A 57,671-nucleotide genomic window follows, 5' to 3' on the forward strand; every position below is an offset into this window, starting at 1 on the left:
AGGTTTGCTGAATACTACATGTAAATTATACCGATTTATTCGTTCTTTTAGCTCCAGCCCATCCCACGTCTCGTTCATGATTTGAAGAATAAATCCCTGGGTATCAAACGAGCTATAAGCTATTTATACTTCTTTCACCGAAAGAGCGAAGAAAATTCGCTGTGTACATATTTTTTCAAAGGCTGAGCCATCTTGTATCTCCTTTGGAGTCCAAAAGTAACGATAGTTTTACCTTTGTCTATGATAAAGCCTTATCATGGCGAGGCCAGACATACTAAAAATGCCAGGTTCTATGATGAGAACCTGGCATTGGCATGGATGGCTTAGGAATTGTGGGAAGGGGCAACTCCTCCAATCTCTCCAGAAGGAATCTGATACTGGCGAATATCCTTAACCAGAAACATAATCAATCCGCATAGTACAGTAATCAGTCCACTGAAAAAAAGAACCTCACTCAGAGAAAACCGTAAAGCTAGCGCCCCTCCAATCACGGCCCCTAATGGCAGAGCCGCATTCGACAAGGTGTTTAAAAAGGCTGTAACACGTCCCAGTAACGGCAGCGGTGTAATAATTTGAATCAAAGACGTTTGCAGCACATTGATGATGCCAGTAAAAATGCCTAATAACAGAGCTGCCAGCAGCTTCATCCACATCTCGGGTACAAGGGAAAAAACATAGATTGCCAGTCCCATGGCTACCCAGGAAACCGCGATGGTAATGCCGTTCTTTTTCAATACACTGACCAGAAAGGAACCGATGAAAATACCGATAAAGTAGGCTACATACAGCAAGCTGTAATAGATTGGCGAGCCATAGGATACTGCGATAGAAGGCATGGCAATGACCAAGATCGCCATCGAAAAGTTTGTCAGCGCAAAGAACGGAAGCATAATTCTCAGGAAGGTGTGCCGTTTTACAAAAAGATACCCTTCTTTCAATTCGTTCAAATAGTACACGAGCTTTAGCGAACTCCTTCCGTTCGTGTCTTCCACCGGAGGAGCATCAATTTGCTTGTTGAGCCTGACATATACAAAGCCTGCCAGAAACAGCATCGCGCCGGCTAGAAAAAACGTGTTTTTCATCCCCATTGCGATGATGAGCGAGGCTCCAGCCAGATATCCGACAATATTAATAACCTGATCCGTCGACAAAATCATGGAATTCGCCCGGACAATCAAATCCGGCGAGCCTATCAATTGCGGCAGCATTTTACTATTGGCCGGATAAAACAGTGTGGAGAAGCAGGATGCAATGAAGACAATAACAAGGATAGCGACCAGATTGACCATCCCGTCCTGAATGAGAAATGGGACGACCAAAATTAGCACAGCCTGCGTAAACAAGGCGATACTGGCTAACAAAGGCGGTGAATAACGGTCCACCACAGGACCCACGAGAAAGCTGAAAATCGACGCCGCAGATACGGCCGTATACGTGAAGCTGGTCATCGCCACCGACTGTGTCGATTGCTGAACAAAATACAGCAGGACGATAGAATAAATGCTGTCTGCGATATTGGCAGAAGTACGAGATGCAAAAAATCGGATAAAACGGCTATCCTTAAACAATGGATTCACATCTTCATCTCCTTACTGCAAAATGGTCAAAGCATTCAAGAGCCTGTCACTAGCAGTCTGGAAGATTTGATGGATATACTGGTCGTTCTCATGATATGGAATGGTAAGTGAGATTTTCAGAATATCCCCCACATGCTCTGACTCAAAGAAAATAACCTTGTTGACATTGGCCTTTGTGCCTTCGGTATGCAGATTGTCGAGCAATTCTGCATCCTCTCGTCCCTCACCCAAATAGTTGAATACGATAGGCAGCTGTTCAAGTCCTTTTATCAAAATGCTGCTAGATATCGGGTAAGCTTTCTCCATTTCAGCATTGAAGATCAGATTGAAAAAGTTCAAATGATAGCGTGAAGCAAAGTCCAGGTGGGTATGGATACTCTTTTCATAGGATTCAGAGTCATCTTCCTGCAGCACAACGGGTATATGATCAATACACTCGCCTACGGTTCCAAAATAGTTTCGGTCGCCATATTGTCTTCCATAATTAGTAATCCAAAGCGGAACATCAGAGAGTTGGAAATAGCTGCTGAAAAAACTTACAGCCATTTGAAGCGAAATATCCCACATATTCGCAGCGCCGTGCTGCTCTGAAATGTCGCTTAAATTCAGCTCCCAACGATATCTGGTAGTGTCCGCATAGTTGCGTTCTTCGGTCAGCACATGGATACGATCATTATTCTCACCAAACGTTTGGAGTTTGAATTGCTCGCTGATTTCCTGATCCCCGATTCCTTGAGGGCCTTGGCGGATATGGTTTACATATTCCCGGTATTGCACCTCTTCTGTCGCATGTGCCGTCTGCTGCGGACGATGATATTCATCAAGGAGTTGTCTGCGCAGGATGTCGCTGCTCGTAGCATCAAAAATGATGTGCGAGCAAGGGAGCAATAGCAGATGTTCCCGCAAATTTAAGCGAATCAGGACGATCCGGTACTGCAGCGACTGTGTAAGTTTATAAGGTTCTAAAAATAACTTAGAAGCAATGGAAGAAAGAAGCCTGCGTTGTGCTTGTACCGGTTGACCGGAGAGATCAACAGTCGGTAAAGAAAAATGCTCTGGAACTGGACGCAACTCCCATTCCCATGCTCCGGATGATTGAACAAGTACGCTTCTTAGCAATTCATGGCGTTCAATAAGCCGCTGAATCGTTACGGTCAAACGCTCGGTGTTCAAGTAGCTATCTAACTGCACAGCCATACCCGAGCCTGTAAAATGTTGCAAATGGTAATGCTGAGCTGGTGCAAGCGGATAGCGCCCAATAGCATTCAGACTTAGTATATTGGTATTCCACTCAGTATTTAACTCAGCAATGCTGGCAAGCCATACATCGGCCTGTTGTTTAAGTAAGGTTTCTTGTTCTTCGTTTGTCGGTATAGCTCCGAGAATTCTATCTGGTTCGTCGGTTCCCCAGCGGACGATATAATGCGGGTGCAGGTCTGGATGGATATGAGATTGGATAAATTCTGAGATTGCCTGAACTTGTTCTACGTGAAAAGGCTCCACTTGCAGGAACAAATAGTTTTGATTATCGGTGGAAACAGTCTGAAGAAAGACCTGTACACCAAACGCTTCTGTAATAGCCCGCTCAACCTCCTGAGCTTTCGCAATGAGCGTATCCGCGTTCACTCCGCCCTCTTCAACACGTTGTAAAAGATCAGACAAACTTCTTATTGTCTGATATTGAAGCAATTGATGTATATCCAGCGGAATGTTCGATTCATGTACTTTCGATACCAGTTGAATGGCCTTCAATGAATGACCTCCAAGCTCGAAAAAGCCGTCGTCAATGCCGACCTTTTCAACGCCAAGCACCGCTTGCCACAGGTTCGCCAACTGTTGTTCCACTTCATTTCTTGGAGCAACGTATTCCATATCGGAACCGCTGGTCATTTCTGGCTCAGGCAATGCTTGGCGGTCGATTTTACCGTTCGTTGTCAGGGGAAACGCCGGCAGGAACACATACTGGGCAGGAATCATATAATCCGGCAACTGGCCAATCAAATGGGTCTTCATATCACTCTTGGATAGCGGTACGTCGGTTGAGATATAAGCACAGAGCGTTTTTTGACCATCCTTCGTGCTTTTTACCGCTACGTGCGCCTCCCGAACTGCATCATGTTTCATGAGCTGGGTTTCAATTTCGCCGGGTTCAATACGATATCCGCGGATTTTAACCTGCTGGTCTATCCGTCCGAGATACTCCAGATTGCCGTCCGGTAGCCATCTGCCCAAATCACCTGTCCGATATATTTTTTCGCCCAGAATGAATGGATTAGGGACAAAATTTAGCTGGGTCAGATCATCCCTGTTTAGATAGCCGCGCGCCAGACCATCCCCACCAACACAAATTTCCCCTTGAGCACCAATAGGCAGCAGCCTGCTTGAAGAGTCCAAAATATAAACAGTTGAATTGCCAATTGGGCGACCAATAGGAATGCGGTTATATTCCTTATCAATCGGGAAATAAGTAGAGAATGTTGTGTTTTCTGTGGGGCCATAGACGTTGATAACGTTCAGTCCCGGAGAATGTGCTCTAACCGTATTAATGATCCCAGGTAAAAGCACATCCCCGCCCACCAGCAAGTGCTTTAGAGAAGCAAAGAGATCTGGTTTATGCTGTGTGAGTTGGTTAAACAAGGGCGATGTCAGCCACATCGTTGTAATATGATATCGATCCAGCGCTTCACCAAGCTGAACAGCATCCAAGATTATGGATTCCGGTACAATGTACAAACGCAATCCGTTCAGCAATGCTCCCCAAATTTCAAAGGTACAGGCATCGAACACGAGCGCCCCGGTCAGCAAAATGCGTTCGTTCTCGGCAAATGGTACGTAATTGGTGTTCTTCACCAGCCGTATGACATTCCGATGTTCAATCATGACACCTTTGGGACGTCCAGTTGAGCCAGATGTATACATGACATAGGCCAGATCGTCTGCCGTTGTCGATTCGGAAAAAATGAAGTCGTCGGAGTCGTCGGAGCTGATGTCGGCCAGATCCAGAACTGTACCGGAAAAATCGAAAGTGTGCATCTGTTTTCCCTTGTCGGATAGGGTTAGCAGAATTTCGCTACCGCTATCCTGAAGCATAAACATAATCCGTTCCTGCGGATAAGAAGGCTCCAATGGCAAGTAGGCTCCACCCGCCTTCAAAATACCAAGAATACCGATAATCATTTCTGGTGAACGTTTAGTCAAAATGCCTACGATGGTATCCGGCGCAACACCCAGTTTCTGCAGCTTCGAGGCCAGCTGATTAGCTTTTTTATTTAATTCGCGGTAGGTTAGCTCACGATTTTCAAATACAATAGCTACTGCATCCGGTGTTTTCTCAGCCTGTTCTTCAAATACGTGATGTATGGTGTGGTCCGATGGATACGGTCTCCGTGTATCGTTAAAATCAAATAAGAGCTGCTGTTTTTCCTCCGCTGTCAATAGATCAATCTCCGAAACCCGGATATTTGGGTTTTGAATAACTTGCTCCATCATTTGGATGAGGTGAGCAGCCAATTGTTTGATCGCATTTTTGTTATACGTCAGCGCGTTATAGCTAAATTTGATTTCCAGCTCGCGCCCAGGCATGACGATTACATTCAAATCATAATTCGTCTGTTCAATATCCTCTACTTCACCAACACGGAGTGCTTTGGTTTTTTTTTCTAATCCAGTAAGTTCTTCCGAAACGGGAAAGTTTTCAAAGGCGACAATATGCTGGATCAGGTTTTGTTTTAGTACACTATGGGCTTGAATATCAGCCAAGGAAAAATAGGAATACCGATTGGACTCCATTAAGGAATCCTGTATAGACGTAAGCAAGTCGGAAAACCGCAGTTCAGCGGAGCTTTTAATACGTACGGGTATGGTATTAATGAATAATCCGACCATATTTTCAATACCGGGGATTTCATCAGGTCTGCCCGACACAACAGACCCGAAAATGACGTCCTTACTGTTGTTGTACGTTTGTAGTAATAAGCCCCAAACGGTTTGAAATAAGGTGCTGACGGTGACACGGTTTTGCTTGGCGATTTGTTCCATGCCTTGGGTCAGCTGCTCTCCCCATGTGCATATGAGTTGCTCTACCTGAAATGAAGGATCGACGGATTGAGTATAGCCGGGCACGACAGTTTCATTTTCAAAATCAGCCACATATTGTTTCCAGTATGCTGCTGCTTCCTCTTTATTTTGTCTTTCCAACCACTGAATAAAGCTGCTAAATGGCTGGACAGGCTCTAATTTTAAAGGAGTATCGTCCCGAAGCGATGTGTAAATATCAAAAAAATCTTTGGCTACCACCCTCAGACACCAGCCGTCCATAATAATATGATGAGAGATCCAGATGAGCTTTGAGGTGTCCTCATCCCACTGTACAAGCGCTAACCGGATGAGAACCTCCTTTTCCAGATCAAAACCTCTCTGCCGCTCTTCCTGTAAAATGGCTTGAAGTCGTCTGTGCTTTTCCGCATCCGGTAAACTACGCACATCTTGGGTATGGACAGGAGCAGCTAATCGTTCCCCCAGTACAACCTGAAGCGGACGATCCGCCTCCTTATACATGAATACCGTACGGAAAATATCATATCGGTCAATCAGCTTTTGTAAGCTTCGGCTGATTAGGTTGGTATCCATAGCTTCATGAATGGTAATGATCGTTTGTTCGAAATAAGCCTCTGACTCTTCATCAAGTATGGAATGAAATAGCATTCCCTCCTGCATCGGGGATAGCGGATAGAGATCTTTAATTTTCACTTGGTGGTTTAACAGCTTATTTGACAAGCGATTTGCAATATTTTCAAACTGGTCCAGAGACAATTGCCCATATGTAAAATCCGTCGGGCTTTGTTCTGCTGTATCCTTGGCACAGCAATGGCGAATAAGTTCGATCAGATGATTCTTAAAGCTGGCTGTAAGTCGCTCCACCGTCGATGCTTCATATTCACGTGCGTTGTATTCGAATACAATGCGGAGTCTTTCGTCAGCCACCGCACCATGAATATCAAAGCTGGGCGCTTTTTTAGTCAGAGGGTTGATTTCAGTACCGGCAAACGTGGATAGTGGCGAGGTACGCCATGTCGTACCTTCTCTGGCTTCTCCGTCAAAGCTAAAGTTTATCTCAGGTGGCTTGGCAGAAAAAAAGGTTACCCTATTCTGCTGCTCCCTGTCGGTCAAGTAGCGTAAAATGCCATAGCCGAAACCCTTGTTGGGTACGCGTCGCAAATTGTCCTTAACCAGCTTGATTTGATGGGCCAAATCTTCGGGTTTGCTCACATTTACCACCAACGGATACACGGACGTAAACCTGCCAACTGTACGTGATACGTCAATGTCTTTAATCAATTCCGTCCTGCTATGACTTTCCACCTGGACTGCAATTTCAGCATGTCCGCTCCATTCCCGGTAAGCCAGTCCTAGCGCCGTCATTAAAATATCATTTGTTTCTGTATTGTAAGCATGGTGCGCATGTTTTAGCAGGTTTTCGCTTTCTTCCCGGCTGAGTGTCACTTCGGATTTGCGCACGTCACGGATCAAGCTATCTGGAACCTCATGATCTTTTGGCAGCGGAAGTATTTCACGAGCTTCTACCGTATTCCAATAGCTGATTTCCTGACGCGCCAGCTCGCTTTGTGCATACTTGGACAAACGTGCTGCCCATTCTTTGTAGGAATCGGTCTTGGCGGGTAACTGTAGCTTTTCACCGTTAGCTAACTGTTGGTAGGTTGTTTCCAAGTCTTCCAGCAGGATTCTCCACGACACACTGTCTACGACAAGATGATGAATGACGATTAACAAATGATCGGATTCCTGCAGCCGAATTAAAGCCAAACGTACAAGCGGGCCGTTACGCAAATTAAAACTGCTTTGTAACGCGTCAGTGAGCTGCGCGATTTCTTCCTCAGGCTGGTCAGCATGTGAAAAATCGTAGCTTTCCAATGTAAAGTGTTCACCTTCGGCTGTGCCTCTGTTATAGGCGACAGGTTCTTTTTCACGTTCATCAAAGGTAATGCGCAAGGCATCATGGTGCATGGTCAGCTTGTCCACGGCGCTTCGCAGCCAGGTTTCGTTCCATCTTTCGGGGTTCTGGAGCATGACAGCCTGACTGTAATGATGACGTTCTATACGATGATGCTCAAAAAATTCCCATTGGATCGGTGTCAACTCCACTGTACCTTGTACCGCCCCCTGCGGGATGGTCCGAATTACTTTTTTTATATAAGGAGCAATCAAATCAATCTGCGGATGGCGGAACAAATCCTTCATGTCCATTTTGAGGCCCTTCGCGTTTAATCGGGCTGCGATTTGCAACGCTTTGATCGAATCGCCACCAAGCTCGAAAAAGTTGTTGCGCAGACCAATCGGCTTAACGCCAATGACTTCCTCCCAGATGGAAGCGAGTGTTTGCTCCAGTTCGCTCTGCGGCGCTTCATACTCGACGTCGGTCAACACAAAATCTTCGGGTTCTGGAAGCGCACGTCGATCAATTTTACCGTTATGGGTCAAAGGTAATTGATCCAGCACGATAATATGTGCGGGCACCATATAGCTTGGCAACTGCTTGGCAAGCTCTGTCCGCAAGAAGGATTTGTCGGTTGTACCTGCTACGTAGGCGCACAAATACTTTCGTCCGGTTTTATCCGTTCTATCCGTGACCACCGCTTGGCGTACCTCATCCAATTGGAGTAAGGCCGACTCAATTTCACCAGGTTCGATGCGGTAGCCACGAATTTTCACCTGAAAGTCAATCCGACCGATGAAATCAATGTTGCCATCCGGCAGCCAGCGTGCCAGATCTCCGGTGCGGTACAGACGCTCTCCCTTTACAAAAGGATTCGGTACAAATTTCTCCGCCGTCAGGTCAGGACGGTTCAAATAACCGCGGGCCACAGAAGCGCCGCCCAAACACAACTCTCCGGCTACGCCGACAGGGAGCGGACGAAAAGCCTCATCCACGATATATACTTTATGATTCGGCAGTGCCTTTCCAATCGGGACGATACCTGATGGAGGCAAACGTTCAGCTGTTTCTTCATAAAAGCTGGAATCAATAGCCGCTTCGGTTACACCGTAGGTATTCATGATGCGCATCGTATCGCCGAAGCGATTCAAAAGCGTCCGATAGTTTTCAACGCCAAAGCTGTCCGCGCCTGTAGTAAGCAGCTTCATGGCGCTGACATCTGTACCGTGTTCATATACATAGTCCATAAGCAGCGTCAACAAGGCTGGTGGAACTTCAAACGTCGTAATTTCGTGCTGTTCGAGAACCTGGGCCAAAGCTGGAGGATCGTTGCGCACATCCTGTGGGCAAATGACCATGGTGCCTCCGTTCACGAATGTCTTGGCCAGATCACCGGCAAAGACATCGAACGACATACTGGCAATCTGAAGGAGCTTGACGGGAAACTCTTTTAACTGGTGAGCTTCTCTATAGCCCCACGCCGTATTTACGTAATGGCGATGCTCGATCATCACGCCTTTGGCGTTGCCCGTCGTTCCCGATGTGTAAATGACGTAGGCCAAAGCCTCGGGATCATGAATAGGTGCGTAGATAGGCGCTTGTTGATGGGAATGCTCCGCTTGTGAAGCCTGTTGAAGTAACGCTGGCAAGTCCAGCACTTCCCCCGCAAAATCCACATCGGCTAATAGTTCAGTCAAGGAAGACTGCGTGAGCATAATCGTAGCTCCGCTGTCCTGAAGCATGTAAGCAATTCTTTCTTTCGGGTAGGTCGGATCGACAGGTACGTAGGCAGCTCCCGCCTTCATAATCCCTAACACAGCGATAATCATGTCTGCTGAACGCTCAAGCATCACGGCGACGAGATGCTCACGCTTGCCCCCACGGTTTTGCAGTGCTTGAGCAAGCAGATTAGCCTTCTCATTCAGCTCATGATAGGTAAGTGCGGTGTCTTCGTAGATGACGGCGGTCTGTTCCGGGATACGTTCTGCCTGCGCCTCAAATATTCCATGAAACGTTCCAGCAGGATAGTCGGTAATCGGCCCGCTCCATACATTGGTGAGTTCCATCTCTTCTGTAGCGGTCAGCAGACGAATGTTCCGCAGCAGGAGTTCTGGTGTACGTGCAATTTGGACGAGAACATGCTCCAAATGCCCAGCTAACCGTGTCATCGCTTCATCGCTGTAAACATAGTTGTTGTAGGACAGCATAAAGCTCAGCGCTTTTCCGTCTTCTACTTCGATGTTGAAGTGGTAAGGTGTTTCTTCGGACAGCTGAGCGTCCTCCACGACGAATCCAAGTCGTTCCTTTAGATCAGGCCGGCCAACCATATCCTGCAGCGGATAGTTTTCAAATACAACAAAATGGTCCATGAGTTGCTGCTTGAGTGCTGACTGGGACTGTATTTCAGCGAGTGAAAAATAGTCATATGCCCGTGATTGAATCGCGCTGCGCTGCACTTCGCGAAGCAGACCTGAGAATGGCAGATCTGCATCCAATTTGATTCGTACCGGTATGGTGTTAATGAAAAGTCCCAACATCTGTTCAACACCTTCAAGCTCCGGCGGTCGACCGGAAACAACGGTGCCGAAGACGACGTCTTCACTTTGGTTGTATCCTCCAAGCACCACTCCCCATGCAGCCAGAAACAGACTGCTAAGGGTTGTTCCGTTGCGTTCAGCCACCGTCCGTAATTGACGGGTTGTTTCATCCGTGAGTGTTATTTTATGCTCATGCAGCAAGTACCCGGTATCTGGCTGGAGCGGATGGGCTACAGGTAGGGTAGGCAGCACAGCTGGCTGATCATAGTCGTTCAGGATGGACCGCCAGTATTCCTTCGCCGCCTCCTTATCCTGCTTATCCAGCCAGCGGGCATAGCCAGTATAGGGCTGCGGTGTCGGCAGTTGTACGGGCTTCCCCGCTTTCAGTGCTTCATAAGCCGCGAACAGCTCGTCCATAACGATGCCGAGGCACCAGCCGTCCATAATAATATGATGAAAGCTTAAAAGCAGCGTGTATGCGTTCGTTTGGGTTTGAAGCACAGCCAGACGAATGAGCAAATCCTTGCTCAGATCGTAACGATGGTTTCGGTCTGCGTCTGCGTAGCTGCGAATGGCCTCTGCTTGCTCTGCCTCGGGAATATTCGTCAGATTCTCATAACGAAGCGTTGGATTTCGTTCCTTAAACACGATGAGCCGCGAACGGGAAGCACTTTTATGATAAATATTCGAACGAAGCGTTTCGTGACGCTGCACCAGAGTCTCGAAGCTCTTTTGCAGAGCCTCCAGGTTCAGTTCACCCCGGATGATCATTCGTACTTGCTCATAGTACGCCTGTGATTCCGGCTCCATCACTGTATGAAAGAGCATCCCCTCCTGCAAAGGCGTTAAATTGGCCACTTTTTCGATTTCAAGCCTTTTACTCATCGGATTTCCCCCTCAATCGAATATTTATAGGCTTTCATAAAAATGCTTCATCTCTTCGAACTCTTCCAAATCCAGATCATCTGCCCCTACGTCTGTTGGTGTCAGTTCCTGACCGGACTGATTAAGGCAATGACGAATGGTATTCAACAGGTGTGTTTCGAAGCGGGAGAAAAGTTGTTTGACCGTGCGCTCTTCATATGCATTCCTGTCATAGGATATACGGATACTTAATTTTCCGTCCTCCAACCGGCTATCCATATAAAGAGCATAAGATGAACCATTACTCACATCCTTGGTACCTGGTCCAATTTCAGCTTGCAGCGGCGATATTGAAAAATAAACCGATTCCGGGTGTGGGGAGTCTATATAACGGAAACCAATTTCCGGATGACGAAAACGTTTAGAATCCGTTGGATTGCTGGCTTCGGTCAGATATCTCAATGCACCGTAGCCCAATCCGTGATTTGGAACCTGCCGAACCGTTTCCTTCACACGCTTGAGCAACAGCGCTATATCATCCGCAGATTTGATGTCCAGTACAACTGGATACACGGACGTAAACTGCCCTACCGTTCTGGAGATATCCAGCGAATTTGTTTCAGCCTGCTCTCGGCCAGGGTTCTCCACGTATAGTGCAATCCGTTCTTGTCCTGACCATTCGGACACTGTTTGCCCCAGTACGGACAGCAGTACTTCCTCCGGCACGGTATTATAGGCATGATTGACCTGTGTCATCAGATGCTGGGTTTCGTCAGTTGATAATTGCAGGTGGAGCTGATGTGTTTGTCTCTCCGATCCAGAATCCGTAATGACTTCATGGTCTTTGGGAAGCGTTCTCCACTCTGACAACTCTATCTTGTTCCAATAGTCCTGCTCCTTGAGCAGCTCTTTACTATTCGCATAATGTTCAAGATGCTCTGCCCACGTTTGGTAAGCGTTCGTTTTGTCCGGTAAAACAATCGTTTCCCCATCCAGAGCTTGTCCGTAGCCTGTTGCCAGATCTTCGAGCAAAATATTCCATGAAATGGCGTCAGCCACTAGTGGGTCTACAGCAAGGAAAAGATGATCTCCGCTATCCAGACGGAAAAGCCCTGCCCGAACTCGTGGTCCTTCAAACAGCCGCAGGCTGCTTTGAATCCGTTGACATTCAGCTTCCATCTGGCTGCGTGCTTCGCTTTCCGTTCCCGTAAGCGACAGTACCTCCAGCGTGATTAGCTGTTCATGCAGTCCTTTGTGAGCTTGCGTAACCGACTCGTCAGCCTGTTGTAATAAGCCAAGGCGCAGAGCATCGTGGTGCTCTACGATTTTCTTCAATGCGGCTCGCAATGGCTGCTCGTCAAAGCCCGACTTTGCCAACAGCAGTACCGACATTGCGGCAGGAAGTGCCTCGGATGCTGGATGCCGTTCAAACCCATCGAGTAGATGTCGTTGTATCGGTGTCAGTGGTACTTCTCCATCTATCGGACCTTGCTCTATCGGACGGGACAATGTTTCTGCATAGCCGCTCAGGATTTCAATGGACGGATGCTCCAGTACGTGTCGGATATCCAGCAAATACCCGTGGAGACGCATGCGTGCGATGACTTGAACTGCTTTAATCGAGTCGCCTCCGAGCAGAAAAAAGTTATCCTGAATGCCCACCTGATCGCGTCCCAAAACATCTTGCCATACGGCGGCCAAAGCTTCTTCCACATCATTTCGCGGCGCTACATAGGCCACATCCGGTCGGAATAGCTTTTCAGGCTCCGGCAATGCTTTTCGGTCGGTTTTTCCGTTCGGTGTCAACGGTATCCGATCCAGAAACACGAAGTAAGACGGAACCGAATAATACGGGAGCAACTTGGCGGCATGTTCATGAATGACCGTTAAGCTTGGTGTTTCTTCTGTATGCAATACAATGTAGGCACACAAGACGGATTCTTGCTCTTTGTTTTGATATACAGTGACGACAGCCTCTTGAATTGCAGAATGGCTCATCAAAGCATTTTCAACCTCACCCAGTTCGATCCGGAATCCACGTACTTTCACCTGATGGTCGATTCGGCCGATAAACTCCAGATTTCCATCTGCTTTCCAGCGAACGAGGTCACCCGTTCTGTACATTCGTGTCCCTATTGAAAATGGATTATCCACAAATTTTTCTGCCGTCAAATCCTCGCGGTTCCAATAGCCACGCGCCAGCCCTTCTCCTGCAATGCATAGCTCACCCGGTATACCGATTGGCTGTAATCTGTCCTGCGCATCCATGACGTAAATTTGCGTATTCGCAATGGGGCGTCCAATGTCAATCTGATTGGCATGGGTAAGTTCCTGCACTGCCGACCAAACCGTCGTTTCCGTAGGTCCGTACATGTTATAAATACGGGGGCCATTCAATTTCTGCAATGCCTCCAGCAGCCTGGGTGGAAGCGCTTCTCCCCCAACCATAATTTCCTGTAGACCTTGCAGCGCACGGGAGCCTTCCTCATGACTCAGCAGCATGTGCAGCCGCGATGGCGTCATTTGCAGCATGTCAATATGATGTGCAGTAATCAGTTCGCCAAGTGCCTGAGGATCGACCTGATGATGGCGGTCGCCTAGCACGACGGTCATTCCGCCTAGCAGCGGCAGAATCGCTTCCAAAACGAAAATATCGAACGAAATAGTGGTTAGCGATAAAATCGTTTTGTTCGCTGCAAAGTCAATCACTTCACGCATTCCTGTAATAAAATTCAGCACCGAGCGATGCTGGAGCATAACTCCTTTCGGATTTCCGGTTGAGCCAGAAGTATAGATGACGTAAGCCAGATGCTCCGGCTGAGCAGTGGCTTCCAGATTGGTCCTTTCTCCTTGATATACTTCCTCATCTTCGATAAACAGGGTGTTGGCGCTGTAATGGTGTTCTCCTACCAGATCGCGACTGGTCAGGAGCACGGCAGCCTCACTGTCACTCAGCATATACTCAATACGGGCTGACGGATATTCAGGATCGATAGGCACATAAGCGCCACCCGCTTTTAGCACGGCGAGCAGACCGATAATCATTTCCGCCGAACGCTGCACCATCAGGCCGACTAGCTTATCGGGTCCTACACCATTCGCTTGAAGTATCCGTGCCAGTGAGTTAGCACGTTCGTTCAAGTCCCGGTAGGTCAGACGCTGATTTCCGAACGCCAATGCTATATGACCCGGCGTCTGTACGACCTGCTTTTCAAACTGCCTGTGAACTGTCTCATGGTGCGGGAAAGGTACGACGGTATGATTAAATTCGGTTAGCAGTAATTGCTTCTCTTCATCAGATACGATCGTAATATCGGCCAACCGCACCCCGACATCCTGCGTCACCGTTTCCAAAATTCGCACAAAATGCTCTCCCATCCGTCGGATGGTCTCCGGTTTAAACAGCTTTGTGCCATACTCCAAAGTGAAGGACAAACATTCTTTTTCCTCGGTCACATGCAATGAAAAATCCACCTTGGATATACCCGCGTTGAATTCTTCCGGTTTAAAACGAATGCCTCCTGTTTCCAAAACATCTGTGCCGACATTTTGCAAACTGAACATCGTATCGAACACCGGGTTTCGACTTACGTCGCGCACCAGTTCCAGTTTGTCTACAAGCTCATCAAACGGGTATTCCTGATGCTCCAGTGCCAGCAGCGAGTTTTGCTTAACCTCCTGCAAAAAGGATTGGAACGTTAAAGAAGATCGCGGCTGATTGCGAAGAACCAGCGTATTGACGAACATGCCAATCATCGCTTGCGTATCCACATGCCGTCTTCCGGCAACAGGTGTACCCACGATAATGTCCTCTTGGCCAGTATATTTGCCCAGCAGGACATTATAAGCCGCCAAAAGTACCATAAAGATCGTAGATTCGGTATCTTGGGCCAATTTGTAGAGTGTGTTAGTAAGTTTGGATTCCAAGGTGACGGTCAAGCTGTCACCTTCAAAGCTTTGTGCTTGTGGACGCGAAAAGTCCGTAGGCATATTTAGTACAGGAAGCTCACCCTTCAAGGTCTGGAGCCAATATGATTCATGCGCTTGCAATGCGTCGTCAGTGATCTGCTGCTTCTGCCAAGCAACAAAGTCTTTGTAATGAAGCTGAATGTTCGCAAGCTGTCTGCCCTGATACCGTTGAATGATTTCATCTAGCAGCACGGCCATGGAGAAACCATCGGACACGATGTGATGCATATCCACTAGCAGATTGAAGCCACCTTTGATAAATTCGTACAGTTCGGCGCGGAATAAAGGAGCTGTTCCCAGATGAAAAGGCTGAACAAACAAGGTCCGAGCCTGTTTTGCTTCTTCCTTGGAAATACGGGTATATGGAATGTCGAATGGAATCGTGTCCCGAACTTTTTGTACCACTTCCCCGTCTTCCAGATCGAAATACGTCCTAAAGGATTCATGACGCAAAATAACTTCCCTAACGGCTTCAATGAAGCGGGGAACCTCCAGATCTCCCTCTATGAAAAGCTGACCTGGTACATGATAGGCCTTTCCACCTCCCAGCTGATCCAGCACGTACATTCTCTTTTGGGAAGAAGATACCGGATAGAAGGCTTGCGATTTCACAGATACAATCGGTTCATAGTTCTTCTTTGTTCCACCCGCAATGTATGTAGCCAGCTCAGCAATCGTTTGCAGCTCAAAAATGTGGCTGAGTGGAATGTGTACACCCAATTCCTTATTGACTCTCGACAGAATGACCGTCGCTTTTAGTGAATCACCACCCAGTTGAAAAAAATTATCGTCATCGCTGATATCTGTTACATTCAGAACGTCCATCCAAATGTTCACGAGTTGATCTTCTACGCCGTGGTTCTCAGGAGCGGTGTCTGTTTTAGTCAATACACTTGCTTGTCCCGGCTCTGGCAAAGCCTGTAGATCAGGCTGACCATCCGGCAGAAGAGGAATATGATCCATAGGAATCCAAAAACGGGGCTGCGTATAATCTGGAAGAATTTCGATTGCAGCCTTTTTCAGTGCGTCTTCTTCCCATGGCTTCGATGCGTTTGCGACCACATAGGCGGTTATATATGAGACTTTTCCAGCTTCGTCCGTTTGCGGTGTAATGACGCAGGACTCCAATCGGAAAGTTTGCAGCAGGTGTTTCTCCAACTGCCCCAAATTAACCCGATGTCCGCGAATGTGGATAGTCCGATTCAAATTGCCAATATGTCGCAGCTTGCCATCGTTTTCTACGTAAGCCCATTCTTGGGTCGTTCCCAACAGGCCTGCTCCTGAGGCTTGATACACCTCCCCTGCTGTCCCAACAGGTGCCAAATGCTTGTAGGCATCGAGGACGCAAAGATAGTTTCCGTTGGCGTCGGTATTTGCTGCCCATGCAGTTCGAAGTTGTTCGTTCTCCGACGCACGGAGTAAAGTCAGCGCGGAAACGCGGGCCCCTTCTTCCTCTACAATGGAATACAGCAGATTCAGGAAATATCCTGACCAGGCTTCGATAATGTTTGGCTGAAAAAGATCCGAATTGTAGTCGAAATCAAGACGTAATTGTTGCTGCGCCTCTGTCACGTTCAAAAACAACTCGTATTTGCTGAATGATACCTCATTCTCAATGAGTTCCACTTCCAGTTCATGGAATTGAAAACGCGGAATCGGTCGATCCATATTGAATACAGCGTTAATGACAGGCAAATGCCTCAGCCCCAGCTGAGCGAGTCCCGCAAAGCTGTACTTTTGGAAGCTATCCAGTTCATTCATGCGCTTTTTGACTGTTTGGACATGCTCCGTAAAAGTAGCATCAGGACGCACTTCGCTGATCATCGGAAGCAAGTTGACACAGTTGCCGATCAGAGAGAAGGCGTCCATATGGGATTGTCCTGCGGTGGGAACCCCCACCGTTACTTCCTGCTGCCCTGTCAGCCGATGTAGAAAAATCTGAAAGGCGGATAGCAGCGTTATAAAAAGACTGCTGCCTAGCTTTATGCTGGCGGATCTCAATTGTTTAACGAGCGGCGCTTCGAGCATTACGGTATGTCTGCTTCCTCTGGAAGACGGAATCTGTATTCCCCTCACCGGAGATGGCAAATGGAGAACAGGCTGCTGCTTTTCTAGCACTGCCGACCAAAAAGCTAGGGCCTCATCTTTCCCGGCTTTCAATTGATCCTGCTGCCAAACAACGTAATTCCGAAAAGGTACTGGATCGGGAAGGTTGTAGGCAGCATGTCGAACTAGCGCAGAATAGATGTGTTCCAGTTCCTGAATGAATACACTGATTGACCAGCCATCCGCGATAAAATGATGAAACGTAAAAACACCCAGATGCTCTTCATTCGATATTTTCAGCAGATGAATCCGGAATAATGGCTCGCCTGGCGTCATGGCAAATGGGGTTTCACTGTCCTTGATCATCCATGCCCAGATATGTTGTTCCTGTTCATCTGGGCGATAACTGGTAAAATCATGAAGTGGGATTTCCGCTTTCACCACAGGAGCGAACACCTGAGTTTCCCCATCGCCGCTCATAAAGATATGTAAGGCTTCATGACGGTTTACAATGGTCTGGACAGCTTGGTTGAACGCCTGCTGCTGAAGTGGACCACGAAACCGCAACAAGGCGGTTTCGTGTAAAGATTGAGAGTCACTTCGATCTGAAACAGAAGCGAACCAAAGCTGCTTTTGCTCTGGAGTTAACGCAATAACAGTTTCTGCTGCTTCAGCCTCTGGAGGTACGGTTACAGGTACAGGTTGCTTTCCCGGCCCCGGGCCGTTTCCATTCGGGGGCGGGTCCGATAAAAATCCCCCTTTACGCAGCTCGTTCACGCTATCCTTGACCGCTTGTACGATTCGCGCAATATCTTCCTCGGTATGGGCCGTAGACAAGAAGCAGTTTCGTCCCTCCCAGATATAGATGCCTTTGTCCAGCATGTGATAGAAGAACAGCTCCAGATCGCCTTTGAGCACGAAGCGGAATAGGGAGCCAAAGTGAACGACCTTCATAGGTACGCGTTCGTCAGTGAAATAGCTGTTCAGCTCCGCTGCTAACGCCGAGGTGCGGCTGTTCAAGCGATTTTGCAGTTGCTCGCCATGCTTCTCCAAATGATCCAGCACCGCTAAGGATGCAGCCATTGCCAGCGGATGATGGCAGAAGGTTCCTGCCACAAAGGTTCGCTGCTGCTCATGCTGCGGATAGGAATCATCCCCGAAGCTCCACGTGCCTCCGTCGATCCCGTTCATAAAGGCGGCTTTTCCGGCTACGATGCCGATGGGCAGCCCGCCGCCAATGATTTTACCGTAGGTTACGAGGTCGGCTTGTACCCCAAACCACGCTTGGGCTCCTCCGGGCTGAATCCGGAAGCCTGTGATGACTTCATCAAAAATGAAGGCAGTACCCGACTGCTCCGTTATCTGGCGAATTTCCTGCAAAAAGGCTTTAGGCTGAAAATCTGGTCGGCGGCTTTGTACCGGCTCCACGATAACCGCGGCCAGTTCATGCGCATGGGTGCGGATATAATCCAGAGAATCGTCCGCCCCATAATGAAGCACGACGACATCGTCCACCATATGCTGCAAGATACCTGGAGCTAGAGGTGTCGAATGCTCCTTGTCATCACCCGCGCTCCCCAGTGCCAGCACCCCGTCGAATGTACCGTGATACGAGCCAGCAAAAATGACGACTTTAGCTCGTCCAGTGGCAGCACGTGCCAAACGGAGCGCGACCATGACGGCTTCCGTGCCGGAATTATACAGGGCAATCCGTTCCACGCCGGTCATCTTGCATATTCGCTCGGCGACCTGTCCGGCCATGTTGGACATGGGGCCGACACACATGCCGTTCTTCAGCTCTTCTTCAATTTCTTCACGAATAAAGGCTGGATTGTGTCCGAACAGATTCACACCAAAGCCCATCGTCAAGTCGACATATTCATTGCCGTCCAGATCCCAAATTTTTGAACCATCGGCGCGTTGGGATACAATTTGATACACCATTTCCTTCAAAACAGGCCGGAAACCAGCCACATTGCGGTTATTGGCGTATACGGAGCGATACTGCTGGGTGTACTGTTTGGTGCTACGCGTACGGGCCGTGTAGCGTTCAATCAGTTCTTGTAGGTGTTGTTCCTGACGGAGCGAAAGCAATTCACGTGCTTTAACATCCAGCTTTTTATAAGGCGTATACGGCTTGGCTTCATTGCCTGTCTGCTTGAAAACAGCCTTTACGGATGGTGCTGGTGCTAATGCAGCCGCGACTTTCTGCTTGGATTCGGTACGGATGATCTGCGCACTTTCACTACTTGCCGGTAGCAAAACGCCCGTTTCCGGGTTAAATGCCTCGGAAGCTATTACGGATGCAAATGGCTGATGCCGGAGAACATCGAGCTGCTGTGACATCAGATGTAGCTGTTGCTCCAAAATTCGCTCTACAGCCGCAGGAGCTGTAGCGATTGGAAAGCTTTGAGCCCGTGTTTGTCCAGCCGTGTCTATGGCATAAACGGATGCCGCAGCCGGAACAGCGGATTCATGAGACGGTTGGGTTAGCGGGAAAGCTGCGTGATCAACCTGATTCAGAGTTGTTTCTGGTCGATTTTCCACAGATTGAACCGGGGTTTCAGCAGAAGTGAAAATGCTGACCCGCTCGGCTACGTAGCTGGCCAACAGCTCCAGCGTGGTCAACGATTCGAAAAATTCGTTCATTGGAATGTCCAGTCCGAAGGTATCCTTGATACTGTGGCGAACCTGGGACAAATTAATGGAATCCAGCCCAAGCTCCAGAAAATGTGTTTGTGGCTCCAGTTCCTCCAGACTGAGTTGGGACACGTTACCGATCATTTTCGCTAACTTTTGAAGAATAGATGATTTGTGCTGATCGGTAGTAGATGCTGGCGCTGAATACTCGTTCCCCATAATTCCAGACTCCTTTGCTTTTGAGTTTTCATGAACTGGTACCTTCTGTTCCGTTCGAACCTGTTCGGGTACGTTAATCCAGCATCTTTTCCGTTCGAATGGATACGTAGGCAGAGAAACCTTTTTATAGTGCTTACCTGCATAGAGGGCATTCCAATCGATCTGCGCTCCTTGCACATACTTGGCAGCCAGTTGCTCCAGTGATTGCAACGTGTCCAAGCTTCCAGTGACCATCTCTGCGCCACCTGTGCTATCCGCTTTCCCGGTGTATACACCTTCGACGACTCTACCTTGTTCGTGTAACTGAAGCACCTTCGCCTTCAACGCATCCGCCCCTGCGGCAGTAACAGCAATCCGGTGATTCAGGTGACTTCTGCCTGTGTTAGCCGTATAGCATACCTCCTGCATCACGAGTTCTTCCGCACATCCGAACCGTTCTGCGTACCGCCCGACCAGCTCGTGCAAAGCGGATTCACTCCGCGCTGACAGGGTCAGCAGCAGTGGTGATGATCTATTATTGCTGTCCGTTGAGGCTTGGTCTGATTCTGCCCTCGCTATATATTCCTCCAGCACCACATGGCAGTTTGTCCCGCTGAATCCAAAGGAACTCAGGCCGCTTCTTCTGGGGAAACCGTCCGTCTTCCATTCCCTAAGCCTCGTATTGGCATATACCGGGGATTCCTCAAAATGGATCTTTTGGTTTGGTGTGCGAAAATGAACGAGCGGCGCAATCTGTTGGTGCTTCATGGACAATACGGATTTGATCAAGCCCGCAATCCCGGCGGCTTCGTATAAATGACCGATATTCGTTTTGACCGTGCTGATCGCCACAAACTGCTTACGCTGTGTATGCTTGCGGAAAGCCTTGGTAATGCCGTCAATCTCAACCGGATCACCCAGCTTGGTGCCGGTGCCATGTGCTTCGATATAACTTATCGTTTCAGGATCAATCCGTGCATCACGCCACGCCTGCGAAATCACTTCTGCCTGAGCGAGGGCATTCGGCGCGGAAATACCAATCGTGCTGCCGTCCTGATTGATGGCACTTCCCTTGATCACGGCTAAAATGTTGTCACCGTCTTGTTCCGCTTTGCGCAGCGGCTTCAGTAAAACGGCTCCAACTCCTTCACCCCAGCCCGTTCCGTCCGACTGGTCGTCGAAGGCGCGTGCTCGATCATCGGAGGATTCCATGCCAATGCCCGCTTTCAGCGGCAGTAAAATCGTTTTCACTCCTCCTGCCAAGGCCATGTCGCAGTCTCCGCTAAGGATGGACTTGCAGGCCAAATGCACTGCCACGAGGGATGAAGAGCATGCTGTATCAATGGTTAGCGCCGGACCTTTTAGATCGAGCAAATATGCAATCCTGCTGGAAATAATGGATGATAAATTACCAATGGCAAAGTTCGGCAGCGCTCCCGGTTCCACCTCAGACAACAAACGCTCGTATTCGAAGCTGGTTTTGGAGAAGCCGACATACACGCCGACCTTTCGGCCTGCCAGTTGCTTACCCCCATACCCCGCATCCTCAATCGTGCTCCAGGCTGTTTGTAGAAATAACCGTTGATTCGGGTCCATGAGTGAGGCTTCCCGTGGAGTCAGCTTAAAGAAGGAGTAATCGAACTTGTCTACTTCATCCAGATAGCCGCCTTCTGCAATTTGCATATTCCGTCCTTCCGTATTCAAACGGGAAATGAAATCTTCGGCATCTTTTCTTCTTTCATCGCTGTACGGGCCGATATTGTCAGCCCCTGATGCCACATTCGCCCAAAACTGCTCTAATGTTTCCGCTTGAGGAAACTTGCCTGACATGCCGATGATGGCGATATCCCGGACATTTGCTTCCTCCTTGGTCTCGGACTGTGCTGTTGCAGCCGGGTCGCTGCTCATGCCCTGACTAGAGATATATGCAGCAAGCTTGGCGATGGTCGGATAGGAAAAGAAGTCCGTCACCTCAATATGAATCCCTAATTGATCCTCCAACAGGTCCACAATTTGAACGAGCTGCAAGGAAGTCACTCCGATATCAAAGTAGCTGTCGTCCGTCCCGATCGACTTTACATTTAAAATATCCTGGCAGATTCCAATCAGCTTCTGTTCTATCTCTCCTTGAGGTAAGACTACACGCTCAGCTGCTTGCATGACTCGAGTAGCCTCGGCCAGTGCTGTCAATATTTCATCAAATTCGCCCTGCTCATAACTCTGGGCTAATTTGAAGCGCTGAACCTTTCCACTGGTTGTTTTAGGAATACGCCGGATCGGAACCACATCCTGAATATGCCAACCTCCCCGGTAATTTAGATGACTTTTCAGCTTTTGGACAAGCGGTACAAAATGCTCTATCTTTTTCGTGTGCATCACAAAGGCAATAATACGATCCTGCCTCGTTTGCGTATCATGTACACCGCACACGGCTACTTTTCCGAGATCCACACCATCCAGTTCCTCGGCAATCCTCTCGATGTCATGCGGGTAGACATTCTGTCCGTTCACGAAAATGATATCCTTGGCTCTACCAGTAATAGTCAGGCGACCGTTCCGCATAAACCCTAAATCGCCGGTGATAAGCCAGCCATCCTCTGTTTTGACCTTCGCGGTAGCCTCTGGATTGTTATAGTATCCGGATGTCACATTTTTGCCGCGGATCTGTGTGTGTCCAATCACCCCATCTTCAAGCACCTGATTTTTTTCATCGCAAATGCGGACAGAGGTACTGGCCAACGGATACCCCAAATCCACAAAAGTAAGACACCGCTTGTCGGACTTGTCCACTTCTTCTATGGGTTCACCCACGTGTAACTGCTGCCGGTTCAAATGAATGGGTATAAAGGTGCTTTTGTCCAGAGGTGGAGAGGAAACTCCCACACTCGCCTCTGCCAATCCGTAGACAGGAAACATCGCATTTTTATTCAAACCGTGAACACTCATTGCATCCATAAACACATCACAAAGCTCCACAGATACGGGCTCCGCTCCATTTAAGATCATACGGACATTTGACAAATCCCAGTTAGCTGCTGTTTCGGGTTTATACTGATCGAGAAAAAATTTATATCCAAAATTGGGAGAGCATATTTGAGTCACCTTATGCTCCGATACTTTTTTTAGCCATAAAGACGGGCGTCTGATAAAAAGTGCCGTTGGCATAATCAACTGCTTGGCATTAGCGATCACACAGGTTAAATGAAATGCGATCAATCCCAGGTCATGCGTAAGCGGCATCCAGCCCAAATAAGCATCCTTGGAGCTCATGCCCGTTTGATTTGCGACATCCCGAATATTGTAAACCAAATTTTCATGCGTCAGCATGACTCCTTTGGGATCACCTGTAGAACCTGAGGAAAATTGGATAAAAGCTAAATCCTCCGGTTTGGGTATATGGGCAACACCTTTACTCTGATTGGAAAAATCGAATATATGGCTTGAAAAAGTCGCTTTTTTAACGGGCTCAAAGGAATCCAGCAGTTCGTGCTGGTGCGAGTATTTTTCCAACTGCTCCAATACCTTGTCATCTGCAATCATATAAGGGCGGGAAAGTGTATTCCAGATTTTAAACAATTTCATTTTATGCTCATCATTATTCCCTATGCTTACAGGAACAGGAACGATTCCACCGAGTAGGCAACCCCAAAATACATTCACAAAGGTATGATTGTCGTCGATCTGCATGATCAGCTCATCGCCAGGTTGTATCCCTTTTTCCTGTAATTCATAAAGTACCTGTGATGCTTGCTCCAGAAGTTTACAGTAGGATACGTATTCCTCTTGTTTATCACCAGAAATAAAGGTGATTCCGTTCTCATCCCGGCTTGCACGGTCATGAATGATTTCAATTAAAGTTTGAAACTGTTCCATCCTGATCCCTCCTCAATTGCTCTAGCATTACTTTCTGCTCTCCTTCGGAGACCTGTTTGGTTTGCAACACCAGGCGAATACACTCCAAAATCTCCTGTCTTTGCTCAAAAGCAGGAGGTGAACCGCTCCCTGATTCAGAGCTTCGAAGTAATTCTTCCAGTCTTTGAACAGGTAAAATAACACCCTTTCGATAATCATCTTCATTCCAATTGGCATTGGGGGTAGATACCGCCAGTGAAAGGGAACGAGCAACCCAATCACGGATTGAGAAGCGGCGTTCCAGTTCAACGCGATCCAAGTCTCTATCCACGGACAGCAATTCAATGGTAGTGCTTATTTCCTTCGCCAAATTTTTCAGCACCGTTCGTGGACCTAACTCGATGCCTTGTTCCACGCCATGATTCTCCATATACTGCATGGTTTGAATCCAGCGAACCGGGTGAGTCATTTGCAAAATCAATCCTTGACGGATGCTGTCAACATCGGGGTATGGCAGAGCGGTCACATTGGAGATCACGGGCCACTGCGCTTCATGGAAAGTGTATTTTTGCAGCTCGATGGTCAGCCTGTCCGCAGCATGCTGCATAAGCGGACTATGAAAAGGGCCGCTGACCTGCAAGCGAGTAATTTGGGCCCCCCGCTGTTCTAACTTGTCAGCTACCATAGCTATCGATGTATGATGACCAGAGATGACATACTGATTAGGCGAATTGTAACAAGCAATAACAGCAGGCTGATCGATTGGGGAGTGCAGACGACAGAATTCTTCCACGGCGTTCAACTCAGCTCCGCGAATGGCAATCATGCTGCCCAGACCGGCCTCTGCGGCTTCTTCCATGATGCGTCCTCGCTTTTGAACCAGTCGTAAAGCGTCGCTAAAGGATAGAACACCGCTACTTACCAGAGCTGAATATTCACCCAGGCTATGACCTGCTGAAAATTCAGGGATAATTCCGATTTCATGCATATAACGCCGGAATGCAATGACACTGATCGTGAGAAGTGCGGGCTGAGTATAGAATGTTCTGGATAGCTGGGTCATCGGACCTGCCATGCATAAAGCTTTCAGATCATATCCCAAAATATCAGCAGCCTCTTCGAACAAGCGATCCGCTTCTGCAAAGCCGCTATGCCACGTAGCCCCCATTCCTACATACTGAGAGCCTTGCCCAGGAAAAACCAAAGCAATGCGATTCATATCAAACCCCTTTCCTCCCCACAAAGATGTGGCAAAGCAAAAATGTTTTTACGATTCAGGTGTTAATGTACATATGTATGAAGACAATAGCTGTAGAGATAGATGTAGCAAAAAGCAACAAAACCGATTGTCAAAAAACAGTAATCGACATGTAAAAATGAGTTGGTTATGGAGTTTCCATTCGTGGTGTGATTGAGATCAAAAGTCAGATGTGTGAGTAGACTTGGAAGTGTAAAAAAACTTGAGGTATACTGGAATTCCAGGCTTGGAACCTAAAATTCAGTATCATAGATGAATGTAATGAGAAATTGTTGAGGTCATACAGGATGTTTTTCGATGTTAAGTATTAAATGAGAAATATTTTATTTATATAATAGATATGGACTCGAAAAATGTCAATATCTTTTTTAAATTCCTTTAATAAGGAAAAAATGCGATATATGAATGATTTTGTTTCAATATAAATATAAAAGTAAATTAAAGTATGTCGATATAATGTATAAGTATATTATATACACAAACAATGCCCTCTTTTGTCTAAAAATCAGGCATTGTTTGTAATTTTTAATGAATTCCCAACGCTCGTACATGGATAGCAGATATGGATGCTTCTCCGCTGTCGCCAGTGTCACCGCAGGGGCACCCAACTGATCACGAATAATCGTGTGTTCTACTCAATTCGTTTTCTCCCGTACCCTTGGCCTGTGCAGCCGGGTCTACAGCGAACCACATCACAAACGGCAAGTCGATTATAAAATCAAGGGCTTATTTTTCGAATGGCTAACAGTAGCCTGAATGACCCCGTTAATTTCCAGCACATAGCAATCATTGTGTTTAATGTTCTCCCGAATGAGAGCAACGTCTGCCTGAGTGGCAGGCCACTGGAGTCCCAACTGCCGGATCATTTCGTACGCTTCGTAGGTCACATACTGTTCGTCTGCACTAAGTTATCTGAATGTTCAGGTAAAATCAATATCTATGTCATCAATTTTAACAACAGTCATTCCTTGATAAGGGGGTTTACGCTCCAAAAAAGTAACAGGAACGTAAAAGTCCGAATTATCTTCTTTCTTTATACCCAAATGAATGTATCTGCCACTAAAAATGTTATACAACATAAACTCAGCATCAATCATGCTTTGGGCTAACTGAGGATTAAAAATAATAAAGCTAGGTTGATGTAGTAATTTATGAAGAAATGGGAAATGTCATATACGATAAATGGTTCTCTCATATCCGCCTAAGTTGGCTTTTTTCAGCATTTCTAAAGTCAGTGTTCCTTGTCTTAATTTTGGAAACCCTTTTTTTCCACGATATGAAGACCCAGTTTTCATTTTATGTATGCAAAGTAAATGAAGAAGATCAAAAGTTCTAAAATGCAACCTGATGCCACGCTTTTTATGACGAATTTTATAATGAAAAATTAAGTTACAAAGGTGCTCCTCATAAAAGATACTTCACTTATCGTCGCTTTAGCAAGCTGATTTCTCACTTTGTCCTTGTTAGCACCCATAAAATAAATGTCTTAAAACCTTTCAGATACATATCTTTAGGAACAAGCATAATAATCCAGTATTCTGCTATTCTTACTTTTATTTGATATGGACGTAATACATATCCATGCTCATACATATAATAGCACTCTTTAGGCTAACAGTTCACTTTGAGTTCAGAGGAATTTCTTCAATTAAACTTGCGTCTGTATGGCGAACATTCCCTACAGCTTTAGAAACGGGATACGAGTTCATTAATCCAGCAGGGTATGACCAAGGCATTTTTATACATGTTCCATTTTTGTTATTTCAATGTAAGAACTACGTCACCCTACTTTTCGTCAGGACTAGGTTACTTCTATGTTATTCCTTCTTAGTTTCCATATCCTTTCATTAAACTGTTTAAATATCTAATTCCGAAAAGTTAAAAGAGAGCACAGCCCATTATGGCTGTGCTCTCTTTTATCGTGCTTGGCGACGTCCTACTCTCCCAGGACCCTGCAGTCCAAGTACCATCGGCGCTGGAGGGCTTAACGGTCGTGTTCGGGATGGGTACGTGTGGAACCCCTCCGCTATCGCCACCAAACATGAATTTGCTACGCAAATTCTTCCGTACGGTTATTCGGTTCACCACATATCGTGTGAATGAATAGCCATGCGCTTGTCGTATGTCACTTGTACATACGTTCAAGGTTACACCCTGAAAACTGGATCCGAAACTCATTTGCGTTTTATTCTTAGGATAAGCCCTCGACCGATTAGTATTGGTCAGCTCCATGCATTACTGCACTTCCACCCCCAACCTATCTACCTCGTCGTCTTCAAGGGGTCTTACATACTGGGAAATCTCATCTTGAGGGGGGCTTCACGCTTAGATGCTTTCAGCGCTTATCCCTTCCGTACATAGCTACCCAGCGGTGCTCCTGGCGGAACAACTGGTACACCAGCGGTACGTCCATCCCGGTCCTCTCGTACTAAGGACAGCTCCTCTCAAATTTCCTACGCCCACGACAGATAGGGACCGAACTGTCTCACGACGTTCTGAACCCAGCTCGCGTACCGCTTTAATGGGCGAACAGCCCAACCCTTGGGACCTACTTCAGCCCCAGGATGCGATGAGCCGACATCGAGGTGCCAAACCTCCCCGTCGATGTGGACTCTTGGGGGAGATAAGCCTGTTATCCCCAGGGTAGCTTTTATCCGTTGAGCGATGGCCCTTCCATGCGGTACCACCGGATCACTAAGCCCGACTTTCGTCCCTGCTCGACTTGTAGGTCTCGCAGTCAAGCTCCCTTCTGCCTTTGCACTCTTCGAATGATTTCCAACCATTCTGAGGGAACCTTGGGGCGCCTCCGTTACTCTTTAGGAGGCGACCGCCCCAGTCAAACTGCCCACCTGACACTGTCCTCGCACCGGATTACGGTACCAAGTTAGAACCTAGATACGATCAGGGTGGTATCCCAAGGATGCCTCCCTTCAAGCTGGCGCTCAAAGTTCGACGGCTCCCACCTATCCTGTACAGATCGTACCCAAATTCAATATCAAGCTGCAGTAAAGCTCCATGGGGTCTTTCCGTCTTGTCGCGGGTAACCTGCATCTTCACAGGTATTAAAATTTCACCGGATCTCTCGTTGAGACAGCGCCCAAGTCGTTACGCCATTCGTGCGGGTCAGAATTTACCTGACAAGGAATTTCGCTACCTTAGGACCGTTATAGTTACGGCCGCCGTTTACTGGGGCTTCGGTTCATAGCTTCGCTCTTGCGAGCTTACCACTCCCCTTAACCTTCCAGCACCGGGCAGGCGTCAGCCCGTATACTTCGCCTTGCGGCTTCGCACAGACCTGTGTTTTTGCTAAACAGTCGCTTGGGCCTTTTCACTGCGGCCCCCTCGGGCTATTCACCCTACCGAGGCACCCCTTCTCCCGAAGTTACGGGGTCATTTTGCCGAGTTCCTTAACGAGAGTTCTTCCGCGCGCCTTAGAATTCTCTTCTCGCCTACCTGTGTCGGTTTGCGGTACGGGCACCTTCTCCTGGCTAGAGGCTTTTCTTGGCAGTCTGAGATCATGACCTTCGCTACTATAATTTTCGCTCCCCATCACAGCCCAGCCTTAACGATGTGCGGATTTGCCTACACATCAGCCTCACTGCTTAGACGGACATCCATCAGTCCGCGTCACTACCCTACTGCGTCACCCCATCGCTCATAACGGATTACGGTGGTACAGGAATTTCGACCTGTTGTCCTTCGACTACGCCTATCGGCCTCGCCTTAGGTCCCGACTTACCCTGAGCGGACGAACCTTCCTCAGGAACCCTTAGGCTTTCGGCGGATCTGATTCTCACAGATCTTTTCGTTACTCATACCGGCATTCTCACTTGAATGCAGTCCAGCGCTCCTTACGGTACACCTTCAACCCGCATTCAACGCTCCCCTACCCCTGATGCAAAGCATCAAGCCATAGCTTCGGTGGTGTGTTTAGCCCCGTTACATTTTCGGCGCAGAGTCACTCGACCAGTGAGCTATTACGCACTCTTTCAATGGTGGCTGCTTCTAAGCCAACATCCTGGTTGTCTGTGCAACTCCACATCCTTTCCCACTTAACACACACTTGGGGACCTTAGCTGATGGTCTGGGCTGTTTCCCTTTCGACAATGGATCTTAGCACTCACTGTCTGACTCCCGGAACTAAATCTATGGCATTCGGAGTTTGACTGAGCTTGGTAACCCTTGCGGGCCCCGCACCCAATCAGTGCTCTACCTCCACGATTCTTCTTTCCGAGGCTAGCCCTAAAGCTATTTCGGGGAGAACCAGCTATCTCCGGGTTCGATTGGAATTTCTCCGCTACCCCCACCTCATCCCCGCATTTTTCAACATGCGTGGGTTCGGGCCTCCAGTGCGTGTTACCGCACCTTCACCCTGGACAGGGGTAGATCACCCGGTTTCGGGTCTACGTCCACGTACTCATTCGCCCTATTCAGACTCGCTTTCGCTGCGGCTTCAGCTCTTCACCTTAACCTTGCACGGGAACGTAACTCGCCGGTTCATTCTACAAAAGGCACGCCATCACCCGTGATTTTTCCAAAGGAAAATATCATAGGGCTCTGACTTCTTGTAAGCACACGGTTTCAGGATCTATTTCACTCCCCTTCCGGGGTGCTTTTCACCTTTCCCTCACGGTACTGCTTCACTATCGGTCGCCAGGGAGTATTTAGCCTTGGCAGATGGTCCTGCCGGATTCATACGGGGTTTCACGTGCCCCGCACTACTCGGGATCCGTCTCGGAGGGAACAAGTTTTGAACTACAGGGCTTTTACCTTCTCTGGCGGGCCTTTCCAGACCTCTTCATCTAACCGGTTCCTTTGTAACTCCATGTGAGACGTCCCACAACCCCAAGGAGCAAGCTCCTTGGTTTGGGCTAATCCGCGTTCGCTCGCCGCTACTGACGGAATCACTATTGTTTTCTCTTCCTCAGGGTACTTAGATGTTTCAGTTCCCCTGGTCTGCCTCTCACTCACCTATGAATTCAGTGAGTAGTGACTGTCGATGAAGACAGCCGGGTTTCCCCATTCGGACATCCCCGGATCAAAGCTTGCTTACAGCTCCCCGAGGCCTTATCGTTGTTCGCCACGTCCTTCGTCGGCTCCTGGCGCCTAGGCATCCTCCGTGTGCTCTTTGTAGCTTAACCTAGATTTTTCTTTGATAAAAGAAAATGTCGATGTTCGATAAAGAATGATTTTTGCCAAAGGCAAAAGATCTTTCCTTACCTGCTACCTTTATTTCACTTGTTTACACAAGATCAGCTTAAAGGAATATTCTAAAACGCAATTTCGTTTCGGTATCCAGTTTTCAAGGTGCAATTCGCTTCATCGAAGCGAAACCCGATGAATATTTCGGTTCCACACGGATGTGTGAATGAAGTATTCGTCGAAGCTTGAGAGTTTGAGCTCTCAAAACTGAGCAACGAGTGAGTAAGTTCAGGATATTCATTTCATTCACACGAATGTGATGAACCGAATTGAATATCCGGTCGCAGGTACATGTACCTGCGAATTTGAATGTTTCCATCGCAGGAAACGATTCTCCATAGAAAGGAGGTGATCCAGCCGCACCTTCCGATACGGCTACCTTGTTACGACTTCACCCCAATCATCTACCCCACCTTCGGCGGCTGGCTCCCTTGCGGGTTACCCCACCGACTTCGGGTGTTGTAAACTCTCGTGGTGTGACGGGCGGTGTGTACAAGACCCGGGAACGTATTCACCGCGGCATGCTGATCCGCGATTACTAGCAATTCCGACTTCATGTAGGCGAGTTGCAGCCTACAATCCGAACTGAGACCGGCTTTTCTAGGATTGGCTCCACCTCGCGATTTCGCTTCCCGTTGTACCGGCCATTGTAGTACGTGTGTAGCCCAGGTCATAAGGGGCATGATGATTTGACGTCATCCCCACCTTCCTCCGGTTTGTCACCGGCAGTCTGCTTAGAGTGCCCAGCTTGACCTGCTGGCAACTAAGCATAAGGGTTGCGCTCGTTGCGGGACTTAACCCAACATCTCACGACACGAGCTGACGACAACCATGCACCACCTGTCTCCTCTGTCCCGAAGGAAAGCCATATCTCTACAGCGGTCAGAGGGATGTCAAGACCTGGTAAGGTTCTTCGCGTTGCTTCGAATTAAACCACATACTCCACTGCTTGTGCGGGTCCCCGTCAATTCCTTTGAGTTTCAGTCTTGCGACCGTACTCCCCAGGCGGAATGCTTAATGTGTTAACTTCGGCACCAAGGGTATCGAAACCCCTAACACCTAGCATTCATCGTTTACGGCGTGGACTACCAGGGTATCTAATCCTGTTTGCTCCCCACGCTTTCGCGCCTCAGCGTCAGTTACAGCCCAGAGAGTCGCCTTCGCCACTGGTGTTCCTCCACATCTCTACGCATTTCACCGCTACACGTGGAATTCCACTCTCCTCTTCTGCACTCAAGCTCCCCAGTTTCCAGTGCGACCCGAAGTTGAGCCTCGGGATTAAACACCAGACTTAAAGAGCCGCCTGCGCGCGCTTTACGCCCAATAATTCCGGACAACGCTTGCCCCCTACGTATTACCGCGGCTGCTGGCACGTAGTTAGCCGGGGCTTTCTTCTCAGGTACCGTCACTCTTGTAGCAGTTACTCTACAAGACGTTCTTCCCTGGCAACAGAGCTTTACGATCCGAAAACCTTCATCACTCACGCGGCGTTGCTCCGTCAGGCTTTCGCCCATTGCGGAAGATTCCCTACTGCTGCCTCCCGTAGGAGTCTGGGCCGTGTCTCAGTCCCAGTGTGGCCGATCACCCTCTCAGGTCGGCTACGCATCGTCGCCTTGGTAGGCCTTTACCCCACCAACTAGCTAATGCGCCGCAGGCCCATCCACAAGTGACAGATTGCTCCGTCTTTCCTCCTTCGCCCATGCAGGAAAAGGATGTATCGGGTATTAGCTACCGTTTCCGGTAGTTATCCCTGTCTTGTGGGCAGGTTGCCTACGTGTTACTCACCCGTCCGCCGCTAGGTTAGTTAGAAGCAAGCTTCTAACTAACCTCGCTCGACTTGCATGTATTAGGCACGCCGCCAGCGTTCGTCCTGAGCCAGGATCAAACTCTCCATTAAAGACCAACCGAAGTTGGTTTATAGAAAGAGCGATAAGCTCATTTTGAAACTGACGAGATAAAAAATATCTCTTGTTTGCTTCCATTTTATACAGCCTGGAAGGCATGTACCAAAATTTCAGCGTTGGATTTTGTGAACAAAATCCCTACTCACTCGTTGTTCAGTTTTCAAAGATCAAGTCAACAGCCGTTTAACTGGCTGGATATATAATTTATCACGTGTATACCTATCAGGCAAGTTGTAATATTTTCCAATTTACTAGTTTGTATTTCTACACGGTGATTTACCTGGAACAACTGAGACTCTCTTATCTCCTACTTAAAGCGCAAAGTTGATCAGGTATAAACATCATAAATCAGAAAAGCAGAAGCTCTTTATGTATTGGAGGAACCGCTACTTCCGCTTTTTTAGATAAAATCCTGAAAGTTAGCTTAGCCTAAAGCTGTAGCTAAATCCTGTATCAGAAGTTCAGCAGGCTCATGCCCTACAGCTAGGCGGATAAGCGATTCGGGCATGTGTTGTTTTTCTAGACTCTGCTTATTGAAGCCGTAGTTTGGTGAGATCACCTGGCTCTCCATAGACCCCCAAGATACACCGATCCGAATCAGTCGCAGTTTATTGATCACTCTGCATATATCCTCATAACCCGAATCTTTTAGTTCAAAACTGAATAATCCGGCATACCCTTTGAGTTGCCTACATGCCAGCTCATGTTGTGGGTGAGAAGGAAGTCCGGGATGATTCACTTTTGAAATGGCCGGATGATCTGATAGAAAACGAGCAACCAACAGAGCATTTCTCTGATGGGCTTCCATTCGGAGCGGGAGTGTTCTTAGCCCCCGAATGAGTAGCCATGCTTCAAAAGGGGCCAACGAGCCGCCAATCAACTCATACTCTTCAGCATACATACGATTTATTATCTCTTTAGAAGCGATCACTGCCCCTGCAATTAAATCATTATGACCACCCAAGTACTTGGATGCGGAGTGAACAACGATATCTACGCCCCATTCTAATGGTTTTTGAAAAAGGGGTGTAGCCCATGAATTATCTATGATTGTGCGGATGCCCTTCGCTTTGGAAAGCGAAGCTACCTCCTGAATATTTACCATATCGAATGTGAATGAGGTAGGAGACTCCATAAGAATAGCACGGGTCTGCGGTTTGATGGCATCAGCAACTGCTTCCGTAGAAGTGGAATGTACAATTGTATAATTTATATTGAACTTCGATAAGTATTTAGCTAGGCTGACGGAGGTTTCGTATATGTGTCCGACCAGAATCAGATGGTCCCCGGCGGATAAACTACACATTAGAGCCGCACTGATAGCAGCCATTCCGGAAGCAAAGCACTTGCAGTCCGCCCCACCTTCCAGTGCAGCAATCATTTGCTCTGCAATCTGAACGGTAGGATTGGTTCCCCTCGAATAGACATAATGCTCCTTTTCATTATTAGCCGCTTCAGCATAATCTTCGTAAGTATCAAAGAAAAATGGAGCAGTCTCATAAATAGGAGGAGCAGCAGCCTTAGCAAAACACCCTAGTTCGTCCTCAAATCGGAGACAGATAAGCTGATCATCCGAGAAACTCAAATCTGATCACCACTTTCTGAAAAATTTCAAACTCATGAGGTAGTCTCCTCAATCCGGGACTCAAATATTCTATAGGGTTATTTCAAAAATCTTTTAAAGAACTGCTGGATCTAAAAATGATAATTAAATGCATGAAATAAATATGGAGCAGTGAATGGAAGCAATGAGTAAAAATACACTCAGGGTATCAGAGTTGATCATCTGTATTTCATTGTTTGAGCTGGGAAGTACAACCCTGACTGTTCACCTTGCTCCTCTTTTTTGGCTTAATTATCAAAATGGTCTTATTTTTAATGCTTTTTCTATCTCATTGGCACGATATGAAGTGTTCCATCCTCGCTTAACTCTGCATAGGCAATCTCATCGATACTATCATATCCCTGCTCTCGCACCTTAGCCTTAATCTCTCCAATATCAATTGTTTTCCCACGCATAGATTCATTTAGCAACCTTCCCTTATCAATGACAGTAACAGAAAAAAGATCAGGCTGTGCATCTATTCCCATATCCTGAGCGGCGGGTGGCTCGTATTCAGGTTTCCGCATGACTGACAAGGAGCCGTTCGTCTCTAACGTAGCGTACCAGACCTCACGCAGAGAAAAAATATTTTGCTGGCGTAGCATGGAGAGTAGCTGTGTAAATTCTATGTCATATTTCTCCAGCATTTCTTGATTAACCTGCCCTTTATCCACGAGCAGCACTGTTCGACCTTCTGCCATATATCCAAATTTCACAAAATGGGTCGTCGCTTTTTCAAAAAAGTAGGCCAGCGCGCACCATAGTGCCAAAGCAAATAAAAGCTGCCCAATGGTCACCTTATCGTCATATAACGTATTTCCCACAATTTCGCTTAACACCAATGATGTTAGGAAATCGAGTGGTGTTAACTGACTAAGTGTTTTCCGACCTGTAATAAAAGTAATGATCCACAAGCCAAAAAAGCTGATGATCAATTTGACACCAATCGAAACAAATACCTCCATAAATAGGCCTCCCGGAAGAAGTTGTTTTGTTATGTGTTATTTACACCGGCCTACCTCAGCATAAACAGAGGATTATTCCTGAAATGTCCGAATAAAAAAGCCCGCTACCAACTAGAGGCAGCGAACTTTTTAATTACGGCTAGTATATAATCTTAATCAAAGGCAATATGCCAGCTCCCGTAATTTTGTGCATAGTGACATCATTGCCCGCTAGCTTGGACTCTGGAGTCATGATTATCTACTTTTCACAAGCAGCTGAATCGCTTCTTTAACCAGCTTATCCGTGTCTCCTCCAGCCTCTTGCTCTTCCAATATACATCGTTGCAGATTCTCTGCTACAATTTGGGCAATCGCTTTATCTGATGCGTTACGTACGGCAGATAACTGGCTAACGACGTCTTTGCACGATTTTCCTTCATCCATTAAACGAAGTACCCCACGCACCTGTCCCTCAATCCTCCTCAGGCGCGTTTTCAGTTCATCACTGTAATTGTAATCCATAAGTAATGCACTCCTTTTTCGACTTACCATATACACGTATAGGTATATTATAAACCAAAAAAATAAATAGGATACCCTAAATAAATAGATTCACCTTGCCCTGGGAAGCATCCCCCAAGTAGGCGGCTACCCCAGCATATTCCAAACCGTCGATTAGCTCTTCTTGCTGCAGCCCTAACAAATCCATGGTCATGGTACAGGCGACGAGCTTGATCCCCTGCTCTCGTGCCAACTCTATAAGCTGCGGCAAGGAAAGCGCATTGTGTTTTTTCATGACATGCTTGATCATCTGTGGACCGAGTCCGGCAAAATTCATTTTGGATAGTGCCAGCTTTTTGGGTCCACGAGGCATGATCCAACCAAAGGCTTTTTCGAGTATTCCCTTATTAGTGCTCACGATTTCATCCTTGCGTAACGTATTTAACCCCCAAAAAGTAAAGAAAATAGTTACTTCGTGATCATATGCTGCCGCTCCATTCGCAATAATGAATGCAGCAATCGCCTTATCCAGCTCCCCGCTGAATAATACAATCGTTGTTTTGGGTGTGCTCATATGGATTCGCTTCCTTTAGTCTCTCCAGCCCATTCGGATATGCCTGAAAGCACAGATTTGACTTTTTTAGCGCCTTTGGCAACTAATAACTGACAAGCCATTTCACTGCGTGCTCCAGCTTGGCAAATCACTGCGATCTCTTCTTCCAAGTTCAGTTCAGAAAGTCTGTTCTCCAGTTCGCCAAGAGGGATGTGCTTAGATCCAGGGATATGTTTAAGCGTAAATTCAGCGGGTTCACGAACATCGAGTAAAATGAAGTTCTCTTTGCCAGAATATTTTGCTTGTAGCTCTTCATGGCTTATCGTAGAAGAAAATACTTGCTCCTTCTTCACTTCAGCTAGATTTGCTTTTTGTAGATAATGTCGCATTACATCTCCTTCTTGGAGAGTGCCCAAATATTGATGTCCGGTGTTTTTGGCCCAGCTCTGAAAATCGACTAATGAACCTTTGTCAGTCGCCTGAATCTCCATAATCTTTCCGGGAACGAGCTCATTCATAGCCTTTCTTGCTTTTACAATAGGCATAGGACAAGCTAGCCCTTTACAATCAAGAATATGATCTGCTTGGATATTGTTAGTTGATGACATTCTATAACCTCCGCCTGTTTTTTGAGGGGCTTAGCTTAGTTAAATCTTTTATACATATACCCCTATAGGTATTAGGATAATGATACTCACTTCTCTTGTCAACTTATTTGGCCGTTTCTTCTCAGAAGCAAACAAAATCATGTCTTAAACAAATAAAATTAAAAGCAAAAAAAGCCGCGCAAAAACGCGACTCTATTGCATAAACATAAACCAAAATTAATCGCCTTTTTTCATCAGTTCTGGCAAATCCAGCGACATTGAAATATTACACAGCATACCTCTAGCGAGAAAAAGCATCGTTCTTTCCATTGCTTGTTCAATACCTGCCCGTCGGAAAGCATCATACACCGTCGTATGAATTTCACGTAACCCTTGCTGCATCACGCTTACAACCTCATCCTCGCGAATCGTCTGCGCCTGCATTTGCAAAAGTGTTTCATTACGGTATTCCGTCATAATTTGCGAATAGGCTGCAATTAGCTCTTGCTCGAGCTGCTCAGATGAGGCCGAATGAATGACGCTGTGAAAAGAATCTATGATACGTGTAAATGAAACCTTCAGGGCTTCAACAAGCAATGCTTCCTTGGTAGCGAAAAAACGAAAGACATAGGGTTGAGAAATATTGGCCCGTTCTGCAACTTTGGCTGTTGTAGCTCGGTAGTAGCCCATCTCAGCAAACACTTCAATGGCAGCAGATATGATTTCCTTTTGGCGATTTATAGATGTTGACGTAGCTTTAGTCATGTTTTTTCATCCTTTTATTTAACACAGTTTTCTGATTAGTGATTAATCAATTACAAAATAGTATAAACGACATACCCTAAAAATGCAATGAGCTTGAACAAAGTCGCCTCCGCAATTCTAACGGAAACGACTCTGTTATATGCATCCAATTATGGCGTTTTAGAGTTAAAATATAATCGGATATAATTGACCTTTTGCGTTTTGGTTTGATAGGAAAATACTAAATTATAACTAAGTCCTGATGTGTTATTGATCGTATAATTAGCTTCTGCTGTGTCAGGTATGTCTCTAGAGGTATCAACGGTTTCCGTAGGTTGGCCTAAATCGTCAACAATTTGTTTGATAAGCAACTTTTTATATTCTGGATCGGAAGATGTAATTTCTGTAACTTTATCGCTTCCATCCAGCATGATGTCTGTATGATACTTAGCGTAGCTTCTCATAGGGCCAGTAGAACCAGACTCGGATTTCCCCCACAGCTCAAATAAAAGATCGCTGCTAGTTCCCAAGCCAAGACCTTTAGGCAAATTCGGTAAGGTTCCCTGCTTGGCTGCGCTAAATATAGCGGCTGCAGGGCTGTGTTTACTGTGAGGTGTAGCTGTACTATTGGCAGGTTCTTGATGGGTCGAGGTTGAGGTTGAGGTTGAGGTTGAGCCTTGCCCATTAGTATTGAGATCCGTGTTTTGATCTGTAGAACTAGCAGGCGATGTGACTGTTTCTGCTTTAGTAGGAGCAGTTGATTTTGCTTCCCCGCTATTGCTGCATCCTGTCATCACAGCAAAACCTATCGCCAATAAAGCACTAGTGGTGATTAGCTTGTAAGCCAACTTTTTACGATCATAAGATTGATGTGTATGCTTCATTATAAGATCACTCTTTCCTTGTTCATGGGTACAAACCAAGTGTAACCGAACCTCGTTTCCAGAATACCTCTACTTGTTTCCAACTTGTAAACAAGGACATTAATGATTTTCTAATATACACTATTTACGACCATAAGATCCCAGCTGTTGTTTAGAAAAGGAGTAAGGAGAGTCACTCTTCTTTAACCATATATTCCCTTTAATGATGAAGATGTATACAGCAAAAACAAAGTAGATCGTACCCGCAATCCAGTCTATTGCCGTTGGGATGTCTCGCTGTACTATTGCATGTATATACCAAATTCCGACTGGAACATGCAGGAGAAATGCCGTAAACAAGCCAGGATTATATAGGGTTTTTGCTTTAATATTTACGACGATACCGTGCCAGACGACCTGAAAAAATCCCATAAAAACGGGTGCGAGTCCAAGCCAGATTACTTGCGGAAACCATACGGGGAGCAGGTAAAACACATAGGCAATTGCAACATTGATAATCATCGCTGATTGAGTGTTTAAGGGGTAATGATCGGGTGCTTCACTTTTAAACATAACGTTGTTAAATAAACCAGCAAAATATCCAGGCCAGCGGTACTCCTCAAATTGATGAAACAATATAGCTACAAAACTCAACCATAACATGCCTGTTATATCCGAAAAGATAGCTTGATTCATAAGCAAAACAACACATACGACCACACCGATTATAGCCCCTGCATCTTGCCAATATTTTCTCAAATAATTCATATTAGTCACCCCTATGCTTTATTTTTGATCAAAATATCTTTCAAACAGCAGATTTAATTGTTCCTCTATTGAAGGTATTTTCACAACTGCCCCTGATTCAAGAATCGGACTCATCAGTGCGGGCAGAAAAATAGCTCCGAATATTTGCATCATCATCGCTAACAAGCGCTCCGGCTGTTGCTCGCCTGTCAGCTCCTTGATCGTGTTCTGAACCTTTGGAAATCCCATTATATTTAAAAACCTTCCGTATTCCTGTTGAGATGTAAAGGGCGTGCTGCCCATGGCAATAATTCGCGAAAGAAGCTCTGGATATTGACGAATGACCTGTAAATAGTTATGTAAAAATTGTTTCAGTCTATCTTGGGGGGGGATCGCTGTATTATCCAAAATAGAAAAGGTATGTTGAAAGCCATTTAATATCACTTCAATAGTTTCACTGAGCAAATTTTCCTTGGAGCCAAAATAATAATTAACTAATGAAATATTAGTAGCAGACAGATCGGCAATTTTTCGGATTGTAACCGCCTCAAAACCTTCCTTTTGAATAAATTCCAGCGTAGCGTCTAAGATTTTTTCTTTGGTTTGTTGTTTTTTGTCTGGGTGATTCATGTTTTTTCTCCTCCTGTTTTGTTCAATCATAACGGACAAATGAAACGGACAACTTTATATAAGCAACTTTTCAAACAACAATTTAAACAATGTTTAAATTGTTGTTTGAACTCAGTTTAGCACTTTATATTTCACAAAACAAGGAGTGATTTGAGATTTAGGGAATAGAAAAACCCGCATACGAATGAGATCGTTTGCGGGTTGATTGAATTGAGGTTGAGAAAAGGACTAAATAGCCCAATTTCCTTTGCGGAACACGGCTTCTTTACTTCCATCTTGCAGTTCGCCATCAATATCCAGCTCAGCTGAGCCGATCATGAAGTCAACATGAGTCAGACTGACATTGGCACCATTCTGGAGCAGCTCCTCCCGGTTCATTTGTGTCCCATTTTCCATATTAAATGGATACGCACTGCCTAGGGCCAAGTGACAGGAGGCATTTTCGTCAATACCTGTATTGTAAAAAATACGATTGAGATTGGAGATCGGTGAATCGTGCGGCACCAGTGCAACTTCTCCCAAATAGCTGGCCCCTTCATCCGTAGCGAGCAAATGAGTCAGATGCTGCTCGCCGGATTCTGCTGTATATTCAGTGACTTTACCGTCCTTAAAGGTAAACGTTATGCGATCCACCAGTTGTCCATTTAAATTGAGTGGCATGGTACTTGTGACATGACCATTCACACCTGTACGCTTAGGCATCGTGAACACTTCTTCTGTCGGCATATTCGCGACAAAGTAATCTCCGCGCTCGTTCTCCCCACCGCCGCTGCGCCAAATATGCCCGTCAGCCAGTTCAATTCGCAAATCTGTTCCTGGTGCACGATAGTGGAGACTTTTATACTTTTTATGATTCAGCTTGTCTTGTACCTGTTCAAGGTTTTTCAAATGTTTCTGCCAATTCTGAATAGGATCAGAGCCATCTACACGGTTCATTTGGAAGATTGTATCCCACATGACACATATACGATCCTCTTCTGCTACATCTGCAAATACTTTATCGGCCCAAGCCTTCGTCGGCGCTTTAATCAAACACCAACTAATTTTATGATTTCGGGTATATTTGGAAAAACCCTCTCTCGCCGTAGCTGCCGCCTTGGTCGCACGAGAAACCTTTTGTGGATCAATGCCTTGATATAAATCGGGGTTCGGCACTTTAATCGTTAGTGTGGCTCCACCCTCTTCAGCAAATTTCTCCATCATTTCTGCCTTCCAAGCAGGGTAGTAATCGAAGCTAGCTTCGTCACCATGTTCAAAACGACTACGTGTAATGGAATCATCCTCAAACTCTACCTGTACATATTTAGCGCCTGCTTCATAGGCTTTGCTGACAATCAGGCGTGTAAACTCAACAGTTTCCAGTGGTGCAGTTACCAAAAACACCTGTCCAGGCTGAATGTTAACCCCTACTCTTACAACCAGTTCTGCGTATTGTTCCAACAATGATTCAAATGTACTCATTTTTCCACGCTCCTGTTCCGTTTTGATTATATTGAATAATTTTATCATTACAGTACGGATTGCTTCTCCAGTTCACGCAGCTCCACTCTTCGTATTTTGCCTGAGCTGGTTTTAGGGAGTTCTTGAATAAACTCTATTTTTCGTGGATATTTATAAGGCGCCGTCCATGTTTTCACATGATGTTGCAGTTCCTTCACTAACGCCGGTGATCCTTCTACCCCAGCTTTGAGTACGACAAAAGCCTTTACAACATGTCCACGGATTTCGTCAGGGCTGGCTACGGCAGCACATTCCTGCACGGAGTAATGCTTCATAAGCGCTTCCTCTACTTCAAAAGGACCAATAGTATAGCCAGAACTGATAATGATATCATCCCCACGTCCTTCGAACCAGAAATATCCATCCTCATCTTTGCGAGCCCGGTCTCCCGTAACAAAATAATCTCCGTGGACACTAGCTAATTTGCGTTCTGGATCATGGTAATACGTATGGAATAATGCCGGCAGATCAGCGCGTACCGCAATATCGCCCACTTGCCCCGGAGCCAGCGGAATGCCATCCTCGTCTACGACCTCAACGAGTCCCAGTGCAATAGATTTGCCCATCGAGCCTGTACGCAGAGGTGCATCCTTTAAATTACCAATAATTAATGTGCTCTCCGTTTGACCGTAGCCGTCACGAATCGTAATGTTGAACTGCTCCTGAAACTTATTAATGACCTCCTGATTGAGAGGCTCTCCCGCAGAAACTGCGCTGCGCAATTGGGATAGATCATATTGATCCAAACCATCCGTTTTCGCCATAATCCGATATTCTGTCGGCGTACAGCACAACACTTGGATTCCGTACTGCTGCATGAACTGCAAATAGCGACCCGGACGAAACGGACCATTATATACGAATCCGGTCGCTCCATTCCCCAGTACAGATAAAAACGGACTCCAAATCCACTTTTGCCATCCTGGTGCAGCTGTAGCCCATACTACGTCTGAAGCTCGAATATCCAACCATGGTGATGTTATCCGCAGATGAGCATATCCCCAGCCATGGCTATGTACAACACCTTTAGGATTTCCCGTGGTGCCCGAAGTATAGGCCAGAATGGCCATGTCGTCACGGTGCGTCTTCACAGCTTCAAAAGTATCTTCCTGTCCATCCATCAGCTCATTCAGCACGAGCCAGCCAGATACATCTAGCGTGTCGTCCCCGGAGACCACGATACGATAATCCAGAGTAGGCAAATCATCGCTTATTTTGTCCACTTCACCTGTTACTCCGGTCCAGGCAATGACTGCGCGTGCTTCAGAATGGCGAAGACGATATGCAATATCCTTGGCACGCAGCATTTCTGAAGATGGAATGACAGCAAGCCCCAGCTTCAAGCAGGCTAAATAAATTACATACGCAATAATACGCCGTGGTACTACGACCAGAACTCTGTCACCTTTGTTAAATCCCAGACTTGCGAGTCCTCCAGCCAGTCGATTAGCCTTTTTCAACAGCTCTCCATAGGTGATTTCTTCGTATTCTCCTGTCTCACTCAGCCACTTAAGTGCTGTTTTATCAGCCTCATGGTGTTCCATTTCCGAAGTCATATTGTAAGATTCAGGCGCAAGCCATTGTTGTTGATCTGTCAAATTATACCTTCCCCTTTATACATAAGATGAGATCCACTTTCTTACTGTAGTATAACACGTCTTAGTACCAGGTTCTAATACCAGAATCATTTTTTTGGAAAAAAAATGAATTGGGTAAAAACAACCACAAAAAGAAAGAGCCTGATTTCAGACTCTTTCTCTTCACTGCAATCTTGATCTACAACTGGAGTTCTACCACTGTATAAGCCGCTTCCTGACCATTTACGAGCAACGCAATCCGATGCGTTCCCGCATAATGGCGACGAGTTGTCAGGTCTGCAAAACGGTGTGTCCGTGTACCTGTAAGATGGGTTCCTCCGGGGACCGTTTTGTCAGATAGCAAAAACAGTTTACGTGAAACTTGTCCTCTCGCCTTTACAAAGTCAATGCCGTACTCGATGCGGACTCGTACCGGGTCACCTTCACGAAGCTGAAGCGCGTAGCTCAACTCACAGCTATCACCAAGCTTTAGCACGGCAGGGTCTGTGGTGAAAGAGGCACCCGTGACCAACGGTCCCCCGTCTGTTTCATCCGCATAGCCGAACATTGCCATCACTTCGGGGATGGATTTGCGAATCAGGGTCCGGCAGCCATGACGCACAATCCAGTCGGTGTCAGGATGTGTCCCTTTCCACCGTTGAGCCGTAGCAATGACCACATCAGGATGATCCTTGGCAATATCGTTCAGGTTGTTGGCTACACTTTTACGTACATATAGTGATGGATCGGCTTTCAGTAATTCCAATACAGCCAATACTGGAGCAGGATCGCGCTTAAACACAGGCAACGCCTGTCCCCAGGGTAGCCGTGGACGGCAGCCTTCGCTGGCAAGACGACGAACGTGCTCACTTTGATGTCCCGCCCAGGTCGTCATCTGCTGCATCATCCGTTCCGGTTCACGCAGGAGGAAGGGTCTTACGGCGAACTCCGCAGAGGACCTAGATGTGAATCGCTCCAGCGCCTTCATGGACAGGTCCCAATGCCCTTCTCCCTGCCCATACACCTCCACAAAATCGGGGAAAAACAAGTACGGAAAACCACTACAATGCTCATCTATAGTAAAAAGAATACCCAGAGCTTCTTCATAATTACTGGGCAAAAATGCCCCTAATGTTAACGAAATACGCCGTATTCGTTCTTTCAGCTCCAGCTCATCCCATTTTTCATCCATCACTTGATGAATAAATCCGATGGTATCGAACGGCCTGTATGCAGACTGTACTTTTTCACCGAATTGTTGAAGAAAATTCTCCGTGTACATATTTTTTAAGGGCTCAGCCATTATATATCTCCTTTTGAATGAGGTTGAGAGAATTGTAGCAAGGCATACTAAAAATGCCAAGTCCTATGATGAGGACCTGACATTTTTACATCAACACAAGAAATCGATTTAACTTATAATTCGTGTTGGACAAACCAATTGGTAATGCGTTGCAGTCGTTCCACGCGAAGCTGCGGGTGCCCTTTTCGTGAAAGCTCGTGACTTGAAGCTGAAAAACGGACAAATTGCGTAGGTTTCCCCAAACGACGCAATGCTGTAAACAGCTGTTCTCCCTGCTCTATAGGGCATCGCAGATCCTGCTCCCCGTGCAATATGAGCAGCGGTGTGTTAATTTGCTGCACATAAGCCAGCGGAGATTGCCTCCACAAGAGCTCGCAATCCTCCCACGGATTCCCGCCGACTTCATCTTCAGTAAACGAGTACCCTATGTCGCTCACTCCATACATTGACAGCCAATTAGATATGGAGCGCTGGGTTACAGCTGCGCGGAAACGATCGGTATGGCCAACAATCCAGTTTGTCATAAAGCCACCATAGCTGCCCCCTGTTACACCCAGCTTTTCCGGATCAATGAATGGGAACTGGCGTATAGCCTCGTCCACTGCGCTCAGTAGATCAGTGTAATCGCGTCCGCCGTAATCTCTAAGGACGACATTGGTAAAAGACTGTCCGTACCCTCGGCTTCCTCCGGGATTCGTGTAGATGACTGTATATCCCTGAGCGGCCAGCAACTGAAATTCATGAAAAAAAGAATTGGAATACATGGCATGAGGGCCACCGTGAATCTCCAAAATGGCAGGATAGGATACTCCCTCCTTAAACCCAGCAGGCTTCATTACCCATCCCTGCACCCGTCGGCCATCCTCAACCTCCGTCCAAAAGCACTCAGGCACACTGATCTCAATCTCATCAAGCAAAGAATCATTTACTCGTGTCAGCCGTACCTCAGTTCCTGAATGGATCGCAATCCGGAACAAATCGCCTGGTAAAGTTACATCGGTGGAAGCGGCAATGATATGCTGCTCATCCGGTGTAAGCTCGAATTGGTAAATTTCTCGATCTCCTTGCGTTAAAATTTTAAAAGTTCCATCAAGCGCAAACTGATATACGTTTACATTCCCTTCAAGAGTTACTAGCGTATACAGGGATTGACCATCCGCACTGAAGCGTGGTGGTCCTACATGAAGATGTGAACGCATGTCGCTCATACCCGCATTACCAAGGTGAGCGTCAAGCGTCTCACTAACGCATACTGCCTTCCCCCCACTGGAAGGAACCGTGTACAGTCGGGTCTGAGTAGCGCCTTTGGCATGTCGATCATGGCCGTAAAAGGCAATCGTTGAACCGTCGGGAGAATAAGCAGCACTCTCGATGTGCAGTTCAGAATGGGTCAGCTTAAGCGGTGCTGCGGCATCATCATTTGAAATCGCAGGAGTTATCGTAAACAAATCATTTAGTTCACGTAAATCCGTATCCTCTTTCGAATGTTCTGCGATTCTGGCGACGAATAAAATACGTTGAGCATCCGGTGACCACACAGGCTCTGCCACATCATAAGCGCCGGAAGTCAGTTGAACTGTGTGCCCCGAAGTCATATCCGTTACATACAAGTGATCACGAGTATCATCCCACAGTCCATAGCCGTCGGATTTAGCTTTCGTTCGATTAACAACTCGTCCCTTAAGTTGCGTCTCCTGAGTTCCTTCATCGGATATCGGGCTTGACGGGTTCTCGGCCGTTTTAGCTACAAACGATATGCAGGTCCCATTAGGAGACCAGGCTAATGAACGAACGTTGTTCTCTACGTATGTAAGCTGTCGTGCCTCTCCCCCGCGTTCTGGAATAATCCATACCTGGCGCTTGCCGTCTGTTGTACGGAGAAAAGCTAGTTGTGATCCGTCGGGTGACCAGACAGGCGTTTCATCTTTCGGTCCGTATGTAAAGGGTAATGCGCTAGCGCCATCGGACGATAATAGCCAAATTCCTGAGTTATAATCTGTCCGCTCTTTATTAATATACTGTTCTACGTAAGCGATTTCACCACTAATAGGATGAATAGCTGGATCGCTAACCCAGTGAAGTCGATATAAATCCTCGGCTGTTATACAGCGCTTGGTCGTGCTAAATTGCGAGTCGCTCAAAAAAATTCCTCCTTATATCATCAGATTCCACATTTTCAAATTTTAATTAATCCGATTAATTTTATGTGATTATAATAATTATACAATTACGTTACTCTTTTAATTTATTTCTGTCAATTTGTCCAAAATTAAAAAGCCCCTCTCTCAGTCGCTATCGACCAGAAAATACCGTTATTTCGGTTAATTTCATGAGAGAGGGTAACGTTATTCATCAATCATAACTGAAAATTCATTCGCTCCAAGCCCCTTTCAGCGAACGAATCGGCTTCGTCTGTTCCGGTTGATCGGGTCTAATTTTGGTTGGCTGTCTCGGCTTCATTTTTTTCACGAATGTAAGTGGAGAATAATTCAGGATTCACCACTTTACGCAGTAAATGCATCGTCCCGTCCCCTGTTCCATGGTCAAAAGCATGGATACGTTCATATCCCCAACGCTCGTACATGGATAGCAAATAGGGATGCTTTTCTGCAGTCGCCAGTGTTACTGCAGGAGCTCCCACCTGATCACGTATAATCGTTTGCTCTACCCAATTCAACAATTTTTTCCCATATCCTTTGCCCTGGGTAGCCGGGTCTACAGCAAACCACATCACAAACGGTAGATCGGTTATAAAATTAAGGGCTCTATTTTTGAGATGGCTAACGGTAGCCTGAATGACACCGTCTACTTCCAGCACATAGCAATCATTATTTTTAATATTTTCTTGAATGAGAGCAACGTCTGCCTGAGCGGCAGGCCATCGAAGCCCCAACTGCCGAATTGTTTCATACGCCTCATACGTCACATACTGCAATCTTTCTGCGTCCTCTTGGAGTGCCAGACGATAGATTTCACTCATACTAACCCGCCTCCTTATAGTGTTTTTATAAAACGCGTGAACCACTATATAATTATTCCTATCTATTTAATCAGATATAAAAGTTAAAATAACTGTAGCATGCTCACCATCCAGCGACAAATTAATTTTTTCTATAACTCCATTTAAAATAACAATATCCCCTCGAAAGAGGGACATTCGGTAAATCAAAGTCAACGCAAAAAAGCCCGAAAGCCGGGCTCCTTTACTTTCTTGACGAATAAAATGCTGTCCATGCCTCAGGCATTTTCAAACACAACATGTTTGCAGTGTTACTCCGCAGGGGCAGTAAAGCTGCGTTTGGCAAACTCGCTGTCCAGCATATAAAAGGCGTTGCTGTCTCTTTCAATGCGTTTAAGCTTCTGGATAACACTGTCGAACAGCGCTTCTTCCTCGACTTGCTCATCAATAAACCATTTCAAGAAATGGATCGTTGCATGCTCACGTGCATCGAGGGCCAAGTCAGCCAAATGATAAAATTTTTGCGTGTTTTGCTGCTCATGCTTGTAGCCATGCTCAAATACGTCCAGCATGGAATCGTAGCTGTTCTTGGGCTCTGGTAATGCAGCCAATGTAGCACGTCCTCTACGGTCATTAATGTATTTATACAGTTTCATGGCATGAAACCGTTCCTCCTCAGCTTGTACTAGGAAGAAGTTTGCAAACCCATCCAGACTTTCACTGGAGCAATAAGCAGCCATCGCCAGATATACGTGAGCGGAGTAAAATTCAAAGTTCATTTGCTCATTCAGAGCCTGTGCCAAATTGTCATTCATGTCTCAGGTCACCTCGGTCATGTATGTAATGATGTAACGATCATAGTGTACCACGAATCCGATCACAAAAAAACGGACGGAAATGAATCCAGTTCAGTGCTCTCACATTCCGCCCGCGATTTCCACAATCAGTTCGCAATCAAGGCTCCAGGCCCCAGACACGTTTGTCGTTTATATACAAAGGTGCTTTGTCCCAATCCGTATAAGAGGTCTTGGTAGAATCATAGGAAAAATCATCACTTTCGTTATAGTCGCTCCAGTCCGTCTTGTTCATGCGAATTTGAATATCTCCTGTATTTTCCCCTGCTGCCAGACTTCCCGCACCAGCTCCAAAGGAGATCTCCAGATAATAATCTGCACCTGTAACGGCCTTATCCAGTTTCACAAAACGTCCCTGAACGTTACTACTACCCAACTGTGCATAGTCACAATGGAATTCCTGTGACTTGTCGCCATCTACGGTATAGTAGTATCTCAGCTTAACATTTTTCAGTTCGACAGCCTCTTTACCCTTGTTTACAACACGGAACAGTGGCCGAATCTGGTTATCTCCCGGATTAGTGTCGCCCACGCGGTATTGGGCAATCACGTCTCCCGTTGCTGGAATGGGAGCTGCCGTAGGCTTAGCACTGACCTCGACAGAATCCGGGCTGGTTCCTAAAGAATTTGTTGCATTTGCTACATAATAATAAGTGGTTTCATTCAGCACTCCTGTATCCTTGTAAGTGCTGTCTGTTACCGTTGCTACTGTGGTATAAGGACCACCACTGGTTGTCGAGCGCTTGACCGTATAGCTATCGGCACCCGTCGCTTTGCTCCAAGTGAGTGTAACCTGAGCATCCCCTGCGTTTGCCTTCACATTTGCCGGAGCTTTGGGAGCTGTCGGCTCGGTTGGTCCACTACCGTTAATGAGACGGTCATACTCAGCATAAGCCGTTGCCATATCGACTTGGGACCAGAAACGGTGATACGTAAATTCTGGAGCACCTTTATCCCATTTTTTGGTCTGATTGTTCCAAGAAGTCGTGTATTTATCTTTAAGATAGGACCATTGCGGATCTTTAGTGATATTAGGCCGGATATCGCTATAGCTGGAATAGGTACCATTGCCGCCCTTGGACGGGTCAGAAGCGGTAGCGTCTGTGCCAGGGATCGTGTTGCCTTGTCCAGTCTTACCACTCCAGCCGTTCGGGATATACACTTCTTTAGTAAAATAACGATAATAATCCTCGCGAGCTTCCTTCGTTGTAATACCTATACCATCGTTATAACCCCATGCAGCATCAAGCAAAGCTTTAGACAGATCCTTAGCTTCCTTGCCTAACTCGGAATAGTCTCCTTTTTCAGCTTTCGTTCCAGCAGCAAAGAAAGTAAGTGCTTTAACATAGCTGCCCAGTACTCCGGCATCCTGCCCCGGATTCTTTGTTACCACATGGAGATTGGTATTCCCTTTATGATTGGCAAATCCGCTCCAGGTTTCAGGCTTTCCACTCCACTCCAGATTGCTCGGCAGCCAGAATTCGCCTTTAGCTGCTGTAGTAGCCACTTTCGGATTTTTGCCACCCAGAATACGCTTGCCTTGTGCATCCAAATAATATCCCTGCACGTCAGTCACAGGCCGTTCGTTGGCAAATACATAGTTCTTGGACCATGCGATCCAGTTTTCCGTCACTTGTTTAGCCATTTTAAACTGCTCGGACGAAGTATCCCCTTTCTTGGCTAAAATGTAGTACAGCTCGGCAACTCGCTCGACAGGCCAAGCCTGCATCCCGAACCAGTTATTCGACGGTGGATCGTTATATACAGGAGCCCCTGTATAAGCCATGCCATAAAAGGTACTTGTGCCAGATGGATAAGCCTTGTAGGCACCATCCCAGCTATTCGTCGCTCCGCCTGCAATGGCCCCCTCATCGGATTGCAGCCAAGTATAAAACTCCAGTTGGCGCTTCAGCGAGGTCGCCCAATCCTGTCCCGCCGTTGGTGAATTCGGTATTAATCCACCATCTTGGTTGGACAACGCATATGCTGCGACGACATTTTGGTAGCCCTGATGTGCATGGCTGGCACCAATACGCCAAGCCCAGTTGCCGCTTTGGCCAAGTCCGCCGCCCCAGGATGTATACCATGCCATCAGATAAAGACTGGCATCCTTGCCCGTACCAGCAATTGGACTTCCATTGGAAGCGCTTCCGGTTTTCTGGAAGTATTTATCGTACATGCCGTAACGCAAAAAGTCTCCCATCTTTTTGGCTTTATCCAAATATACGGAGTTGTCATATCCCAATTCCTTAGCCCAGTACATCGCTTGAACTGCCCGTGCATCTGCATCGGTGGCATTCGTGTAACGCCATTGCTGAGCCGGGGCATTATTTTCCTTGGTGAACAAGCTCATAAAGCCTTCATTAGGCTTGCCAAACTTTTGATTGTCTTGCGATGGATGTGGTACAACCTCCCAGACCGATTCCTGTTCCCCGCGCTGGAAGGTGTTTACATAGGCTGCTGTATGCGACGGATTCAGAAGATTTCCGAAACCGTACCAATTATCCACGTCCAACAACCAGTGCATCAGATAAGTCTGGTTGTTGCCATAGGTTGCCTTCAGCTCAGAGTCCAGTGGATCCTTGCCAGCACCATACTGACCACTTAGGCGGCTTGGGTACTGATCCGGCTGCGAATATTCTGCTGCATAAGTGGCGGGGCTGTTCGGGTTATAGTTACTCATTGTCGGTTGCTCTTCCTTACCGTCGCCTTCATTAACAGGAATGATATATTTCTCCATGTTGTCCCACGCGGATTCCAAATGCCCCCAATCCCCGGTATAATGACCATACAGTACTTCCAGCCACATCCAGTAGCTGTACGCTTCCGAAGTCGTTAAGTGTCCGTAATCCGGAGCCTCGCTCATGAGCGTTTCAACGGAATGATAAGGTATGCCTTCTTTTGAAAAGTATCCGCTAGCCGGATCCTTCAGCTGTTTATACAATTGTAGAAAGCGTGTCGATTCCGGTGTTGTAGCTGATGCACGGTCGGGTTCTGCCTGAAATAAGCCCAAGGTTAACGGAAGTACCAAAATAGCTGACATGACCATAGAGACAGATTTCCTGAACACGGATTTTCTGCTGATCACTTTGCATTCATCCTCTCCATTATCAATTTTGACTTTACACAAGATTTTATTCCGAAAAATGACAGCACAAAAAGACAGCACCATCACCTCACTTTCCCATAAAAAAGGTGGAGGACACGCTGTCTATTGCTCCAAATGCTTCGCATTGGCCCTGGAAAAAATATACCACACTAGGCGCCAAATGAGAGTCGAAAAATTATATATGTTTAGAGTTTCACAAGGAAAATTGACGAAATCAATTGGAATCGGTACTATTTCACAGGGAGGCGTTAAAACATGAAAATTTTGCTATTGCTTGGTTGTATCGTGATGTTTTTAGCCGTAGCGCTTGGAGCGTTCGGCGCACACGCATTGAAAAAGAGACTTTCCGCAGACATGATGAGCATATTCCAGACAGGAATTCAATATCAAATCGCTCATGGACTGGGTTTGCTGCTGCTTGGAGTTCTTGCTGACAGACTTGTCCATTCTTCTCTCATCGTAACCGCAGGCTGGGTTATGCTGGTGGGTATTCTCCTATTTTCCGGTAGTCTGTATGCCCTTAGTATATCCGGTGTGAAAAAGCTTGGAGCAATCACCCCCATTGGCGGGTTGGCTTTTTTGGCAAGCTGGGTCATTGTGATCGTGGCGGTTGTGCAGGGTTAAACAAGGGTAAAGAAACAGAGACTTGGAAAAGGAGGCGCTTCCAAGTCTCTCGAATTATTAACGTAGCATTCCTGAGTATTATGATAGAATACATTATTTCGTCTGCACTTGTTGCGCTTTCTGAGCGGCTATCCGGTGTCCTTCGATATAACGTCTGGATTCAGCCATCTCATGCTCCTGAGCAGCTTCCATAATAATATGAACCCCCGGCTTGTACTGCTCCAGCAGTTCCATGTAGAGGCCATAGTTCATGTCTCCAAAACCCGGCGGCACCGTCTCAATTTCACCCGACGATGACAAACGCCGGTCTTTGGCATGCGCAGCGATAATCCGGGGGCCCAGCAGTTGGAAAGCTTCCCGAATGATCTCATCCTGCTGCGCCATATTTTCCGTTTTCAGCAGATTACCAGGATCAATCACAACACCGATGTGTGAAGAGGGCACTTCTTCCAGAAAGGTAGCCAACTCTACGGCAGTTCCTACCAAGTGATCGTTTGCAGCTTCCAATCCTACGAATACGCCCCACTTCTCCGCTTCATCTGCTAATTCACGCACTACTTCCCTTACAACTCTCCAGTCACGTTCCGTATAGGCGGTACCATCCTCATTACGTCCCACTTCAGCTGCAACCATGGGTGCTCCTAACAGACCCGCATATCGGATCAGCTCTTTAAAGCGCTCTACATTTTCACGCAGCAATTCCTCATCCTGTACAAAAAAATGCAAATAGCACCCGAGCACCGATATGGAAACACCATGCTTACGAAATTCTTCTGCGATAGACAGTGCCAATCCCGGATTGAACTTACCCGGTTTATTAAAATCCACATCACTGATCGCTCTCCACGGAGCCAGCTGAACATGAGTAAAGCCCGCTGCGCCTACCTTTGCAGCCAATTCGCGATAAGGCAACTTGCCAAACAAATGTGCCAATACACCTACTGTCACTAAAATTCACCTCTTATTTTTATTTTTGTATGCTACTTGTTACCGTAATCTGCTCCAAGGTCTCATTGATGATGTGCGTAATCCGCTCCACTTCATCATGAATAAAAAAGTGTCCTCCCTCAAAGGTAAACATACGAAATTGCTGATCCGTATGCTGTGCCCATGCCTCCGCATCTTGTAAGGTCACCGTGTTATCGGTCATTCCCGTCAAAGCGGTGATAGGACAATGTAAAAGTGCGGCTTTAGCCGTGTACTTATACAACTCAACAGCTTTGAAATCCGCTCTTAACACGGGCATAAAATAGTCGTATAATTCCTGATTGTCAAAAATCGCTTCCGAAAGCTGACCGTACCGCTGCAAATGCGTCCTGAACTGATCTGCGGGCAGATCGTGTAACCACGGGGAATTTCTTGGGACATGCGGTGCCCGTCCACCCGAAACGAACAGATGAGCAGGCTTGCCATATCCACCGGCCACCAGCTTGTAGTACAGCTCGAATGAGATCATCGTCCCCATACTGTGGCCGTATATGGCATAAGGATTGCCGGGGGCTATCTCTTCGCTGATCTTGTGCATCAGATCCTCGCTCATCTCCTCAATGCTTTCCTTAAGCGGTTCCCCAGAACGAATACCCCTGCCCGCTAATTCCAGTGGAACAAGCTTAATCTGCGGAAGTAGCGACTTTTTCCATTTGAAGCTGACCGACGCCGATCCGCCTGCATATGGGATGAAAAATAATGTGATAGGTGCCATTCTTGCAACCTCCTGCCTTGCTAAGTTCTAACTTTTTCATTTTAGCATAAAAAGGTATATTTACCCATTTCAAATATTTTGCAAATCCCAGAAGAAAGGTTGAGAAAATCAAGCGCATTTTACATAAAGAGGGGAATATCTTCCTAAAGGAAGAACGGCTTCATGTTTGAATATAATCATGTATTGGGCCTTTTATTTTTTCAAATCGAGAGGAGTTCTGCGCCATGAAGTATGGTTTCTTCGATGATGTCAATCAAGAATATGTCATCCACACCCCTCAAACCCCTTATCCTTGGATTAATTATTTAGGTAATGAACGATTTTTTGGACTGATTTCCAATACAAGTGGCGGCTATGCATTTTACCGGGATGCTCGCTTACGTCGCTTAACCCGTTACCGTTACAATAATATTCCTGTCGATAACGGTGGTCGTTATTTTTATATTTATGATGATGGGGATTATTGGACTCCAGGCTGGATGCCGGTCAAACGGGAGCTGGAGCAGTATGAATGCCGCCATGGACTTGGTTATACCTCAATTATGGGAGAACGCAACGGTATTCGAGCCACTCAGCTGGCTTTTGTACCCCTATCCTTTGACGGCGAGGTCCATCAGGTTAAGCTTCAGAACACATCGTTACAAACCAAAAAGATCAAACTCTTTTCGTTCGTGGAATTTTGTCTGTGGAACGCCTATGACGATATGACCAACTACCAGCGCAACTTGAACACGGGCGAGGTTGAGATACAGGACTCTGTCATTTATCACAAAACGGAATACCGTGAACGCCGCAATCACTATGCTTTTTTCTCTGCTAATCGTCCGCTAGCGGGTTATGATACAGATCGTGAAGCTTTTCTGGGACTCTACAACGGATTAGATCAGCCTCAAACGGTCGCCGCTGGGCAAGCCTCGAACTCTATTGCCAGCGGATGGTCCCCTGTCGGATCACATTGTATTGAGATCACGCTGGAGCCAGGCAAAGAAACAAGCTGTAACTTTATACTCGGTTATGTGGAAAATCCCGAGGAAGAGAAATGGGAGTCCCACGGTGTTATTAATAAAAAACAGGCACATGCCATGATTGCGCAGTTTGCGGATGAAGCCGATGTAAAGCAAGCTTTGAGTGAACTCCGAGCCTATTGGAACAATCTGCTGTCCAAGTACACCCTTCAAAGCCACGACGACAAGCTGAACCGAATGGTAAACATATGGAACCCGTATCAATGCATGGTTACATTCAATATGTCACGTTCAGCTTCGTATTTTGAATCTGGTATCGGACGTGGTATGGGCTTCCGGGATTCAAATCAAGATTTGCTCGGCTTCGTCCACCAAATACCGGAGCGGGCACGGGAACGGATTATCGACATTGCCTCTACTCAATTTGAAAACGGCGGAGCTTATCATCAGTACCAACCGTTAACCAAAAAAGGAAACCACGAGGTTGGCGGTGGCTTTAACGACGATCCGTTGTGGCTTATTGTCGGTACCGCAGCGTATATCAAAGAAACGGGAGACTTTGGCATACTGGACGAACAAGTGCCCTTTGACGGAAATGTAGAGCGTGCGGCTACGCTGTTTGAACATTTGAAGCGTTCTTTTTACCATGTAATAGATAATCTTGGTCCGCATGGTCTTCCACTCATTGGCCGAGCTGACTGGAACGATTGTCTGAATCTCAATTGTTTTTCCGCTACACCCGATGAGTCCTATCAGACAACACAAAATTTGGAGGGCCGAGTAGCTGAATCCGTGTTTATCGCCGGACTATTCGTATATACGGGACCGGATTTTATTGAGCTTTGCAAGCGCAGAGGTTTGGATGAAGAAGCATCCACAGCTCAAGCCCATGTGGATCGTATGCGAGCAGCTACATTGGAGCATGGTTTTGACGGGGAATGGTTCTTACGTGCGTATGACCATTATGGAGACAAAATCGGAAGCAAGGATTGTGAGGAAGGTCAAATTTTCATTGAACCTCAAGGTTTCTGTGTCATGGCAGGAATTGGTGTTGAAGAAGGCTTGGCACATAAAGCTCTCGATTCTACACGTGATCGACTGGAAACTCCCTACGGCATCGTGCTGCAACATCCATCTTATTCCCGTTACCACATCAATCTGGGCGAAATCTCATCTTACCCTCCCGGGTATAAGGAAAATGCCGGTATTTTCTGCCACAATAACCCGTGGATTATGATGGCGGAAGCCGTAATAGGACGTGGAGATCGCGCTTTTGAGCTATATAGCAAAATTGCACCTGCCTATCTGGAGGACATCAGCGACATTCACCGCACCGAGCCGTATGTGTATGCACAAATGATTGCGGGCAACGATGCTGTTCGTGAAGGCGAAGCCAAAAATTCCTGGCTGACGGGTACAGCGGCGTGGAATTTTATAGCTATTACTCAATCCATCCTCGGTATCCAGCCGGAATGGGACGGTCTGCGTATTGACCCGTGCATTCCTACAGCCTGGGACGAATTCATAGTCACCCGCGTCTTCCGTGGCGATACCTACGTGATCCATATCACGAATCCACAGCATGTCTCCAAGGGTGTAGCTACGGTTACTGTAGACGGTACCCTCCTAACGAATAATATTCTGCCGGTTGCAGCGGATGGGGCTATCCACCAAGTAAAAGTGTTACTAGGTTAACAAGTTCATGGCCTTCAAAAAAATTAGCTTCAACTTCATCACATAGTATCTTATAATACGAGAATGGCTAAAGATACATTAAGTGTGGTGACATCATGAACAAGACAAAACGGCTTACTCAAACCATGGATTACAAAACAAAGCAAGCCCACTGGGTACGCAAAATGTTATTACTGTATTGGATGATTATAGCTGTACATTTTATCGTCCAGCTGGGCAGCTACTTATTTCTTGATTACGCCGCTTCGCCTTATGAATTTTACGTCGGAACCCTGATTGTTCCTACGCTAATCATGAGTGGTTCCAACTTACTGGCAGAGTTGGCTCATTTTAAATTTAACAGGTATTCTTTTGTGATCCTGTTTATGGCAAGCACCGTCATTTGCTGGATGATTATTCGCCTAAATTATGATATCCGGATTATTCCTGCGCTATGTTTGTTGCCTATTTTCTCTTCTATTCTGTTCTTCAATCGTCGCTTAATATGGCTTTCCTTTGTATTGCAAGTGGTCGTCTTTTTTCTGTTGCTGGCAGCAGATGGATCATTCCGCAGCTATTTGTCAGACTTTGATATTGTGGCGATTCCAACCTTTTTGATTATGTCCACCTTTCTTGCTCTCATTATTCAGGCCAGCGGCCGCGATTTGTTAGTGGATTTGTATAAAACAAAGCGTGCCCAACAGGAATTAATGATCAGTAATGCGATTATCAGCAAAATGTCAATGACTGATGGTTTGACAAAGCTGTACAATCATTTGTCCTTTCAAAACTTTTATGAAAAAGCACTCGAATATGCCGAACAAGGAGCGATCATCCATCTGGCGTTAGTGGATATTGATAATTTCAAGAAGATCAATGACACTTACGGACACCAGTTCGGAGATAAAATTTTGGAAGGCATCTCGCAAATCATTACAGAACAGATTACCGCAAATGACATTGCAGCTCGCTATGGCGGTGAGGAATTTGCTATTTTGATGTTCGAGCATACTTTCGAAGAAGCTTATCAGATCGTCGAAAACATCCGGCGTGAAGTGGAGAAAATGACCTTTCATGAGAAATTGCAAATCGTTTCTGTAACCGTAAGCATTGGACTGAAAAGCTATACAGAGGAAATGAACAAAGATAAAGATGTATTTTTTCAGCAAGCAGATGACTATCTGTACCAAGCTAAGCGCTCCGGGAAAAACAAAATTGTTGCTCTTAATCATATCGCTTAATGTAAAAACACTTCATTTGATGAGACTCCGGCATGAGCTTGCCGGAGTCTTTTGAATATAGAGCTTAAAATGTAATAGAGTTGACAATTCCATAAGTTGAAACTAAAATCGTTACATATGTATTGGTTATTTACTTACGATAAATAAGTTCGAAGGAGATGGTTTTTAAATGTCAACCCTCGTTATTGTCGTTCACCCTGATCTTGCGGAATCTCGCATTAACAAAAGATGGGTGCAAGAACTCAAGAAACAATCCGGCGTGACCGTTCACAACCTGTATGAAGTATATCCGGATGAGCAAATCAATGTCGCCCAGGAGCAGGAACTGCTAGAGCAGCATGACCGTATCGTTCTGCAATTTCCTTTTTACTGGTACAGCACTCCTTCCCTACTGAAAAAATGGCTGGATAAGATTCTAACCTACGGCTGGGCTTATGGGAGCGAAGGTGGCAAGCTACAGGGCAAAGAGTTGTTGATTGCCTTGTCTGCTGCCAGTGTTGAGGAAAACTATCAACATGACGGACGGAATAGGTATACGATCGAAGAGCTACTGAGACCTCTGGAAGCTACAGGCCATATGATTGGTGTCAAATTGCTCCCTTATTTCGTACAATATGGTGCTGCAGTATTGACCGATGAGCAACTAGACCAATCCGCACAAAAATACGCGCAAACAGTTATTTCTTAATTTTTTACTAGAAAGCCCCTTGGACGGCGCCTGTCATACCTGCTTTACAGCAGACGGCAGCTCCAACCAAGGGGCTTTACTGATTGATTACATCGTAACCAAGGTACTGGTTACCTGTGCCATGCTTTCTTTAATGATGTCGCAGCCCTTACGCAAGTTTTCCAAGCTTATCGTTAACGCTGGCATAATTTTAATTACTGTATCGTTACGTCCAGCACGCTCAACAATGAGTCCCCTACTAAAGCAGAGAGTCGTTACCTCCTTGGCGAACGCTTCTCCCAGATGAGATACATCAATCCCCCA

General features: G+C 46.5%; 28 protein-coding genes and 3 rRNA genes (1 of these 31 running past the window's edge). 4 read left to right on the forward strand and 27 right to left on the reverse strand.

The window, feature by feature from the left end; all coding sequences use genetic code 11:
* Positions 1–323 precede the first annotated feature (323 nt).
* The 24 genes from ACEN8J_RS10475 to ACEN8J_RS10590 form a co-directional block, all read right to left on the reverse strand.
* Positions 324–1,577: an MFS transporter gene (locus ACEN8J_RS10475; RefSeq protein ID WP_069012381.1), complete on the reverse strand. Its 1,254-nt coding sequence runs from the start codon at positions 1,575–1,577 to the stop codon at positions 324–326.
* A gap of 12 nt (positions 1,578–1,589) precedes the next feature.
* Positions 1,590–10,952, reverse strand: a complete 9,363-nt coding sequence (locus ACEN8J_RS10480) for an amino acid adenylation domain-containing protein (RefSeq protein ID WP_495594475.1) — start codon at positions 10,950–10,952, stop codon at positions 1,590–1,592.
* 24 nt (positions 10,953–10,976) lie between these two features.
* A complete protein-coding gene (locus ACEN8J_RS10485) occupies positions 10,977–23,657 on the reverse strand; it encodes a non-ribosomal peptide synthetase/type I polyketide synthase (protein ID WP_495594476.1) in 12,681 nt (4,226 codons plus the stop codon).
* Entirely contained in the window at positions 23,632–24,855 is a 1,224-nt protein-coding gene (gene fabD, locus ACEN8J_RS10490; RefSeq protein WP_069012384.1) for an ACP S-malonyltransferase, read from the reverse strand. Before fabD ends, ACEN8J_RS10485 begins: the two co-directional genes overlap by 26 nt.
* A gap of 749 nt (positions 24,856–25,604) precedes the next feature.
* Positions 25,605–25,781: a GNAT family acetyltransferase gene (locus tag ACEN8J_RS10495; protein ID WP_238438043.1), complete on the reverse strand. Its 177-nt coding sequence runs from the start codon at positions 25,779–25,781 to the stop codon at positions 25,605–25,607.
* 1,036 nt (positions 25,782–26,817) lie between these two features.
* Positions 26,818–26,934: ribosomal RNA gene (rrf, locus tag ACEN8J_RS10500) — 5S ribosomal RNA — on the reverse strand.
* A 152-nt stretch (positions 26,935–27,086) separates the two neighbouring features.
* Positions 27,087–30,035, reverse strand: a 23S ribosomal RNA gene (locus ACEN8J_RS10505).
* A 402-nt stretch (positions 30,036–30,437) separates the two neighbouring features.
* Positions 30,438–31,993 (reverse strand): 16S ribosomal RNA (locus tag ACEN8J_RS10510).
* Together the 16S, 23S and 5S rRNA genes form the textbook arrangement of a ribosomal RNA operon.
* A gap of 431 nt (positions 31,994–32,424) precedes the next feature.
* On the reverse strand, positions 32,425–33,585 hold the full coding sequence (locus ACEN8J_RS10515) for a trans-sulfuration enzyme family protein (RefSeq protein ID WP_340932170.1): 1,161 nt from the start codon (positions 33,583–33,585) through the stop codon (positions 32,425–32,427).
* A gap of 302 nt (positions 33,586–33,887) precedes the next feature.
* Positions 33,888–34,568, reverse strand: coding sequence for a YetF domain-containing protein (locus tag ACEN8J_RS10520; RefSeq protein WP_029516790.1), 681 nt, complete (start codon positions 34,566–34,568; stop codon positions 33,888–33,890).
* A gap of 234 nt (positions 34,569–34,802) precedes the next feature.
* Positions 34,803–35,069, reverse strand: coding sequence for a metal-sensitive transcriptional regulator (locus ACEN8J_RS10525; RefSeq protein ID WP_013310304.1), 267 nt, complete (start codon positions 35,067–35,069; stop codon positions 34,803–34,805).
* Between the two features lie 76 nt (positions 35,070–35,145).
* Complete coding sequence (locus ACEN8J_RS10530) at positions 35,146–35,622, reverse strand: DsrE/DsrF/DrsH-like family protein (protein WP_039275080.1); 477 nt, start codon at positions 35,620–35,622, stop codon at positions 35,146–35,148.
* Positions 35,619–36,209, reverse strand: coding sequence for a sulfurtransferase TusA family protein (locus ACEN8J_RS10535; RefSeq protein WP_340932165.1), 591 nt, complete (start codon positions 36,207–36,209; stop codon positions 35,619–35,621). The genes ACEN8J_RS10530 and ACEN8J_RS10535 overlap by 4 nt, the downstream gene beginning before the upstream one ends.
* Before the next feature lie 216 nt (positions 36,210–36,425).
* Positions 36,426–36,953 (reverse strand): TetR/AcrR family transcriptional regulator, encoded by a 528-nt coding sequence (locus ACEN8J_RS10540; protein ID WP_340932164.1) that lies wholly within the window; start codon positions 36,951–36,953, stop codon positions 36,426–36,428.
* A 149-nt stretch (positions 36,954–37,102) separates the two neighbouring features.
* Entirely contained in the window at positions 37,103–37,816 is a 714-nt protein-coding gene (locus ACEN8J_RS10545) for a DUF4309 domain-containing protein (RefSeq protein ID WP_340932163.1), read from the reverse strand.
* Between the two features lie 120 nt (positions 37,817–37,936).
* Positions 37,937–38,563: an HXXEE domain-containing protein gene (locus ACEN8J_RS10550; RefSeq protein ID WP_340932161.1), complete on the reverse strand. Its 627-nt coding sequence runs from the start codon at positions 38,561–38,563 to the stop codon at positions 37,937–37,939.
* An 18-nt stretch (positions 38,564–38,581) separates the two neighbouring features.
* On the reverse strand, positions 38,582–39,172 hold the full coding sequence (locus ACEN8J_RS10555; protein ID WP_340932160.1) for a TetR/AcrR family transcriptional regulator: 591 nt from the start codon (positions 39,170–39,172) through the stop codon (positions 38,582–38,584).
* A gap of 228 nt (positions 39,173–39,400) precedes the next feature.
* Entirely contained in the window at positions 39,401–40,633 is a 1,233-nt protein-coding gene (locus ACEN8J_RS10560; RefSeq protein ID WP_342435108.1) for an aminopeptidase, read from the reverse strand.
* A 47-nt stretch (positions 40,634–40,680) separates the two neighbouring features.
* A complete protein-coding gene (locus ACEN8J_RS10565; protein WP_495594477.1) occupies positions 40,681–42,270 on the reverse strand; it encodes an acetate--CoA ligase in 1,590 nt (529 codons plus the stop codon).
* 178 nt (positions 42,271–42,448) lie between these two features.
* Entirely contained in the window at positions 42,449–43,552 is a 1,104-nt protein-coding gene (locus ACEN8J_RS10570) for a DNA alkylation repair protein (RefSeq protein WP_340932156.1), read from the reverse strand.
* Between the two features lie 113 nt (positions 43,553–43,665).
* Positions 43,666–45,693, reverse strand: a complete 2,028-nt coding sequence (locus ACEN8J_RS10575) for a S9 family peptidase (protein WP_340932154.1) — start codon at positions 45,691–45,693, stop codon at positions 43,666–43,668.
* A gap of 290 nt (positions 45,694–45,983) precedes the next feature.
* Positions 45,984–46,532, reverse strand: a complete 549-nt coding sequence (locus ACEN8J_RS10580) for a GNAT family N-acetyltransferase (RefSeq protein WP_029515029.1) — start codon at positions 46,530–46,532, stop codon at positions 45,984–45,986.
* A gap of 290 nt (positions 46,533–46,822) precedes the next feature.
* Positions 46,823–47,326: a ferritin gene (locus ACEN8J_RS10585; RefSeq protein ID WP_039275069.1), complete on the reverse strand. Its 504-nt coding sequence runs from the start codon at positions 47,324–47,326 to the stop codon at positions 46,823–46,825.
* A 139-nt stretch (positions 47,327–47,465) separates the two neighbouring features.
* The gene (locus ACEN8J_RS10590) at positions 47,466–50,453 is read right to left on the reverse strand and encodes a glycoside hydrolase family 48 protein (protein ID WP_029515031.1); all 2,988 of its coding nucleotides are present in this window, start codon (positions 50,451–50,453) and stop codon (positions 47,466–47,468) included.
* 276 nt (positions 50,454–50,729) lie between these two features.
* Between ACEN8J_RS10590 and ACEN8J_RS10595 the strand changes: the two genes are divergently transcribed.
* Positions 50,730–51,098, forward strand: coding sequence for a DUF423 domain-containing protein (locus ACEN8J_RS10595; RefSeq protein WP_069011139.1), 369 nt, complete (start codon positions 50,730–50,732; stop codon positions 51,096–51,098).
* A gap of 93 nt (positions 51,099–51,191) precedes the next feature.
* Here the strand turns inward: ACEN8J_RS10595 and ACEN8J_RS10600 are convergent, their stop codons facing one another.
* Both ACEN8J_RS10600 and ACEN8J_RS10605 read right to left on the reverse strand, forming a co-directional pair.
* Positions 51,192–52,046 carry a sugar phosphate isomerase/epimerase family protein gene (locus ACEN8J_RS10600; RefSeq protein WP_039275066.1) on the reverse strand — a complete coding sequence of 285 codons (855 nt, stop codon included), beginning with the start codon at positions 52,044–52,046 and terminating at the stop codon, positions 51,192–51,194.
* Positions 52,047–52,065: 19 nt separating this feature from the next.
* The gene (locus tag ACEN8J_RS10605) at positions 52,066–52,800 is read right to left on the reverse strand and encodes a thioesterase II family protein (RefSeq protein WP_340885322.1); all 735 of its coding nucleotides are present in this window, start codon (positions 52,798–52,800) and stop codon (positions 52,066–52,068) included.
* Between the two features lie 224 nt (positions 52,801–53,024).
* Between ACEN8J_RS10605 and ACEN8J_RS10610 the strand changes: the two genes are divergently transcribed.
* The 3 genes from ACEN8J_RS10610 (at position 53,025) to ACEN8J_RS10620 (ending at position 57,368) form a co-directional block, all read left to right on the forward strand.
* Positions 53,025–55,460, forward strand: a complete 2,436-nt coding sequence (locus ACEN8J_RS10610) for a glycoside hydrolase family 94 protein (protein WP_495594478.1) — start codon at positions 53,025–53,027, stop codon at positions 55,458–55,460.
* Positions 55,461–55,555: 95 nt separating this feature from the next.
* The gene (locus tag ACEN8J_RS10615; protein ID WP_495594479.1) at positions 55,556–56,680 is read left to right on the forward strand and encodes a GGDEF domain-containing protein; all 1,125 of its coding nucleotides are present in this window, start codon (positions 55,556–55,558) and stop codon (positions 56,678–56,680) included.
* 169 nt (positions 56,681–56,849) lie between these two features.
* On the forward strand, positions 56,850–57,368 hold the full coding sequence (locus tag ACEN8J_RS10620; protein WP_495594480.1) for an NAD(P)H-dependent oxidoreductase: 519 nt from the start codon (positions 56,850–56,852) through the stop codon (positions 57,366–57,368).
* A gap of 87 nt (positions 57,369–57,455) precedes the next feature.
* On the opposite strand, the gene ectB is transcribed toward ACEN8J_RS10620, so the two are convergent.
* Positions 57,456–57,671: the 3' end of a diaminobutyrate--2-oxoglutarate transaminase gene (gene ectB / locus ACEN8J_RS10625; RefSeq protein ID WP_029515041.1), read on the reverse strand. 1,047 nt of this gene lie beyond the right edge of the window; only the last 216 of its 1,263 coding nucleotides appear in the window; its start codon lies off the right edge, out of view — the gene reads right to left on this strand; the stop codon is at positions 57,456–57,458.

Source organism: Paenibacillus sp. Paensp38 (assembly GCF_059491915.1).

Coding starts and splice junctions, on each gene's coding strand:
- ACEN8J_RS10480 (WP_495594475.1), bottom strand. CDS start 10,952: ATGAGTAAAAGGCTTGAAATCGAAAAAGTGGCCAATTTAACGCCTTTG.
- ACEN8J_RS10485 (WP_495594476.1), bottom strand. CDS start 23,657: ATGGAACAGTTTCAAACTTTAATTGAAATCATTCATGACCGTGCAAGC.
- fabD (WP_069012384.1), bottom strand. CDS start 24,855: ATGAATCGCATTGCTTTGGTTTTTCCTGGGCAAGGCTCTCAGTATGTA.
- ACEN8J_RS10520 (WP_029516790.1), bottom strand. CDS start 34,568: ATGGAGGTATTTGTTTCGATTGGTGTCAAATTGATCATCAGCTTTTTT.
- ACEN8J_RS10525 (WP_013310304.1), bottom strand. CDS start 35,069: ATGGATTACAATTACAGTGATGAACTGAAAACGCGCCTGAGGAGGATT.
- ACEN8J_RS10530 (WP_039275080.1), bottom strand. CDS start 35,622: ATGAGCACACCCAAAACAACGATTGTATTATTCAGCGGGGAGCTGGAT.
- ACEN8J_RS10535 (WP_340932165.1), bottom strand. CDS start 36,209: ATGTCATCAACTAACAATATCCAAGCAGATCATATTCTTGATTGTAAA.
- ACEN8J_RS10540 (WP_340932164.1), bottom strand. CDS start 36,953: ATGACTAAAGCTACGTCAACATCTATAAATCGCCAAAAGGAAATCATA.
- ACEN8J_RS10545 (WP_340932163.1), bottom strand. CDS start 37,816: ATGAAGCATACACATCAATCTTATGATCGTAAAAAGTTGGCTTACAAG.
- ACEN8J_RS10550 (WP_340932161.1), bottom strand. CDS start 38,563: ATGAATTATTTGAGAAAATATTGGCAAGATGCAGGGGCTATAATCGGT.
- ACEN8J_RS10555 (WP_340932160.1), bottom strand. CDS start 39,172: ATGAATCACCCAGACAAAAAACAACAAACCAAAGAAAAAATCTTAGAC.
- ACEN8J_RS10560 (WP_342435108.1), bottom strand. CDS start 40,633: ATGAGTACATTTGAATCATTGTTGGAACAATACGCAGAACTGGTTGTA.
- ACEN8J_RS10570 (WP_340932156.1), bottom strand. CDS start 43,552: ATGGCTGAGCCCTTAAAAAATATGTACACGGAGAATTTTCTTCAACAA.
- ACEN8J_RS10580 (WP_029515029.1), bottom strand. CDS start 46,532: ATGAGTGAAATCTATCGTCTGGCACTCCAAGAGGACGCAGAAAGATTG.
- ACEN8J_RS10585 (WP_039275069.1), bottom strand. CDS start 47,326: ATGAATGACAATTTGGCACAGGCTCTGAATGAGCAAATGAACTTTGAA.
- ACEN8J_RS10595 (WP_069011139.1), top strand. CDS start 50,730: ATGAAAATTTTGCTATTGCTTGGTTGTATCGTGATGTTTTTAGCCGTA.
- ACEN8J_RS10605 (WP_340885322.1), bottom strand. CDS start 52,800: ATGGCACCTATCACATTATTTTTCATCCCATATGCAGGCGGATCGGCG.
- ACEN8J_RS10610 (WP_495594478.1), top strand. CDS start 53,025: ATGAAGTATGGTTTCTTCGATGATGTCAATCAAGAATATGTCATCCAC.
- ACEN8J_RS10615 (WP_495594479.1), top strand. CDS start 55,556: ATGAACAAGACAAAACGGCTTACTCAAACCATGGATTACAAAACAAAG.
- ACEN8J_RS10620 (WP_495594480.1), top strand. CDS start 56,850: ATGTCAACCCTCGTTATTGTCGTTCACCCTGATCTTGCGGAATCTCGC.